Annotated in this window: 43 protein-coding genes, 1 other RNA gene and 2 pseudogenes (2 of these 46 only partly in view); 34 read left to right on the top strand and 12 right to left on the bottom strand. The window is 42.6% G+C overall.

Annotation, left to right across the window (positions count from 1 at the left end):
* On the bottom strand, positions 1-633 hold the 5' portion of the coding sequence (locus tag HXT57_RS06040) for a response regulator (RefSeq protein ID WP_004108214.1). It extends 39 nt beyond the left edge of the window; only the first 633 of its 672 coding nucleotides appear in the window; its start codon is at positions 631-633; the stop codon falls past the left edge of the window.
* Positions 634-1,109: 476 nt separating this feature from the next.
* Between HXT57_RS06040 and HXT57_RS06035 the strand changes: the two genes are divergently transcribed.
* From HXT57_RS06035 to HXT57_RS06020, 4 genes are read left to right on the top strand one after another with little or no spacing between them, the layout of a single operon-like run.
* The gene (locus tag HXT57_RS06035) at positions 1,110-2,012 is read left to right on the top strand and encodes an efflux RND transporter periplasmic adaptor subunit (RefSeq protein ID WP_102703486.1); all 903 of its coding nucleotides are present in this window, start codon (positions 1,110-1,112) and stop codon (positions 2,010-2,012) included.
* Positions 2,009-2,719 (top strand): ABC transporter ATP-binding protein, encoded by a 711-nt coding sequence (locus HXT57_RS06030; protein WP_102703485.1) that lies wholly within the window; start codon positions 2,009-2,011, stop codon positions 2,717-2,719. Before HXT57_RS06035 ends, HXT57_RS06030 begins: the two co-directional genes overlap by 4 nt.
* Positions 2,703-3,914: an ABC transporter permease gene (locus tag HXT57_RS06025; protein ID WP_103014047.1), complete on the top strand. Its 1,212-nt coding sequence runs from the start codon at positions 2,703-2,705 to the stop codon at positions 3,912-3,914. The genes HXT57_RS06030 and HXT57_RS06025 overlap by 17 nt, the downstream gene beginning before the upstream one ends.
* A 27-nt stretch (positions 3,915-3,941) precedes the next feature.
* Positions 3,942-4,466: a hypothetical protein gene (locus HXT57_RS06020; RefSeq protein WP_102703483.1), complete on the top strand. Its 525-nt coding sequence runs from the start codon at positions 3,942-3,944 to the stop codon at positions 4,464-4,466.
* Positions 4,467-4,510: 44 nt separating this feature from the next.
* On the opposite strand, the gene HXT57_RS06015 is transcribed toward HXT57_RS06020, so the two are convergent.
* The gene (locus HXT57_RS06015) at positions 4,511-5,773 is read right to left on the bottom strand and encodes an MFS transporter (RefSeq protein WP_102703482.1); all 1,263 of its coding nucleotides are present in this window, start codon (positions 5,771-5,773) and stop codon (positions 4,511-4,513) included.
* A 302-nt stretch (positions 5,774-6,075) separates the two neighbouring features.
* Between HXT57_RS06015 and HXT57_RS06010 the strand changes: the two are divergent.
* The 6 genes and pseudogenes from HXT57_RS06010 to HXT57_RS05985 form a co-directional block, all read left to right on the top strand.
* A pseudogene (locus HXT57_RS06010) lies at positions 6,076-7,161 on the top strand (alpha-amylase family glycosyl hydrolase); the annotation flags it as partial.
* A gap of 985 nt (positions 7,162-8,146) precedes the next feature.
* Positions 8,147-9,418, top strand: a complete 1,272-nt coding sequence (locus HXT57_RS06005; protein WP_033888414.1) for an ABC transporter substrate-binding protein — start codon at positions 8,147-8,149, stop codon at positions 9,416-9,418.
* An 84-nt stretch (positions 9,419-9,502) separates the two neighbouring features.
* A complete protein-coding gene (locus tag HXT57_RS06000; RefSeq protein ID WP_012914542.1) occupies positions 9,503-10,408 on the top strand; it encodes a carbohydrate ABC transporter permease in 906 nt (301 codons plus the stop codon).
* Positions 10,408-11,229, top strand: coding sequence for a carbohydrate ABC transporter permease (locus HXT57_RS05995; protein WP_004108195.1), 822 nt, complete (start codon positions 10,408-10,410; stop codon positions 11,227-11,229). The genes HXT57_RS06000 and HXT57_RS05995 overlap by 1 nt, the downstream gene beginning before the upstream one ends.
* A gap of 32 nt (positions 11,230-11,261) precedes the next feature.
* Positions 11,262-12,641 carry a glycoside hydrolase family 13 protein gene (locus HXT57_RS05990; protein WP_004108193.1) on the top strand — a complete coding sequence of 460 codons (1,380 nt, stop codon included), beginning with the start codon at positions 11,262-11,264 and terminating at the stop codon, positions 12,639-12,641.
* Positions 12,642-12,670: 29 nt separating this feature from the next.
* Positions 12,671-13,732 (top strand): LacI family DNA-binding transcriptional regulator, encoded by a 1,062-nt coding sequence (locus HXT57_RS05985; RefSeq protein ID WP_004108190.1) that lies wholly within the window; start codon positions 12,671-12,673, stop codon positions 13,730-13,732.
* 114 nt (positions 13,733-13,846) lie between these two features.
* Here HXT57_RS05985 and HXT57_RS05980 read toward each other — a convergent pair whose 3' ends face one another.
* Positions 13,847-15,373 carry an aminotransferase class I/II-fold pyridoxal phosphate-dependent enzyme gene (locus HXT57_RS05980; RefSeq protein ID WP_102704542.1) on the bottom strand — a complete coding sequence of 509 codons (1,527 nt, stop codon included), beginning with the start codon at positions 15,371-15,373 and terminating at the stop codon, positions 13,847-13,849.
* Between the two features lie 283 nt (positions 15,374-15,656).
* Between HXT57_RS05980 and HXT57_RS05975 the strand changes: the two genes are divergently transcribed.
* Both HXT57_RS05975 and HXT57_RS05970 read left to right on the top strand, forming a co-directional pair.
* Positions 15,657-17,693 (top strand): cation:proton antiporter, encoded by a 2,037-nt coding sequence (locus HXT57_RS05975; protein WP_415707549.1) that lies wholly within the window; start codon positions 15,657-15,659, stop codon positions 17,691-17,693.
* A 48-nt stretch (positions 17,694-17,741) separates the two neighbouring features.
* Positions 17,742-17,999, top strand: a complete 258-nt coding sequence (locus HXT57_RS05970; protein WP_076003106.1) for a hypothetical protein — start codon at positions 17,742-17,744, stop codon at positions 17,997-17,999.
* 35 nt (positions 18,000-18,034) lie between these two features.
* Here HXT57_RS05970 and HXT57_RS05965 read toward each other — a convergent pair.
* Together HXT57_RS05965 and HXT57_RS05960 are read right to left on the bottom strand one after the other, a co-directional pair.
* Positions 18,035-18,816: pseudogene (locus HXT57_RS05965) on the bottom strand (nitroreductase family protein).
* 66 nt (positions 18,817-18,882) lie between these two features.
* Positions 18,883-19,338 carry a DUF4235 domain-containing protein gene (locus HXT57_RS05960; RefSeq protein WP_064621498.1) on the bottom strand — a complete coding sequence of 152 codons (456 nt, stop codon included), beginning with the start codon at positions 19,336-19,338 and terminating at the stop codon, positions 18,883-18,885.
* Between the two features lie 169 nt (positions 19,339-19,507).
* On the opposite strand from HXT57_RS05960, the gene HXT57_RS05955 reads away from it, so the two are divergent.
* The 3 genes from HXT57_RS05955 to HXT57_RS05945 all read left to right on the top strand — a co-directional run bounded on the left by HXT57_RS05955 (position 19,508) and on the right by HXT57_RS05945 (position 23,437).
* Entirely contained in the window at positions 19,508-20,218 is a 711-nt protein-coding gene (locus HXT57_RS05955) for a histidine phosphatase family protein (RefSeq protein ID WP_064621493.1), read from the top strand.
* A 187-nt stretch (positions 20,219-20,405) separates the two neighbouring features.
* A complete protein-coding gene (locus tag HXT57_RS05950; protein ID WP_119522953.1) occupies positions 20,406-21,821 on the top strand; it encodes an ABC transporter substrate-binding protein in 1,416 nt (471 codons plus the stop codon).
* A 272-nt stretch (positions 21,822-22,093) separates the two neighbouring features.
* Positions 22,094-23,437, top strand: coding sequence for an ABC transporter substrate-binding protein (locus HXT57_RS05945; protein WP_012914535.1), 1,344 nt, complete (start codon positions 22,094-22,096; stop codon positions 23,435-23,437).
* Between the two features lie 162 nt (positions 23,438-23,599).
* Here the strand turns inward: HXT57_RS05945 and HXT57_RS05940 are convergent, their stop codons facing one another.
* A complete protein-coding gene (locus tag HXT57_RS05940) occupies positions 23,600-24,613 on the bottom strand; it encodes a LacI family DNA-binding transcriptional regulator (RefSeq protein ID WP_012914534.1) in 1,014 nt (337 codons plus the stop codon).
* Between the two features lie 302 nt (positions 24,614-24,915).
* Between HXT57_RS05940 and HXT57_RS05935 the strand changes: the two genes are divergently transcribed.
* The 3 genes from HXT57_RS05935 to HXT57_RS05925 all read left to right on the top strand — a co-directional run bounded on the left by HXT57_RS05935 (position 24,916) and on the right by HXT57_RS05925 (position 27,393).
* Positions 24,916-25,767, top strand: coding sequence for a carbohydrate ABC transporter permease (locus HXT57_RS05935; protein WP_004108156.1), 852 nt, complete (start codon positions 24,916-24,918; stop codon positions 25,765-25,767).
* Positions 25,764-26,597, top strand: a complete 834-nt coding sequence (locus HXT57_RS05930; RefSeq protein WP_004104804.1) for a carbohydrate ABC transporter permease — start codon at positions 25,764-25,766, stop codon at positions 26,595-26,597. The genes HXT57_RS05935 and HXT57_RS05930 overlap by 4 nt, the downstream gene beginning before the upstream one ends.
* 187 nt (positions 26,598-26,784) lie before the next feature.
* A complete protein-coding gene (locus tag HXT57_RS05925) occupies positions 26,785-27,393 on the top strand; it encodes a DUF624 domain-containing protein (protein WP_119522954.1) in 609 nt (202 codons plus the stop codon).
* A 478-nt stretch (positions 27,394-27,871) separates the two neighbouring features.
* Here HXT57_RS05925 and malQ read toward each other — a convergent pair whose 3' ends face one another.
* The 5 genes from malQ to HXT57_RS05900 form a co-directional block, all read right to left on the bottom strand.
* Entirely contained in the window at positions 27,872-30,121 is a 2,250-nt protein-coding gene (gene malQ / locus HXT57_RS05920; protein WP_004108143.1) for a 4-alpha-glucanotransferase, read from the bottom strand.
* Positions 30,122-30,398: 277 nt separating this feature from the next.
* Positions 30,399-32,408 carry a type I pullulanase gene (pulA, locus tag HXT57_RS05915; RefSeq protein ID WP_004108138.1) on the bottom strand — a complete coding sequence of 670 codons (2,010 nt, stop codon included), beginning with the start codon at positions 32,406-32,408 and terminating at the stop codon, positions 30,399-30,401.
* A gap of 310 nt (positions 32,409-32,718) precedes the next feature.
* On the bottom strand, positions 32,719-33,642 hold the full coding sequence (locus HXT57_RS05910; RefSeq protein ID WP_004104797.1) for a sugar ABC transporter permease: 924 nt from the start codon (positions 33,640-33,642) through the stop codon (positions 32,719-32,721).
* The gene (locus tag HXT57_RS05905; RefSeq protein WP_116440685.1) at positions 33,639-35,045 is read right to left on the bottom strand and encodes a carbohydrate ABC transporter permease; all 1,407 of its coding nucleotides are present in this window, start codon (positions 35,043-35,045) and stop codon (positions 33,639-33,641) included. The genes HXT57_RS05910 and HXT57_RS05905 overlap by 4 nt, the downstream gene beginning before the upstream one ends.
* A 159-nt stretch (positions 35,046-35,204) precedes the next feature.
* On the bottom strand, positions 35,205-36,434 hold the full coding sequence (locus HXT57_RS05900; protein ID WP_004108134.1) for an extracellular solute-binding protein: 1,230 nt from the start codon (positions 36,432-36,434) through the stop codon (positions 35,205-35,207).
* Positions 36,435-36,692: 258 nt separating this feature from the next.
* On the opposite strand from HXT57_RS05900, the gene HXT57_RS05895 reads away from it, so the two are divergent.
* The 12 genes from HXT57_RS05895 to HXT57_RS05840 all read left to right on the top strand — a co-directional run bounded on the left by HXT57_RS05895 (position 36,693) and on the right by HXT57_RS05840 (position 51,264).
* Entirely contained in the window at positions 36,693-38,393 is a 1,701-nt protein-coding gene (locus tag HXT57_RS05895; protein WP_421783540.1) for an alpha-amylase family glycosyl hydrolase, read from the top strand.
* A gap of 77 nt (positions 38,394-38,470) precedes the next feature.
* Positions 38,471-39,307 (top strand): TraX family protein, encoded by an 837-nt coding sequence (locus tag HXT57_RS05890; protein WP_421783538.1) that lies wholly within the window; start codon positions 38,471-38,473, stop codon positions 39,305-39,307.
* 96 nt (positions 39,308-39,403) lie between these two features.
* On the top strand, positions 39,404-42,091 hold the full coding sequence (locus tag HXT57_RS05885) for a TIM-barrel domain-containing protein (protein ID WP_421783536.1): 2,688 nt from the start codon (positions 39,404-39,406) through the stop codon (positions 42,089-42,091).
* A gap of 521 nt (positions 42,092-42,612) precedes the next feature.
* On the top strand, positions 42,613-43,683 hold the full coding sequence (thiO, locus tag HXT57_RS05880; protein ID WP_004104781.1) for a glycine oxidase ThiO: 1,071 nt from the start codon (positions 42,613-42,615) through the stop codon (positions 43,681-43,683).
* Positions 43,684-43,806: 123 nt separating this feature from the next.
* On the top strand, positions 43,807-44,013 hold the full coding sequence (thiS, locus tag HXT57_RS05875) for a sulfur carrier protein ThiS (protein ID WP_004108127.1): 207 nt from the start codon (positions 43,807-43,809) through the stop codon (positions 44,011-44,013).
* Positions 44,014-44,064: 51 nt separating this feature from the next.
* On the top strand, positions 44,065-44,877 hold the full coding sequence (locus HXT57_RS05870) for a thiazole synthase (RefSeq protein WP_004104776.1): 813 nt from the start codon (positions 44,065-44,067) through the stop codon (positions 44,875-44,877).
* Positions 44,878-44,912: 35 nt separating this feature from the next.
* Entirely contained in the window at positions 44,913-45,644 is a 732-nt protein-coding gene (locus HXT57_RS05865; RefSeq protein ID WP_033888410.1) for a HesA/MoeB/ThiF family protein, read from the top strand.
* Positions 45,645-45,911: 267 nt separating this feature from the next.
* On the top strand, positions 45,912-47,813 hold the full coding sequence (gene dnaK, locus HXT57_RS05860; protein ID WP_004108125.1) for a molecular chaperone DnaK: 1,902 nt from the start codon (positions 45,912-45,914) through the stop codon (positions 47,811-47,813).
* A complete protein-coding gene (gene grpE / locus HXT57_RS05855) occupies positions 47,813-48,511 on the top strand; it encodes a nucleotide exchange factor GrpE (protein WP_004108116.1) in 699 nt (232 codons plus the stop codon). Before dnaK ends, grpE begins: the two co-directional genes overlap by 1 nt.
* Before the next feature lie 124 nt (positions 48,512-48,635).
* On the top strand, positions 48,636-49,697 hold the full coding sequence (locus HXT57_RS05850) for a DnaJ C-terminal domain-containing protein (protein WP_116440689.1): 1,062 nt from the start codon (positions 48,636-48,638) through the stop codon (positions 49,695-49,697).
* Between the two features lie 87 nt (positions 49,698-49,784).
* Positions 49,785-50,381: a heat shock protein transcriptional repressor HspR gene (locus HXT57_RS05845; protein WP_004108108.1), complete on the top strand. Its 597-nt coding sequence runs from the start codon at positions 49,785-49,787 to the stop codon at positions 50,379-50,381.
* A gap of 139 nt (positions 50,382-50,520) precedes the next feature.
* Entirely contained in the window at positions 50,521-51,264 is a 744-nt protein-coding gene (locus HXT57_RS05840) for an HAD family hydrolase (RefSeq protein WP_004108086.1), read from the top strand.
* A 94-nt stretch (positions 51,265-51,358) separates the two neighbouring features.
* Here HXT57_RS05840 and HXT57_RS05835 read toward each other — a convergent pair whose 3' ends face one another.
* The gene (locus HXT57_RS05835; protein ID WP_116440690.1) at positions 51,359-53,683 is read right to left on the bottom strand and encodes a transglycosylase domain-containing protein; all 2,325 of its coding nucleotides are present in this window, start codon (positions 53,681-53,683) and stop codon (positions 51,359-51,361) included.
* Between the two features lie 172 nt (positions 53,684-53,855).
* Here HXT57_RS05835 and HXT57_RS05830 point away from each other — a divergent pair, with 172 nt between their 5' ends.
* The 4 genes from HXT57_RS05830 to topA all read left to right on the top strand — a co-directional run.
* A complete protein-coding gene (locus HXT57_RS05830) occupies positions 53,856-54,998 on the top strand; it encodes an inositol-3-phosphate synthase (RefSeq protein ID WP_033888408.1) in 1,143 nt (380 codons plus the stop codon).
* A 41-nt stretch (positions 54,999-55,039) separates the two neighbouring features.
* Positions 55,040-55,136, top strand: an RNA gene (gene ffs / locus HXT57_RS05825) — signal recognition particle sRNA small type.
* A gap of 45 nt (positions 55,137-55,181) precedes the next feature.
* Positions 55,182-56,498, top strand: coding sequence for a phosphatase PAP2 family protein (locus tag HXT57_RS05820; protein ID WP_119504719.1), 1,317 nt, complete (start codon positions 55,182-55,184; stop codon positions 56,496-56,498).
* Positions 56,499-56,629: 131 nt separating this feature from the next.
* Positions 56,630-57,671, top strand: partial view of a type I DNA topoisomerase gene (gene topA, locus HXT57_RS05815; protein ID WP_119504720.1) — the start only. 1,805 nt of this gene lie beyond the right edge of the window; only the first 1,042 of its 2,847 coding nucleotides appear in the window; the start codon lies at positions 56,630-56,632; its stop codon lies beyond the right edge, outside the window.

Genomic DNA, 57,671 nt, shown 5'->3' with positions numbered 1-57,671 from the left:
TGTAGTAATAAGTTGTGAACGATTCGTCACATTCAGTTTTTTGAACACGCGACGAAGGATAGTTTCCACAGTACAAGTTTCAACAAATAAACGTTTAGCGATTTGCGCATTAGTCATTCCTCTACTGCACAACTTTACAATTTCAGTCTCATGATCCGTTAAAGCAAGGCGTCCATTTTTTGGCTTATTTTGCAAACGTTGAAATGCTGTCGTCGTGTCGTCAAAATGAAGATTGCCTATTATTTGTGGCTTGAATGTGCCATGGGCAATACTGCTAAGCATGGCGCAAATAGTTTCTGGGTGGTTCTTTCCAACAATGCCTTGTGCGCCTGCTGTTGATGCTTTTAAAGCATAATCGTTTATAGGGAATGAAGTTATAGCAATTATTATTGGGAGTGAGTATCTTCTTCGCAATTCGTATAATATTTTAATTCCCGAAACCCCAGACATATACATGTCAATTAGCAGCACGTCTGGGCATTGATTTTGACAAAATTGAATTGCTTGATTGGCGTACGCGGATAACCAGCAAATACTGCAGGACGGAACAACCTGCTCAATATATGTTTTTAGGCCGTGTAGACAAAAACAATCATCATCAACAATGCCAACAGTAATATGCTTTGCTATCATATTGCTCCTTTAGAAAAGCATTATTTAAGTAATAATAGTACTTGAATTTGTATGATGAATATCTTGTCTAGGAAAACCTTTACAAAGCAGATTGTATAAAGGTAGTTACTGGAGCTTACGGGGGGTTACTCCGCAGCGAATAAGTTCGATTAAAGCTTAGTGATTTAATCACAATGTGGTTGCGTCTATGCGCAAGCAAGTTGCTCAGTAGTGTATAAACTCTATGCAAAATAAATCATTCTCTGGTATTACGCAAGCTCCAATAATCATAAATAAAATCATCATTTAGTATGATGCAAACTCTTTACGGCGATTATAAGCTATTAACCAAGAGCTGAAATTCTAAATGAAGTGGTAATCATAAAAGCGTTAATTGCAGCATTGCCGAGCCTTTTATTTATTTTGGATCAGTTTGAGAGGCTTGTTTCGACGCATCCTATGTGTCTACGAGTTTGGAGAGTAAGGAACTTTGTGTTATGCGTAAGTTTACGAAAGTATTCTTGTTAGCTGCTCTGCCAGCGTGTTTGCTTACTGCATGCGCTGGTAGAGCAGTTGATGATAGTCAACAGCAGGCATCGCATGATTCAGTTCCACTTATTTCAGTCAAAAAACAGCCTTTAACACAAGTTGTGTCGGGTAAAGCAACAATAGAACAATCGTCTACCTTTGTTATCACTGCTGTAAGTAGAGGGAATTTTTCTCCATCGGTAAAAGCAGGAAGTGCTGTAAAAGCTGGAAGTATTTTAGGCTACAATGCTGGTAACAAAGTTATTGCTCCAGTAGACGCTAAAGTTGTGTCAGTGGCTGAATCATCTGCGGACGTGCCTAAATCTTTCCCGCTATTTACTCTTAAATATGAAGGTTTTTCAATAAGCCTTAACGCAAAAGCTTTACTTCGTTCTGCGGATATTGCAGATGTTAAAGGTCGCTTCCAAGTTGAAGATGGTGTTGGGCCAACCAATTGTTTGCAAATAGTACAAAGCGGTGGAACTTCTACAGATGTTGCAGCTTCGGGTAGTAGCAAGAATGATAATGCTGATTCAACTCAAACAGATGAGTCGAGTGCGCAAAGTACGCCTAGTGTATCGTCAAAAGTTTTAACGTGTTTAATAGATAAAAGCACAGAAGTAGAATCAGGCCAAAATGCGACGCTTGTTTTTAATGGCAAGCATAAACAATCGGTTCTAACTCTGCCTGTTAGTGCAGTTGCTGGAAGAGTCCAAAAAGGATTAGTCTCATACAAGAAAGGCGATAATTGGGAGCGTAAAGAAGTTGGTCTTGGAATCAGTGACGGCGCTAATATTGAAATTACGTCTGGTTTGCATGAGGGTGATGTTGTAGCAGGTGTTTCTCCTGATCTCATTCCAGGAGTGCAATGATTATGGAGAACAATCCTGTTCCACTGGTTGAACTACAAGACGTGTCAGCGCGTGTAAAACTAGGCAATGGCGAATGGCTTACCACTGTCAACTCTGCTTCTATGTTACTTAATCAAGGTGAAACATACGCGGTAGTTGGCAGGTCTGGCTCCGGCAAAACAAGTCTTATTTCTATTATTGGATTTTTGAATAAAAATTTTACTGGAAAATACTATTATTCTGGCAAATCAATCCAAAAGTGTAGTGATGCTACAGTATCGCATATGCGCGCTAGAAATATTGGTTTTGTTTTTCAAAACTATTCGCTTATTAAGCATTTAAGCATTAGAGAAAATGTTGAGTTGCCGCTTTTGTACGCAGGGCTACAACAAAGCAAGCAGACAAGAAGGAAAACGATAGAAGAAGCATTATGTGCTGTTGGATTGCAAGATAAACTAAATGAATACCCTGGAAGGCTATCAGGCGGTGAACAGCAGAGAGTCGCGATAGCGCGTGCTCTCGTCACTAATCCCGAATTACTTATTTGCGATGAGCCAACTGGTGCGCTCGATAGTAGCACGGGAGAAAAAGTGCTTCAAGTGTTGCATGATCGTGTTCAAGAATCTGGAACAACATTACTATTAGTCACTCATGATATGAAAGTGGCTCGTTCTTGCTCTCACATTTTTACTATGGAAGGCGGTGTTCTTTATGATCATGCTGCTTAAAGATTTGCGCCTGTCTCCTATGAGATCCTTCCTTACAGGTTTTTCAATGTTTATCGGCATCATTGCCGTTATTGCGTCAGTGCTTATTGGCACGGTTGGTAAGGACTATCTTATTGCAACTAACGAACAGCTAAACGGTCGTAGACCAACATACGAGATTACTTTTTCAGCACAAAATTTTGACGAATATTCAGTATTTAACAAATTCTTAAATCGCATTGAATCCGCAAATCGTAACGCTAACGTTATGCTACAACCAAACACTGGGCTACTGTTTAGCGCTTCTATGCCAGCTTTGAAGAGCGTAAAAATAAGCGAAGAATATAAAACTAGCAATCTTCAATATGTTGATGCTGTTTACACTACGTCAGGATACAATAAAGTTTATAACTTACCTATTGTAAGTGGAAGATGGTTTAGTAATAGCGCTAAAAGCAACGCATTAGAAATGGTAGTAAACCAATCTGCTAGCAAAAGATACAAGATTGGTGAAGTAGCATTTATTACTTCTCGCAAAACAACACAAATGAGTCCTATAAGGATTGTTGGAGTTGTGAACGATGGCGTAGACTCAGCAAAAGCATACGTGAATATTCTAGGCTTGTTACGTTACGCTCCAACTCTTTGGGAATATTCTGAAAAAGAAACTCACGGCTCAATCTACTGGTTAAATAAAGAAAATCGTTCTCAAAAATCAATTAAATCTTATGTTTCAGATGCTCTTTATGACTGTTGTGGTGGGCAAGTAAACGAAATTAGAAGACATGATAATAGTGATGATTACGAGAATGTGATAACAGTATTGCAATTAAGTTTTGCTATCGTAGCAGCATTATTGCTTTTTGTTTCCGCGCTAGGTTTAATCAATATTGGTTTAGCATCGTTGGAGCAGCGCACACATGAACTTCTTATACGCAGAGCTTTGGGTGCTACTAGATGGTCGATTGCTTCACTCGTGTTAGGCAGTGCGATTATTTTAGCACTAATAGTCTCGATTGCTGCCGTCGCTGTTTCTTTTGGTCTTGTGTCTATAGCATCAAGTTTTTGGGATGCATCAAGCCCAGTTAGTCCGCCAGTTTACCCATATGAAGCCGCTATTGGAGCTGTTATTGCGGCTTTTATCACAGCACTTGCTGGAAGTGTGGTGCCGGCAATAAAAGCATCGCGTTTACAACCAGCATTAGCATTGCGTTAATTTTCAAAAAATAAGAAAGAAGGAATAATGAATAATCATACTATTGGTAAAGCAACTCTTATTGTTGGTGTGCTTAGTGCGCTTCTTATGTTCAATGCTTGTGGAGGAGTAGACAACAATAATGCGAGTGGTATGGGTGGCGCGCGCTCGCAAAATAGTTCGCCTAGAGAGATTGTTGATTTTGCTCATATAGAGAAGGAATATCAGGAATCTGTGGCAAAGCTTAGTTGGCCTGAAAAATATAAAGCTCCTGCAAACTTGGTTGGAGAAGAAAAAGACAGTCAGTTCCAGAGTGGATATGGCGATACGCAAGCATCTAATTATTATCAGTGTGCTTGGGAGCGGCAATGGCTAGACACGTATGCTAGTGATGAACAAGCGGCAAGTAAAGCTTTGCATGAGCTTGAAAAAGTGCCTAGCATGCCGTTTATGGGTCCAGATCGTTGTGATGATGCAACGCGAAACTTTTTCAAAGAGCACATGCGTAAAGCAAAACTTGGAGATCCATCAGGATTCCAACAGGATGTGCAAACTAATTGTCCTGTGATGTAATTGCATTTGTATAGCTTTGTTGCGCTGTCGCGCTAAATGGCTTGTTATATGCTTCTTTTTACCCATGTTGATGGTGTCCAATAATCTTTGGTAAGCATTGATGGGTATGTTTGTTTACGAGCTTGAATAATCCATAAGGCTATACCTGTTGAAATAAGTATTACGCCAGAAGCAATCATTATGAATAATGATGAATTTAGATTTCCCCATGCTAGTACGCTTGCATACCCTACGATAATGCCGCATTGCTCCATAATAGAAGTAAAAGTAGTAGTTGCGCCGAGAATGCGTGTTGGTATGCCGTCGAGAAGAGCTGTTTGCCCATAGACAATAGTGGCGTCAAAAATAATACCTGCAATGAAAGCAGAGCAAAGAAAAAGAGCAATCCAATTATTAAGTGCGAAAATAAGTAAAGGAATAGAAAGGAATCCAGGTAATAAAATGGAGTATAAAATCTCATAATGTAGCACAATATATTTGCATAATACTGAACCTACAATCATGCCAATGTTAAATATGCTGACTATTGATCCCCATGTGGATGCCGAATGAAAAAGCGTGAGACAATGGTGTGCTCCCATTAGTCTAAATGCAGCAAGCCATGATCCAGATTGTAATGCTGATACTGCTCCTAAGACTATTAACCATGGTGTAGATTTCATATAGTGTAGAGAGGCTGCAAAACCAGCAGTTTTATTGCTTCCTGTTTTCGTATTGTTTGCGCTATTTTGTGCTTGCTGGTTTAGATTAACTAACAGTAGAGGTAGCGCCGCTAATATCATCACAATAGCAATGCTCGTAAAGAAAATGAGAGGATTGCATATATCAACAAATATGCCAGTGATTGCAGGTGCAGCAAGCCTGCTGAGATTAATCCACATGCGCATGCTTGCTAAAAATTTGGTTTTTTCGCCAGTTGGTACACTATACGCCATCAATACTTTTTGATTAGGTGAAGAAAATGCAGTAAAGAACCCGAATATTATGCCGAGTAGCGTAACCATAATAGCAATAAGGTTATGCTGTGCTACTAAAGCGAAACCATATCCAGTGCACAGCAAGGCAAAGCAGAACGTTAGAGCTATAAACAATCTAGTTGGTGGATATTTATCTGCGATAATGCCGCCAAGTGGTGCTGCTATGCAGGTCATAAGTGCTACGGACACTGCGTTAAGTGCTGCGTGAGATAAGTCAACATGCATTAAAAGATATAGACTCACGCCAAATCTACAGCTTGTTAAAAGAAAAGCATTAAGCGATAAAACGGATATAATAAGAGTCGTGCGAATTCGTGCCGCAGCGTTCATTTCCTTCTCTTTTTTCTTTCATGTTATGAATGTCTTTCATATTCTGAATGATATATGCCTATTGATATACACCTTTTTCTGGACTGCGAGTGAAATTAGTGTTTTATTGCTGTTTATAGGCAGGGGCTGCGGCTACTGGCGATAGTAGGAGAGGAAGTTAGAGAGTTTGCCCATTGCGTCACGAAGTGTTTGCAAGCGTAGCAAGTAGATAACATGTAATTATTTTAAGGGATTGACGTTTGTTTAACAATGTAGTAAATTGATTTACAAGAGTTTAACATTACGGTTCAAAGGAGACTGAAATGAACTCTCGAGCGATGAAGTTTAGCGCATTTATGCGTAGGTTTTTATTTTTTATAGTTTCATTTTTTATTAGTTTAATGTTACTTTTTAATTCACCTACTTCTGCTTTTGCGAACACTGCTCATAGTGTGCGACCATTGGAAGAAGGTGATGTTATTTATCAAGTCTTAGTTGATAGATTTGCGGATGGTGATTCATCCAACAATGATTTTGGTCATGGTGAATATAACCCTAATGATTTAGGTTTTTATCATGGTGGCGACTGGAAAGGTCTAACTAATCATTTGGACTATATAGCAGGGTTGGGTGTTACTGCAATTTGGATTTCTCCTGTGTCTGAACAAGAACCGTTGTCAAAAGACGGTAAAGAAGCAAGCTATCATGGTTATTTCACTAAAGATTTTGCAACACCAAATAAACATTTTGGTAGTAGAGCTGATTTGCAAAGGCTTATTAATGAAGCTCATAATCGTGGATTAAAGATGATTCTCGATGTTGTGCCAAATCACACGTCAGACTATCTTGATGCTTATGCTCGTAAATATAATGGGGCATATCATCCAGAAGGGTTTTTGAATAATCCAGCATTTTATCATCATTTTGGTGATTGTAAATTCGATAATACTGAATCGCAGTCTGATATAGAGCAATGTGATCTTGGTGGTTTAGATGATCTTGATCAGTCTAATCCGCAAGTCTCTAAATATCTTATTAAGACATATAAAGATTGGATTGATATGGGCTTTGATGGAATGAGAGTAGATGCTGCTCGTTCTATCCCGAAACCTTGGTTAAAGAAATTTGAGAAAGAAGTTGGGGTTCCATCATTTGGAGAAATATTTGTTGGTGATGTTGATTATGTTGCTGATTACCAAAACTACGAATGGGGTGCATTAGATTTTCCTTATTTCTTCACTGTGCGTAGAACTTTTTCAGCAGACACGGATATGCGTGACTTAGGGAAGCTATTTTCGCAGGATACGAAATATAGGAATCCAAACCAATTAGAGACATTTATTGATAATCATGACAGAGCAAGGTTTTTGACTTGGGCAAATGATGATTATCAACGTTTACGTTCTGCCTTGTCGTTTATGATGACTACCCGTGGTTTGCCGATTATTTATTATGGCACTGAACAGGCTGATGACGGTAATGGCAATGGTTCAGAAGTCCCTATTGCAAATAAGGATAATCGTAAAGATATGAAATCGTTTAACACTAAATCTCCGTTATACCAGCATATTAAACGATTAACAGAGATTCGTCGTAAGCACACTTCATTGAGGACAGGTCGTCAACTTGAGATGTGGTCTGCCAAAGATGTGTATGCTTTCTCTCGTATGGCCAAGGATAATAGCGATGAGGTTATTACAGTTGCTCATAATACTTGGGGTGAAAAGATGGTTACTATACCTCTTAGAGCAGAAAGTCATATCTCTGTAGGAACTGTTTTGACAGATATGATGAATACGAATCGTAAAGCAACTGTTGTGCCAGGAGGGGTAACCGGTAAACAGATTAAGGTGCTGTTATCTTCGCATGATGTCGCTATTTTTGCCGCAGAGACGTCTACTTCTGAGTATCACCCAGTTCGTCGGAATCTTACGAAGATTATGGTTCATGCGAATGTTCCTTTAGGTCATTCGCTAACTGTAAGAGGAGATACTTATCCACTTTCTTGGAATTATGGTCGTGCATGTCATTATTTGGGTAACGACATATGGGAATTTGAAATGGAAAGAATACCTAAAGGTAAAAAGTTCCAATTTAAGGCATTGCTTGATGACAAACAGTGGGTGTCTAAAGATAATGCCTTCGGAGTTGGAGGGGAGGAGGTAGAAACAAGCATGCATTTTTGATTTTGGTGTCTGTATGAACATGACATGTAGATTTATATGAGCCAGTGTTTGTGGCAATTAAAAAACTGTTTGCTTGTTATGTAGTCATACAACAAAGAATAAAAAAATTATTAGTTTGTTTTCTGATGCTTTAGAGAATCGTTCGTCATCCATTTTCTAAATGCAAAATGAGTGCAAGTTAACGTATGAATATAAAAAGAAGGTTACAATGAAGAAACTTACAAAAATATGTGCACTGATTGGTGCTGCTGCAATGATTGTTAGCGTAAGTGCGTGCGGTAGTACGAAATCGTCCGACGCTAATGGTGCAACATCGCTTACCATTTGGCATTATTGGGATGGCGCTAACGCCGATACCTTTGATGCAATGGTGAAGGATTTTAATGCTTCGCATAAAAATATTAAGATTAAGACTGCGAGCGTCCCGAATTCTGATTTTATGACGAAGCTTCGTGCATCGGCTTCGTCGAAGAGCTTGCCAGATATTTCTATAAGTGATTTGGTATGGGTGCCACAGATTGCAAAAATGGGCAATTTGACTGATCTTTCTAAGGTTATCAGCTCGAAAACGCTCGATGATGTGACTCCTGCATTGATTGACTATGGTCATATTGACGGCAAACAAGTTTCTGTGCCAGTGACTGCCAATAATCTTGCGTACATGTACAACAAGGATGTTTATAAAGAAGCTGGGTTAGATCCTAACAAGCCACCGCAAACATGGGATGAGTTGAAGAAAGTTGCCAAGACAATCAAGGAAAAGACGGGCAAGCCAGGGTATGATTTGCTTACTCAAGCAGGAGATAACGGCGAAGGTTTAACTTGGAACTTCCAGGTCAACTTGTGGCAAGCTGGCGGCGAATTCTTGACGAAGGATAATTCTAAGGCTGCATTCAATACGCCAGAAGGCAAGAAGGCTATGAACTTCTGGATGGATCTCATCAAGAGCGGCGTGAGCCCATATGCTAAGTGGGGCGAATTTGAAAAGGGCAAGGGTGGTTCTGCTCAGGAAGGTAGCTGGATGGTTGGCATCTGGGCGCCAGATCCACCATTTGATTTCGGTGTAGCAAAAGCCCCTCATCCAAAGGATGGTAAGGAGGCAACCAATCTCGGTGGTGAACAAGCAATCGTCTTCCACAATTCTGACGCTCGTGCCAAGGCTGCTGGCGAGTTCTTGAATTGGTTCTTGCAGCCAGAACAGGTGATCAAGTGGTCGCAAAAGACTGGCATGCTTCCTGTAACGAAGAGTGTTGCAAAGTCTGATAAGTATTTGGATTGGGTTAAGAAGGAACAGCCTCGTTTAATTCCGTTTGTGGAACAAATGGAGATTGCTCATACACGTCCAAATACGCCATTGTATCCAAAGATTTCCTTCGAATTTGCAAAGGCTGTGGAGAAGGCTTTCGCTGGAGAGCAGAGTGTTGACGAAGCGCTTGCGAATGCTGAAAAGGCAGTAAACGACGTGATTGCCAAAGGCTGATTGCATAAATACTGTGCCGATAGCTGGGTCGAATGAAATAAAGTTGGCTCAGCTATCGGAGTTCTTTGCATCAAGGAGTATGTAATGAAAAAACGTCATTTTCTCAAGTCTGCGCACAGGCACTACCAGAAAGATCAGGTAATTTGTGCTGCGGTATTCTTGTTGCCAGCAGTGCTTATTATTGGTGGTTTCGTGCTGTACCCTGTGTTGTCTGCTGTATATATTTCACTAACATCGTGGGATGGATTCTCTCCAGAAAAGAAATTTATTGGCTTGGAAAACTATGCTCGTCTTTTCCAAGATCCTGAGTTTTTCAACAGCTTAATGGTAACAATTATTTATGCTGCTGGTGTATGTGTATTAAGTGTGCTGACTGGATTGTTGCTCGCGCTTTTGCTTGATGCACCTATACGAGGTAGGAGTATTTATCGTAGTATTTACTTCCTTCCAGTGGTTACATCTTCTGTGGCTGCAGCCATTGTGTGGAAATATATGCTCGATCCTTCTGGATTCGTGAACAGTGTGTTGATGAAATTCAATATACACGGACCAGATTGGTTACAAAATCGCTGGCTTGCGCTTATTGCATTAATTCTTTTGACCGTGTGGAAAAATATTGGTTTTAACGCTATTTTGTATTTAACTGCGTTACAAGCATTGCCAAAAAGTGTGTATGAAGCGGCTGCATTAGATGGAGCTACTGGGTGGCAAAAATTATGGAAGATTACTTTCCCATTGCTGTCTCCAATGACGTTTTTTGTAGTAGTTCAGGCATTGGTGACGAGCTTCCAATCCTTCGACCTTGCATACATGCTCACGGGTGGTGGGCCTCGCGGAGGCACGGAAGTGCTTGGCATGATGATGTATCGGGATGCGTTCAAGCTTGGTGATTTTGGCTATGGAACAGCAATAGCGTTTATTACACTTGCGCTAGTGCTAGGCGTGACGATGGTTCAATGGAAAGTTTCTGGAGCACAAGGAGAAGAATAATGAAATCATCATTATGGTCGCGTTTGGCGCGTCATGCGATTCTGATTTTAGGTTCAGCAACAGTAATCATTCCATTTTTGTGGATGTTCACTACTTCTTTGCAAATGCGTGCTGAAACATACACGAATACTTCAATTTTTCCTACATCATGGCATTGGGAAAACTATATTCACGCTTGGCAAGCTGCGCCGTTTGCACAATATTACTGGAATACGCTATTGATGACGGTAGGAATTGTTGTAGGACATTTAATATTTGATGCCTTTGCTGCCTACGCTTTTGCGCGCTTAGAATTTCCTTTGAAGAAAACAATATTCATTCTGCTGCTTTCTGCATTGATGATTCCTAATTTTGTGATTGTTATTCCGTCCTATGAGATAGTCGCTAATTTGGGGTGGGTTGATACGCTGTATGCTTTGGTTGTTCCTAGACTTGCAGATGTGTTTGGCATTATTTTACTTCGCCAATATTTTGCAACAATTCCTCGAGAGCTTGATGAGGCAGCGCGCATTGACGGTTGTGGCAGGTTTGGAATATTCTTCAAACTGATTGTTCCATTGTCATATCCAGCGTTTGCGACGCTTGGTATTTTCAGTTTTCTCTTTGCGTGGAATGATTTCCTTTGGCCGTTATTGGTTACGAATACGGATGAAACTCGTACAATCCAGATTGGTTTAGCATCCTTCGTAGGGCGTTATGGAACCTCTTGGAATTATTTGATGGCAGGAACTTTGACTGCAACAATACCAAGTATCATTGTGTTCCTTTTCTTCCAACGTGCGCTCGTTAGAGGAATTGCAAATACGGGTATGAAAGATTAGAAATTGTAGAAATATTAAGGATGGGGTTTATTATGTCTATACCACAGTGGTTGCCTGATGCAAGATTTTATCAGATTTTTCCTGATCGTTTCCATCGTTGTGAAGGCTACGGTATGCTAACTGAAGGTCATGTGCCGCTTGATCCATGGGATGCTGAGCCTACGCGTGAGAATTTCTTAGGCGGTAATATTGCTGGAATTACAGAAAAACTTGATTATATTCATGATTTAGGGTGCAACGCGCTCTATTTGAATCCAATTTTTTCTGCTGCAACAAATCATCGTTATGATGCAAACGATTATTTCAAAATCGATCCACTTTTAGGAACGCTTGAAGATTTTCATACATTGGTAGATGAAGCGCATAAGCGGAATATACGTATAGTACTAGATGCAGTTTTAAATCATTGTGGTAAAACTCATTGGATGTTTCAAGATGTTGTTAAAAATGAAGAGAATTCAGAATATGTGAATTATTTTTCAGTGAAAAACTTTCCAGTTAAGTCATTGCCTGTGCCTAATTATAAAACCTGTTCTGGTTGTGAATATCTACCGAAGTGGAATGTGTTTAATCCAAAGGTGCGTGAGCATCATTTTAATGTTGCAAGATATTGGATTGATCAAGGTATCGATGGCTATCGTCTTGACGTTCCATATTTTATTTATCCAGAATTTTGGCAGGACTTTAGGCAAGTTGTTAAAGCAAAAAATTCGGAATTATGTTTGATAGCTGAAGAGTGGAGAGACCCTGCTCAATGGTTGCAAGGAGACACTACTGATAGCACAATGAATTATACTCTGCGTGATTTAGTTTTAGGTTTTACTGCGACAAAGCGATTCAATGCATACGATTTTGTTAACGGTATTAACCGTTTGCAGGAGCGCATACCGTATGGATATCACCATGGAATGATGAATTTGTTGGGTAGCCACGATACTGAGCGTGTTTTAACTGCGCATCAAAATAATACTGAGGATTGCATAACCGCGTACTATTGCATGTTTGCCTGCGAAGGTGCTCCAATGATTTATTACGGTGATGAGCTTGGTATGGTTGGCGATAATGATCCAGGGTGCCGTTCTGGTATGCAGTGGGATAGTCTTGATGCAAATGCTGAAATATTCCGTACAATTGTTCAATTAAATGCATTGCGGCGTGATCATATTGCGTTGCGAAGAGGCACGCAAAGTTGTTACGCTGTTGACGAAGATACTGTCATTATTTCTCGAGAGCATAAGGAAGAATCTCTTTTGATGATTATTTCACGTAATAATTTGGTAGAATATAATTCATCGAAGCTACCTCAACAATTGCAAAATCATAATTGGCGAATTATAAATGGTGTAACTGTTGGAAATAGTTGGCGCCCCAATAAAGATAATTCTATGATTGTATTGCAAGCTCAACAGTAAAAATAATGTAGAAGTAAGAAGTGTGAGACATGGGAAAGAAAATTACAATGCAGGATATTGCTGATGCAGCGCGTGTCTCTAAATCTGCTGTCTCCTTTGCGTATAATACTCCTGATCGCTTATCATCAGAAACTGTAGAACACATATTTTCAGTTGCAAAGGAACTAGGATATGTGCGTAATCCTGTTGCTTATATGCTGCGAACTCAAAAGACAAATAGTTTGGGATTGTTACTACCACAGCAATTAGGGCGAGTGCTAGAAAATCCATACTATTCGGAATTTATTCAAGGTATTGGGCAAATCTGTGAGCGAGAGGGACTGACGCTTCTTTTAGTGCCTCCACTTCGTAATTCTATGTTAAAAGCAATTCCTTATGCTGCAGTTGACGGTTTTATAGTAACTGGTTTAGAAGAAGATCGTGGTGAAGTTGAAGCTCTTATGCAGCAAGGAAAGCCATTTGTTATTGTTGACAGTGAGGTGCATAGTCAGGCTCCAAGTATCAATATTGATGAGACGCGCGCTATGAAGGAATTAACTGAGCATCTTATTTCATTGGGCCATCGCAATTTTGTGGTGATTTCTCCAGAATCAGGCAATGATGATGGGTATCTTTCTTGGCATGGAACAATTCGTCGCCGTATTGATGGTGTGATTTCTGCTTTAGAAGAGAATGGAATAGCCCCACTGGTCGATAAGAAAAATGTTATTGAAGTGCCATGCACTCGTGCTGGAGGAAAAGAAGCTTTTGCACAAATAACTAAACAAAATAATTCTGCATTCCCAACTGCGTTCATCTGCTTTAGTGATGTTATTGCGTTTGGAGTAATGGATGCTGCTAGACAGTTTGGTTTGCAAATCCCACGTGATATTTCTGTTACAGGTTTTGATGATCTAGATGAGTCTGCATGTAGTAATCCACCGTTGACAACAGTTAAACAGCCTGTTACAACTAAAGGACGTTTAGCTGCTGAATATATAGTAGAGACTTTGAATGCTGGGTATGAACGAGCATCATCCCGTCACGTATGTCTACCTATTACTGTGCTGCTGCGTGAGTCAATTGGCCCAGCAGCATCTATAAGAGAATAGGCTGCGTAGTAAATACTTTGATTCCTTCCTCCTATGAAAAATATAGTGCCACGTTAAGTTTTTTTAGCGTGGCACTATATGCATAATTTTTTTGTTTATATAAAATTATTTTTTCTACTGGCGATAGTAGGAGAGGAAGTTAGAGAGTTTGCTCATTGCGTCGCGAAGCGTTTGCAAGCGCGGCAAGTAGACTACGCGGAAGTAGCCTGGAGTCTGCCAATTAAAGCCTTTGCCGTGCACAATCAGCAACTTCTGATCGCGTAGCAAATCAAGAGCAAACTGTTCATCGTCGTGAATGTTGTATCGACTTGGATCGAGCTTTACAAACATGTAGAAAGCAGCGTCTGGCCGCTCAACGCTTACGCCATCCATCTCTTGAAGCGCGTTATAGCAATACTCGCGCTGCTCATACACGCGTCCGCCTGGCTCCAAATACTTTTCAACGCTCTGGTATCCGCCCAAAGCAGTCTGAATAATCGACTGCGCAGGAACGTTCGAGCACAAGCGCATATTAGACAGCATATTAAGACCCATAATGTAGTCGCGAGCCTTGGATTTATCTCCCGAAAGACTCATCCAACCAATACGGAAGCCAGCAATCATATGCGACTTAGAAAGTCCGCTAAAAGTTACGCAGAACACGTCTGGAGCAAGAGAAGCAATCGAAATATGTTTCTTGCCGTCCATAACAAGACGGTCGTAAATCTCGTCTGCAAAAATAATCAAATTAAACTCGCGCGCAATCTTAACAATCTCTTCCAAAACTTCGCGACTATACAGCACACCCGTAGGATTATTTGGGTTAATAATCACGATTGCTTTAGTGCGAGGCGTGATTTTAGAGCGAATATCGGCAATATCTGGGTACCAATGCGACTTTTCGTCACACATGTAGTGCACAGGAGTGCCGCCGGCCAGGCTCGCGCACGCAGTCCACAGAGGATAGTCCGGGCTTGGGATAAGAATCTCGTCGCCGCAATCAAGCAGCGCTTGCATAGAAAGATTAATCAGCTCGGAAACTCCGTTTCCAGTGTAAATATCTTCCATTTGCACGCCTGGAATGCCCTTAAGCTGATCGTATTGCATAATCGCCTTGCGAGCGGAGAAAAGTCCACGACTATCCGAGTAGCCTTCGCAGTCAATAAGCTGCTGTTGCATGTCGTAAATCACTTCGTCTGGAGCGCGGAATCCGAAAGGCGCAGGATTTCCAATGTTGAGCTTTAGAATATGCGTTCCGTTCGCTTCCATGCGGTTTGCTTCTTCAACAACTGGGCCGCGAACGTCGTAAAGCACGTGCTCAAGTTTGGTGGATTTGTTGAAGGTTCTATGTTTGAGTGTTTGGGAAAGTTCAGCTTCTGTAAGCTGTGGCTGATTTAATTGTGGTTCTTCTGCAGACTGGCAGTTCTGCTCGATTTTTGCGCAAGAATGACCGCTTTTAATTCCGTCGCCGCTGATTCCAAGAATTTCAGCTAGTATGTTACGTACGTCTTTGCGAGGCTCGGTTTTGCCGCTTAAATACTGGCTTAACTGGCTTTTGCCAAGCTTATGACCGTTTTTTGCTGCAAGCTCGATTACGTCAATCTGCTTGTACCCCTTACGCTTCATAGCTTTTTTAAGCTCATCAGCAAAATTCTGTGCCATAATCTGTCTTTCTTGTAAAATCGGCATTTATAAATTGAACAAGTTTATAGCAAAGTTCAAAATATAAGTATTAAATTGAACTATTTATATTTTTAGTGATGATTTTACGCGCAAATTTGTATTTTGCAAAGTAAAAATTGAATTTATTTTGAATTTATATTGAACTTTTGAACAAGTTCCTCTTTATTTTTAAATTATTTTGCATTTCAATAAATTTTATATTAGTTGCCATGTTTCGATAAGCTGAAAAATAAGGTAAATAAACAGGGGGAGTTATAATAGTATGCCAGTTTTTGAGCTAATTCTGTACATCATGGCGGTTGTAGTGCTGTCGTCATTCTTGGAGCGTTTTATACCGAGAGTTTCAGTGCCGCTTGTGCAGATAACCATGGGTGTTATAGCTTCAGAACTGCCCTTCTTCCCAAGCGTTACTCTTGATCCAGAGCTTTTTATGATTGTAATTGTTGCGCCTTTAATTTATTTTGAATCGCGCGAGATAAATAAGTTAGCATTATTATCTTCATTTAAATACTCAGCAACTCTTGCTGTTGGTTTAGTACTGGCAACTATGGTTGCGGTTGCTGTGCTTTTACCTGCAATATGGTCATTTATACCGATTGCTGCTGCAGCTGTGTTAGGGGCAGCTCTGGGGCCGACTGACGCTGTGGCAGTAAGTGCGTTAAGTCATGAAGTATCGCTTACTGACAAACAATTTAGCGTACTACAGGGTGAATCACTGTTTAATGATGCGTCCGGAATTGTAGGCTTCCAGTTTGCAGTTCTTGTTGCTGCATCTGGTGTTTTCGATATAACGCCAGCACTAAGCAGTTTTGCATCAAAATTCTTTGGTGGAATTGCAATTGGCGTATTTGTAGGATTAGCTGCAAACTGGCTTTTTGAAAAGATTAGATCTTTAGGTTGGGAAACTACAAAAACAAGAATATTAATGGAACTATTTTTGCCGTTCCTGCTCTACATGGGTGCTGAAGGTGTTGGCGCTTCTGGAATGTTAGCGTTAGTTACCGCAGGATTACTAGCAAGATTTGATCGTTCTGGAGTAGGTCCGAATGTTTCGCGCACTAATATTGTTGCCAATAGCGTGTGGAGTGTTCTTTCGTTTGGGCTGAATGGTGCAGTTTTTGTTCTTCTTGGCATTGCTTTGCCAAAAGTTGTAAGTTCAAGTTGGAATGATTATGGTGTTAATAACCTGTTGCTTGTGGCTATTATTGCTGTAACGTTGCTTGCGGTTGTTGGCATGAGGTTCTTATGGATGGTCACTATGGTTCGCATCGCAAGATCTTCTCAATTCCAATTAACAGGCGGATTAAAATCTGCTGTAATTATGACTTTAGGTGGAGCAAAAGGAACCTTAACTTTAGCGTTAATGTTCACATTACCGGTGAAGTTTCCACTTAGGAATGAACTTATTTTTATATCGGGAGTAGTAATCGTGGTTACGCTACTTATGGCGAACTTCTTGTTACCCATGATTTCTCCCAAAAAGAACGATACTGAACTTGAGGAAGTTACTCCTATTGCCATTGAAGTGCTTAGACGTACGGTTGAAGAATTAACCTCTAGTATTACTAACGAAAATCGTCGTGCAGTATTGTCTGTTGTTGACTCTTATACCGAACGAATTGAACGTTTAAAGCAAAATATTGGGCATAGGGACTCCAAAGAATATTTGGATTTGCGCATTGAAACTCTTAACTGGGAAAAAGATTATATTAAGCAGCGTTTGCGTAAGCTGAAGCAAGCTTGTTCTTTATCGAAACAGGAATTGCTGGAGGTTGAAGCTTGTGAGCGTCTATTGGATCAAATTATGAATTCTTTACGTCACATTCACACTGATAGGCAGTTGGGAACCCTCATGTGGCATGTTCGCGGAAGGTTAAGAGCATTACAGCGTCGTATTGGAACAGTCATAATGCGAGTAAGTAATATGATTCGCAGAACAGCTCTACTCTTACAAGAAGACGTTATTTTTGTGCATATTCGTCAGTTGCATATTGAAGTTATTCAGCACGTTATTGAACGACTATATAATGTCATGAGCAATCAGGAATACGCAGCTGAGTACTGTTCTGCACTTTTGCGCGAGTACAGGAGTGTTGAACGATTGTTGCGTTCTAGACCTAATGTGAGCTTGAGCGTGCGTTTAATCGAAAATATTGAAGAAGTAAAGCGTGAAAGTTACGCAATAGAGTTACGTATAATTCATGACATGTACGAAGATGGAGATATTACGCGAATGCAAGAGCGGCAATTGCGCAATAACGTGTACGTTATGAACGTTGATGCTAACGTGGATATGTAATTATTGGACGTATCATAAACTGTTAAGCGGTTTGCTACCATAAAAGCTATGTATTTCTTTACTCCGAGGCGCTGCGAATCTACCCAAAAAATCATGTACAAGAATAAAGGGCAGGCTCTTATGGCAGCGGAGCAAAGTTTGCGAGAGCGTGGAACACAGTTATGGGTTTATGCTTGTGAATATTGTGGTTGCTGGCATTTGACGCATAAAAACCCAGTAAATCGCATGTATTCCGATATGCGCTCGCCATCCGCAAGCACGAAGCCTAAATCTAGAAAGCGCGGGTACAAGCCAAGACGGCGCTAAGTTAAAACGGCACTAAATTAAAACGGTGTTAAATCTTATGCAACATTAAAACCTTGCCTTGCAACCTGCTCAACATCTTCTGCTTCGTGTTTTTTGGCAATATCGTCTGCTGCTATAGCAAGAATTTGCGCGCTGAAAGCGTCAACCGGTCTGCTAGTATTTCGCAAATCGTAATATTGATGCACGCGATTGTCGAAATCGGCAAGATTCTCTAGTAATTCAGCATCGTCAGCAGGGTAAGTGTTTTCAAAAATCTGCATGCTAGTACTCATGCGCGGCTTTAATTCCGGATTTTGTGCAGGCTTACCAATTGCCAAACCGAGCACGGGATACGTGTATTCAGGCAAATTCAAAATATCAATAAGCTGAGTTCTACTGTTCAAAATTGAACCGAGGATTACGCAACCAAGACCCAAAGATTCCGCGGCAGTTTCCATGGTGTGAAGTGCCAAAATGACGTCGTTTTGAGCTTGAGTAAAGCGGTAACGAGTTTTAAGCATAAATTCGTCGCTGCCTGTATCGATGCCATTTTTTGTGCAATTGCAGCGTTTCTGTGCTGGTCAATAATAAAAACGTACAACAGCGGAGCTGTAGCAATATATGTTTGATTGCCAATTTCGGAAAGCTTCTGCTTAATTGAGCTATTCGTAATTTTAATCGCTGACCAGTCGTTCAAAAACTGGCTGCAAGCAGCGCGTTGAGCCACGGTTTCAAGAGTCGCGACTGTATCTTCGTCAATTGCTTCGCTGCAAAAAGCGCGAATAGATCGGCGGTTCAGTAGAGTATCAATAGTTTCGTTGTGACGTAAGTTTTGCACGTTATTCTTATTCCTTACTTTCCTTATTCTTCGATTATTTCTGCATTTAGTTTCATTTGTTCAAAATTAGAATTTATTTTTTCGAAACTGTCGCTTTCTTTGCCTCCGCGCAACATAAGACAAGGTTCCGTGACTTACTAAGCGACCAACAATCGTAGTAAGAATCGCAGAAAATACTGCAAATCCAAGAGACATTAGCAATGGTTCTTCTTGCTTAACACGTTGCTTTTGTGTGATTTTTTCTTTAGAAAGATTGTTAGGACGATTATTAGAGTTTAAATTGATTTTTCTAGTATCAACATGTTTTTCCCATATTAAGTGCGCAATCTGTCCAGCTATAAACGTTGCAAAAGACGGAAGTGCGGCTTTAAGCAACGAATCTCCTAAAGTATTTGGATTTTTTAATCGGCGCTCGCGAAGCGCATCAATCTTACGATTCGCTGCATTCAGTCGTTGCACGGTAGCTTGAGTCACACGATGGTTTCGTTGAGTTTTAGTATTAGCCGATGATAATTGCGTCATATTTTCTATGTTAATGGTAACGAAATACCAATTTTGGCGGTACCATGGAACAGTAATCTTGATTTGCGGCAAAGTGGCTGCAAGTTAAGAAATGCTTACGTAAAGCAATCGTGCTGCTAGGCGTCCAGTGCGATGTGTGTACATGGCGCTGGTGAGGAATGTGAAGACTATGCAAAATAACGGCACTAAAGAATCCTCTCAGAAAGAATGCTCGAAGCAGGGTTGCTTGGTGTTACTTCGTCACGGTCAAACCGCTTGGAGTGTGTCTGGTCAGCATACTGGGCGCACGGATTTGCCTCTTACTGAAGTTGGTGTTGAGCAAGCAAAAGAGGCTGGTGCTAGATTGCAGCGTGTGTTCACAAAAGGTTTTGATGAGGATTGTGTGCTTGTAAGCCCGCTTCGTCGCGCGCAGCAAACAGCTCAGTTTGCTGGATTTGCTTCGTATACAATTTGCGATAGCGCGCTGGAGTGGGATTATGGTGCTGCTGAGGGTCGCACGCGCGCTGATATTTCTAAACTAAGTGGAGTTGAGGCGTGGGATGTGTGGAAACATGGTCCTAAAGTTCTTCCTTTTCACATGGTTAGTGATGCTAAAGAAGTGCTTCCTAGTGGAGAGACAGTGGATGTGCACAGGACTTCTGGAGAAAGCTTGCAAGAGGTTTCGGATCGTACTCAAAAGATTATTGATATGGCAATGCCTAAATTGAAATTAGGTAAGGACGTGCTTGTTGTTGCGCATGCTCATGTGTTGCGTATTCTTACTGCGCGCTGGCTTGGAATAAACCCAGATTTTGCGCGACTTCTTCGTATGGATACCGCGCATTATTCTGTGTTGGGCACGTATAAAGGCGACAATGTAATTGTGCATTGGAATTGTTGAAATACGGTTTTAAAATTTCAGATATTTTCATATATTTTAGTGCGATTTGCGCAAATTTTTTGCAAAGATATTTATATATTTGAGTCTTGCGTTTGCTGTAATATTAGCTCACTACGGTGATTTAAATAGTATTCAATAGCAGTAATTAGTTAGTTCGTAAGAGATTAGCAGTATATGGAAAGGTTCGATGATGAGTCGTTCGGTTAAGTCGATTATTGCGCTAGTAGTTTGCGCTGTTTTGGCGGCTTGTGCGTTTACTGCTTTTGGTTTTTCTCAGTCTTTTGGCGCAAATGCCGATAGGTCTGCTAATGGGAAGGTTATTTTCTTCAACTTGAAGCCTGAAGCTACTGCTATGTGGGAAGAAGTTGCTAAAGAATACACAAAACAGACTGGTGTTACAGTAAGCATAGTTACACCAACTGGCGGTCAGTATGAAAAGAGACTTAAAACCGAAGTTGAGAAATATAAAGATAATCCAGATAGCATGCCTACGTTATTCCAGATTAACGGTCCTGTTGGCTACGCTAACTGGAAGGATTACACTGCTGATTTAACTAATTCCCCTCTTTATACGCAACTTAGCAATAAAAATCTTGCTTTTATGGATAACGGTAAGCCGGTTGCTGTGCCATATGTTACTGAAAATTACGGCTTGATTTACAACAAGGCTTTGCTTGCTAGGTATGCGGATCTTAAAGATGCAAAGTTGCAACCAGAAGAAAACGGCAAATCTTTTGAAGATCAAATAACTAATTTCGCTACGTTGAAGGCTGTTGCAGACGATTTGCAAAAGCGCAAGGATGAGCTTGGTATTGACGGTGCTTTTGCGTCCGCAGGTTTTGATTTAAGCTCCGACTGGCGTTTTAAGACGCATCTTGCAAATATGCCTTTGTATTATCAATTCGTTAAGAATAACGTTAATGGTCAGCCTCAGTCAATTAATTACGACTATGTTGATAATTTCAGGAAGATTTTTGACCTTTATATTTCTGATTCCACAACTCCTGTAAGCCAGTTAAGTACTAAAACTGGCGAGGATGCTGTTTATGAGTTTGCTCTTGGTAAAGCTGTGTTCTACCAGAATGGTACTTGGGCTTGGGGTGATCTTTCAAAAGCTGGCATAAAGCCTGACGATGTTGGCATGCTACCAATTTATATTGGTGCTAAGGGCGAAGAGAAACAAGGCATGGCTACCGGTTCGGAAAATTATTGGTGCATTAATAAAAAGGCTTCAAGGCGGAATCAGGAAGCAACTAATGCCTTCCTTAATTGGTTACTTACTACAAATTATGGTAAGGATGCTTTGGCTAATAAAATGGGCTTTGCTACTCCTTTCAAAGGTTTCCCTAAAGCAGAAAATCCTCTAGTTCAGGCTGCTGTTGATTACACTGCTAAGCCTGGCAAATTGCCTGTTAAGTGGGTGTTTGTTACTATGCCATCTAACGGTTGGAAAGACGATGTTGGCTCTGATTTGCTTACATACGCTCAAGCAACAAAAGACGGTATGACTTCTATTGGCGCTAATAAGGCATGGACTACTCTTAAATCCGCGTTTGTTGACGGCTGGGCTAAGGAATATAAGATTGCTCATGGGCAGAGTTAGCTTAATTAAATAATTTGTTTTGAACTATAATCCTCAAGGGGTTGCACAATCGTTTGCTAAATTGTTGTGCAATCCCTTTAATTATTGCCAAAAATACGTGCTAATTTTATCGAATATATTAGTGGGTAGTGTTTTTATAATGACACGCGTCAATTTACTTATGCTATCGTTTGCAATATTGCAGCAGTTGAGGCATAATAAATATTGTCGATAAGGACACCGAGAGGTGTGGCAGTCCAATGACGGGATTGTCGGCATAGGAGAAAGGTTCGATGATGAATCGTACAATTAAATCAACAATTGCACTGGTAGCTTGCTCGGCAATGGCTTTTGGCGCGCTTGCAGCTTGCGGATCCTCCTCAAGTGACAGCTCTGCTAAAGGTAAGGTTTACTTCTTGAACTTTAAGCCAGAAGCTGCAGATCAGTGGAAGGAAGTAGCTAAGGCATACACCAAGAAAACAGGTGTTGAGGTTAAGGTTCAAACTGCTGCTTCCGGAACTTATGAGCAGTCTTTGAAGAGTGAAATCAGCAAGGGTAATGAAGCTCCTACACTCTTCCAGATCAACGGTCCAGTTGGTTACGCAAGCTGGAAGGATTACACTGCTGATTTGAAGGATACTGAGCTTTATAGCCAACTTCAGAACAAGGATATTGCTTTGAAGGATGGAGATAAGGTTGTTGGTATTCCATATGCAATGGAAACCTACGGCTTGATTTACAACAAGGCTTTGCTTAAGAAGTACACCGAGCTTAAGGATGCTAAGGTAAAGTCTGCTGAAGAAATCAACTCCTTCGATAAGTTGAAGGCTGTTGCAGATGATATTCAAAAGCACAAGTCAGATCTTGGCGTTGAAGGCGCCTTTACTTCTGCTGGTTTTGATTCCAGCTCTGATTGGCGTTTTAAGACCCACCTTGCAAATCTTCCTTTGTACTATGAGTTCAAGGAAGATCATGTTACCAAGCAGCCTGCAAAGGTAAAGGGTAGCTTCCTTGACGGTTATAAGAAGATTTTCGATCTTTACATTACTGATTCCACTACACCAGCAACAAAGATTGGTTCCAAGACTGGTGAAGATGCTAATGCTGAGTTCTCCCAGGGTAAAGCTGTGTTCTACCAGAATGGTACTTGGGCTTGGGGTGACCTCTCCAAGGCTGGTATGAAGGCTGAAGACCTTGGTATGCTTCCAATTTATATTGGTGCTAAGGGCGAAGAGAAGCAAGGCTTGGCAACTGGTTCTGAGAACTATTGGTGCATAAATGAGAAGACGTCTGATGCTAACAAGAAGGCAACTAAGGACTTCTTGAAGTGGTTGCTTACTTCCGATGCTGGTAAGGATGCTTTGTCTAAGAAGATGGGCTTCACTACTCCATTCAAGAGCTTCGCAGATATCAAGTCCGACAACCCATTGACTCAAGCAGCCGTTGAAGATGCTAAGTCTGGTAAGACTCCAGTAAGCTGGAACTTCACCGTAATGCCATCTGATAACTGGAAGAACGACCTTGGCTCCGCTTTGCTTGAGTACGCTCAGGGCACCGGCAAGTGGGATAAGGTCAAGACAGCATTCGTGGATGGTTGGGCTAAGGAATATTCTCAGGCTCACGAAGATGACAACTGATCCATTAATAAACAAACAGACGTTATACCTGCTGACGTAAGCAAGCAAAGGTGACGTAAGCAAATCCGCTAGGATACTGGCACATCATAGTGCTAAGTCCTAGCGGATTTTGTTATTTCGATATTTTGTTATTTCGATATTTTCTAGAAAACTATAAAAGGTCTACTCTTTTAATAATGCAGCTGTGCTCGAACGCACAATAAGTTGCGCTGGAACAATGCGATATGGATCTTCAACTTCCTCTGCGTTTATAAGCGCAAGCGTGATATTTGCCGCAGTAGAAGCAATATCAACTGGATCCTGTCTAATAGTAGTTAAGCCAGTTTCATGCGCGTAAAAACTATCGTCAAAACCAATAATTGACACATCTTTTGGAGTAGAATACCCGCTGCGTGCAAGCTGAAACATAAGCGGTATTGCAATACCATCTTCTTGGCATGCAATTGCTGTTGGCATAATTGAACTTCCAAGAAGCATAGAAACTATGGCGCTTATGCGATCAGAATTAGCAGGTGCCACAATTTCTGTAGGTGTGATTCCGCTATTTTGGCATTCATCAATAAAAGAATGGTAACGCTGCAATACGCTGAAATGTAGTGAAACGTCACGAGTTGTGCGTACATATGCAATATTGCGATGCCCTAAACCGATTAAGTGGCGTGCCATAAGTCTTGCACCTTGGTCATCGTCAATATTGATAGTCGCGTCAAAATCGCATTTTTGTGGATATAAGCAGTTTATGCCAACAATTGGCACACCTGTTGATTTAAGTTGTGCGATTTCATCGGTATTTACGTCAAAGGAGCACACAACAACAGCGTCAGCATTACGTCTAGTTGGGAGCATTGTGAAAAATTCGCTACGCTCTTTGCTGCTGGAAATCTGAAAAATTGACAAATCGTATCCAGCTGTGTGGAATACTTGATTCAATCCTTGAATAATAGATGCAGAAAACCATAGACGAATTTGATCGCTAATCAATAAAGCGATGCGCAAGGTTTTACCAGATTTTAGTGCTGCTGCAGATTTCGAAATAGAAAAATTCAATTGTTCAGCAATGGCCAATACTTTATTGCGAGTGGATGCAGATACTAAGTTTGGTCGTGTAAATGAACGCGACACAGTAGAAACTGACACATGAGCTTTATTCGCTACATCTTGAATATTTGCCGACATGTGAACTCCTTTATTCGCGTATAACAAACGTGTAGCACAGCCTTGTGTTTAATTGTTTAGTGCGAACTTTTATAGTTCGAAACAAACAAACGTTTGCAGACATTTCTATTTTAGCAAATTTTGCTGGAATGCCAACGATAATAAGCAATTTTTTTAAAACTAAATTCTGATATTTGTTTGAAGTGACATATCGAAAATGACAACGTTTGACATAGCTAATTCATGTAGTAGAATGAAGTTATTGGTTCGGGACAGCGATGTCTACGTGGATGTCGCGCTCAAGGAGGAGAAAGTGACGAGTCATGATTAGTATGAGCGGAAAAGCAATACGTAAATGGTGGTGGTTATTTGCGCTGCCAACGTTTGCTGCGTTTATTGTTGGCTTCTTAGTGCCATTTATTATGGGTGTGTACTTGAGCTTTAGAAAATTCACTACTGTGACTGATGGTAAGTTTGTGGGTTTTCGTAACTACTATAGAGCTTTAAAAGATCCGCATCTTGTTTATTCGTTTTTGTTCACAACGCTTTTTGCAGTTATTACAACAATAATTATTAATGTTATTGCTTTTGCAATTGCGTATATGCTTACTAAGAAGTTCAAGGGCACGACGATATTCAGAGCCGTGTTCTTTATGCCAAATCTTATTGGTGGTATCGTTTTAAGCTATATTTGGCAGCTCTTGTTAAATGGTATACTCGGCTACTTCAATCGTACGATTACGTTCTCTGAAGTATTCGGTTTCTGGGGTCTTGTGATTGTTGTTTGCTGGCAGCAAATTGGCTATATGATGATTATTTATATCGCAGGAATGCAGGCTCTTCCAGGAGATGTTATGGAAGCAGCTGCTGTCGATGGTGCAAGCCCAAGGCAGACTTTATTCAAGATTACTATTCCATTGATGATGCCTTCTATTACTGTTTGCACATTCTTAACAATTACCAACGGCTTCAAGCTTTTCGATCAGAACTTCGCATTAACTAACGGTGGTCCGTCAAGGAAAACAGAGATGTTAGCTCTTAATATTTATAGAACTTTCACTACTCCAAGATGTGAAGGCGTTGGCCAGGCTCAGGCAGTCATGTTCTTCATTGTTGTGGCTGTTATTGCTATGGTTCAGAATATGCTCACTAGGTCAAAGGAGGTAGCGGCATGAACGAGAAAACAAAGCATCCTGCGTTATGGACGGTGCTGTTCACTCTTATAAGCTTGTTATGGATTTTTCCTATAGCTTTAGTAGTGCTGAATTCTTTCAAGTCTAAGGTTGATATTGCCAGCAATCCTTTTACTTTTAGTTCAAAATCGTTTGTTGGAATGTCTAACTACGTATTAGGTTCAAATCGTACTGATTTTCCAATGAGTTTCCTCTGGACTATTGTTGTAACTGTTGGTTCTGTAATCCTCATTCTTCTGTGCACGTCAATGTGTGCATGGTGGATTGTTCGTGTGAACAATTGGGCAGCAAAACTTCTATACGTTTTGTTCCTGTTTAACATGATTGTGCCGTTCCAGATGGTTATGTACACCCTTGCTTACATTACGAACACTTTAAAGTTGAATACTCCATGGGGATTGTGGATTATTTACTTAGGCTTTGGTGCAGGACTTGCAGTGTTTATTTTCACTGGTGTGATTAAGGGTATTCCGCAAGAACTCGAAGAGTCTGCAATGATTGATGGTGCTTCTGTGCCACGTATATTCTTCCAGATTATTGTGCCGATTATGCGACCTGCTATTATTTCGGTTTCAATCTTGCAGGCAATGTGGATTTGGAATGACTTCCTGCTTCCATTCTTGACGCTCGATCTCAACAAGTATAAGACTATTTCTATAGCTGTTCAGTATTTGAAGGGCGGCTATGGATCTGTCGAGATGGGCGCAATGATGGGCTGCTTGGTTATGGCAATTGTTCCAATCATAATCTTCTACCTCATCTGCCAGAAGTACATTATTAAAGGTGTTATGTCTGGTGCAGTAAAGGGATAAATTAATTCTCCTCCAAAATTCAGGTGGCAGTGAAAGCGGCGGTGTGTGCATACTATTACGTTTGTGCACACCGTCATTATTTTTAATAGTTACGTTAGTTTGTAATTAGGTGGTAGAGTTCGTTATTAGAGTATCTATAGATAGTAAAGCATAGGAATTGCGTCATAAAACCAGGAGATAGTATAGAATGATTTTCTCGTTTGGAAGCCCAGATTCAAAGTTTGCGCAAAGCATGGAAACATTTGCTGATGCCGTGTGGCTTACAATATTGATGATTTTAACAAGCTTTCCTTTAATTACTATCGGCGCTTCTCTTTGTGCTGGTCATGATGCTGCAAGACGTACAGAGCAAGGTGAAGGACATATTACTGCAGCTTATTTTCGCGCGTTTGCTAGCAATTTTCTGGAATCTACTATTATTTGGGCTGTAATGGGACCAGTTTTGCTTGCTATTATTTGGCTATGGCTTTGCGTGTGGTCTACTCCACTTTTAATTATTAAATTTATTCTAAGCATATTGTGGGTTATTGTTGCCGAATGGGTGTTTGCACTACAAGCGCGTTTTAAAAATTCAATTGATAAAACAGTGGTTAATTCTCTTATTTTTGGTATTTCGTATTGGAAAGAAACTCTTATAATGACACTGCTAGATATAGTGTTTATTGTGTTAATATTTGCATCAATCGTATATTTGCCGCAGGGTTTGCCTTTGTTGGTATTCATTGGTTGGGGATCGCTTATTATGCTGCATACTCCGATTTTAGAGCGTGTATTTGCAAAGTATATTAAGAAGTAATTTCTGCGTTATGGCGTGACGACCTGCTTGAGCGCAGCATTGTGCGCGCGAAAGCAACTCGGAGTGCCGAGCTTGCTTAGGGTTGAAAGCACGGTGTGCTTTCAACGCAAGCGGGGTCTGCCTTCGTCAATAAAGACGAAGGCAGGGCAGGTTTGTGTGGCTGTGCTTTAGAAATTAGGTTGTGACTGGTGTGCGCTGATGACCTGCTTGAGCGCTGCGATTTAGCGCGCGAGTGTTGCTGCTTATTTGTGTTATTGACGCAGATTACGTACTGCGCGAGTAACGGTGTTGAGGCAGGGGGTTTGCTTCTTACTCCATAACCCCCATAACCCCATAATTAATGAGACGAGCACTATTATAGATGCTCGCCTCACATAGGACATCATGTAAGAAATATTTTGATTTGCTACTATGCAAATCATATTCCTTACGAGGGGGGGGGGAATAGAGTCAGTTCATCGGTAAACCAACTATTAAATTATACATGCTTCCGTGTATTTTCGCCGCGCATAACTGCCGTCATAGATAGCACTCGTGGTGACTTAAATACTTCATCGGTGTGAACTACACGACCATCAGCATCAGCAAGTGGAATACGCCAGTTTGGATACTCTGTACTAGTTCCAGGCTGATTCTGTGAACGCTTCTCGCCGACAGCATCAACCAAAGCTACTTGCAAAAGCAAAGATGGGGAAGTGAGCATAATTGCATGCATAGCTTCCACAATTTCTTGTGCATGACCTTCAACATCCTCAGCAGCATCTTTGCTAATCCAACCGTTCTCAAGAAGCATCTTCATCATTGCATCGCGTTCAGCTTGAGCAGCCTCCTGGAACGTTTCTACGGAGTCTGTAAGCAGATGAAGTTGCTCGCGAAGCTTGACATGCTCAAAGGCAAGATAACCAGCTGTAGGTGGCATATCGTGCGTAGTAACGGAAGCAAGAGCATACTCTCGATATGTAGACGGATTAGCAAAAATAATTTGCTTCTTTCCAGCCTTCTTAGTAGCGGCTTCAGCTTCGTCGTCGTGGGTGAACCACTCAACAACAGTGCCAAGCACGCCATGAGATGCAAGAACCTTAGAAACATACTTCGGCACAGTGCCCAAATCTTCGCCAATAACAACACCGCCTGCGCGAGTTGCTTCAATAGTGAGAACTGCGAGCATTGCATCTACATTGTAGTACACATACGCGCCGTTTCTAGCACCCTGTCCTTGTGGAATCCACCACAAGCGGAACAATCCAAGAACGTGATCAATACGAGCAGCTCCTGCATGCAAGAACACGTTATGAACCATGTCTCGGTAAGCAATATAGCCAGTTTCATCCAAATAATTTGGATCGAATGGAGGTTGACCCCAATCCTGACCTTGCTGGTTGTAGAAATCAGGAGGAGCACCAACGCTTACACCATTAGCAAATCGTTCCGGACTCCACCAAACGTCAGCACCGTAGCCGTGTACGCCAACTGCCATGTCTTGCATAAGACCAATTGCCATACCAGCAGCTTTAGCTTCAGCGTGAGCTGTAGCAACTTGCTCATCAGCAATCCACTGAAGCCAACGATGGAACTCAAACAAGTCAGCATGTTCGCGCTTAAGTCGCTCAATTTGCGGAGTGCCTTTGCCTGTAGTGTCAAACCACAAATTCTCGCCCCAAGGAGCACCCCAAACCTCAAACGCAACACACCAAGTTGCAAAGGCGTCAAGATCTTCACCAGAACGATGCTTAAACTCACTAAACTCGCGCTCGCGCTCGGTAGAACGAGGTTGCTTGAAAATAATACGCAACGCAGGAAGCTTGGCATCCCATGCAGCGTTGATATCTATAGGATTTGGATTATTGTTTTGAGGAGCAATAGACTCATGCAATTGCTCTACTTTAGCAAGATCTTCGCCACTTAATTCAGCATATTCCGGAATATCTTGCGGACGAATATAAGTGACATTCAAGAACCTACGAGACTCAGGTAAGTACGGTGAAGGCTCAAGAGGTGTTACTGGAGCGCACGCATGAATTGGATTAATCAGCATAAAATCAGCCTTGCCGATTTCTCCAGCATCCTTAAGTAGGCGACGCAAATCGCCATAATCGCCAATTCCCCAAGAATCTTTTGAACGCACAGAATACATTTGCGTCATGAATCCCCAACGGTGCTTTTGCTTAACGCTTTCAGGCAATGGAATACGCGCAGGTGCGGCAATCAATGTGACATCAGCATGTTGAGCCGTCTCGCCATTCGCGCTGATTACTTTGGCATGCAAAGTGTGGTAGCCCATTGGCAAATCATCCGGAAGTTCAATGAACAAGTCTCCATCGTCTTCGGATTGAATATCGCCTAACGAGTCTTCATAATCTGTTCCATCTTCGAGTGTAAGAGAAATGTGAATTTGCTCTTTTTTGGCATCTCCTGCGTGAATTGGTACGCAAGTTTTTGCGCCATTAAACGAAACGACAGTTGGTGGCAATAACTCGCTAGAGCGTTTGCGCTGAACCTTCTCGTATGAAATTGCAATATTGTCTTGAGTGTCGGCAGGCATGCCTAATGCATCAAGTACTCCAACTAATGCTTCATCTGTAATTTCGGTGTAGCTTCCTTGCTGATCAATATAAAAAGTGGCAACGCCGCACGCCTTAGCAAGCTTAATAAGTGGACGTGCAAGACGTTCTGCGCTTTCTTCCATAGGCTTATCAGCATCAGCTTTGCCAGTAGCTGTTGTTGTCATGGTGCTCCTTCTACTTTATGATTTGGCACATTCCTAACATCGTCGTAAGCGTGCCAAATGTGCAACTATGGCGATAGCGTGTAAATCAATACATCTCTGGATTGAAATACACCCTGCCTGTCAATTATATAAATACCTGACATCGTTTGCAAATTAGCGTTGCGACATATTTGCTAGTTTTTATAAGTAATTGCAACTAAACACAAGTGTTGTGATTACTCATGTTTAGTTGCAATCGTCTGACAGTTTATTATTTTTTTTACTTACTAAAACGCAATTACTTGTTGCTAAGCACAACAAAAGTTCTGATAGGCAAGTGTAGGGTAGCAGCGCTTTTTTCAGTTGTAATATTTACCGCGGTGTCAGGTTGTTTTCCAGTCCACTTAGCAAAATAATCACTTGAATTAAGTACGCAATGCCACTCTTGAGCCTTTGCGCTATGAATAGCAGGTAGCTGAATAGTTGCATCTTCATGATACATAGGATTTGCGCAAACAATTAAATTATTGCCAATGCGCGTAGCCAAAACAGTATGGTTAGACGTTTCAAGTTGTTTGCGTTTGCCATCATACAATGAGCTATATTCAGCGCGAAGCTTTATAAGTGCACGATACCATTGAACAAGCGGATTGAAACGTTCAGCGCGCGCCCAGTCAAGCTGGTTCATTAGTACACCGCGATTATAAGAATTATCGCAACCGTGCTTAGTACGTCCAAACTCTTCTCCGCTTAGCATAAACGGCGTGCCTGCAGAGCACAAAACAATTCCAGCTGCAAACATATTAGCGTTCAAAATATCCGCAACTTGTTGTGCATCTTGAGCGTCAAACTCAAAATCGCTAGCATTCTCGCGCATAGAGATACAAAGCTTATCCCAGAAAGTCAAATCGTCGTGAGCAGAAGTATATTGAACAATCTGTCCAACTTCTTTACCTGCAGAAGGAGTATCACGCCATGCATTAAGAGTTTGGCGAGCCGCATCTGAGCACCAGAGCTCATTGCCATTTACATACCCGCGGTCGAGATGGTTCATGACGTTGCCTTTGAGGGAATCGCGAGACTCGTCACTAAACCAGCCTATGCGCTCGTTAAGAGTGCTTCTGCCGTCTTTATCTCCCATCGGAACTTTTTCATCAACAGCAGGATCCGAAGCACTCCACGGTTCTCCATACATAACAATATCTTTACCGCCAGGAAGCTCATCTAATGCAGCTCGTGCCTGATTTAAGGTTTCAGTATCAGTCAATCCCATAAGATCAAAACGGAAACCATCAATGTGATAGCAGCGTGCCCAATGCAGCAAAGATTCAATAATAAACCTGCGGAACATAGGATGTTCAGAAGCCATTTCATTTCCACAGCCAGAGCCGTTAGCAAAAGATCCGTCAGAGTCTCGCCTGCAGAAATACCCAGGAGCCATGCATTCGAAAGCGTTTTCTGCAGACTTGTACATGTGATTATAAACAACATCCATAATTACGCGTTGGCCATTAGCATGTAATGCCGCAATCATTGCTTTGCATTCGCGAATTCGCGCAGTGCCGTCGTAAGGATTGCTAGAATAAGCACCTTCAGGAACGTTGTAAGCGTGAGGATCATAACCCCAGTTGTATAGAGAATCTAATTCTTCTGCTGAAGCACCGTTTTTGCGCGCATTGTCGATTGCGGATTCGTCAACTGTTGCAAAATCGTAAATAGGTTCGAGTTGCACATGAGTAATGCCAAGCTGCTTTAAATAATCCAAGCCAGTAGGGAAGTTGCATTCAGAAGAATCTGGATTTTGCAAAGATGTATGTTCATCAGTAAAAGCGAGATATTGGCCTCTATGCTCTGGCTTAAAGCCGCCATTAGGATTGCTGCTGAAATCTGCAACATGCGTTTCCCACACAACCATTGCATGACGCACAAACTTAGGAGACTTATCTTTATGCCAATTGGCAGGAGACACTCGCTCATCGTCTATGACAAGGCTGCGCTCACCATTTACACCGCTCGCTACACCCCAAGGGTCACTAGTTCGATTTACTGTGCCATCTTGGAAAGTAACAAGATAATCGTAGTATATGCCGTCTAAACGCTTACGGAAATTAATCCGCCAAGCTCCGTCATGCAACGGTTTCAATTCGTGTGTTTGAATTGGCTCACTGTTGTTTCCGGTTTCAAAAAGTCTTAACGTCACATTCTGTGCAGTTGGTGCCCATACAGTAAATGTTGTAGATTTAGCGTTTAAAGTAAATCCAAGAGGTCCTTCGTATACAGGCCATGTTGCCGAAGATGGAGTCGTCATATAGGGTATCCTTCTTCCTTCGCTATTTTGCGAATTGTCTAAATTTTCTAAATTATTTAATCGTATTAGTAATTATACAGTTTTTAAATTTTATTATTTACTTATTGTTCTGTTATCAAGTTTTTTATGTTTTGCGGCACTATTTGGCTAAACACGGTAGGGTTTATGCGATAGCCATTATCGTATTAAGTCAAACGGCGAGTGTGTTAAGTTATTTTTTATTTTTACGTGTTCGTGTTGTCTAGCGAAAGAGAAGGCTGAAACGCTCGAAAGCGTCTCAGCCTTCAGTAGATTTATATCCTGTAAATTATCAGCCTTTAACGGAGCCAGACATGGACTCTTCGTAGAAGCGCTGCATAATAATGAACAGGATTACGATTGGTATGGAAATGCACACAGCGCCTGCCGCGAATGCAGCGTACCAATCAGGTAGATACTTTTTGGTAAGCATCTCCATTAATCCGTAAGCAACTGTGTAGTTTTCCTTATTGTCTCTCACTACTGTCTTCACCATAACGAAGTCTAGCCATGGTCCCAAGAATCCAGTAATTGCTTGGAACACAATCATAGGCTTGCAGATTGGAACAATAATCTTCCAGAATACTTGCCACTTTGTGCATCCATCCAAGTATGCAGCTTCATCCAAAGACTTTGGAATAGTATCCATGTAGCCCTTCATAATGTAGAAGCCGGCACCGCTACCTGCAGAATAAACGATAATAAGTGCGATTAATACAATCGAACCTTTTGTTAAACCAAGAGCCTTCAAAATGAAGTAGATAGCAATAACAGCCATGATACCTGGGAACATACCAAGAATCAGAGCAAGATTCATGAATGTCTTACGTCCTTTGAAACGGAGACGAGACATGCAGAAGGACACCGCTAACACAAACACCAAAGAAATAATGCACACGAAAATTGACACAATCAAAGTGTTGAGGAACATTCGTGGGAAATTAATGTCATCGGTATCGGTAAATAACTTTATATAGTTATTTAGTGAGTATTCAGTTGGGAAGAAGGTTTTCTGATAGGAACCAGTGTTCTTGTTGAAGCTTTCTAACAAAACCCACAAGATTGGAATCAGCCAAATAACTGACAACACCAGCAAGAACAAATGTGAGAAAGTATCTCCAATTACTCTTCTGACATGTTGATCTTTAAGGAAAGAAACACTACGAGTGCTCTTTACAACAGCTTCTTCGTTCTTAGTTGTAGTTTTATCACTCACCGGAATCCCTCCTCATTCTTGTAAGATCCAGAGTTGCGATACGTAATCAGTGCTACGACAGCAAGCACAATGAACGTCAAAATACCAATTACTGCACCTGCGTTGTAGTTTTGCTGGTCAACAGTCAACTTGTAGAGCCATGTGATAAGCAAGTCGGTGCCGCCTGCACTGTTGACTTTGCTACTTGCTGGACCACCTTTTGTTAAGAGGTAAATAACGTTGAAGTTATTGATGTTGCCAGTAAAGGTAGTAATCAAATATGGAGTCATAACAAAGATGATGTACGGCATTGTGACGTTCATGAAACGTTGCCACCAACCTGCGCCATCGAGCTCTGCAGCTTCGTAAAGTTCTGCAGGAACGTTTTGCAAGATACCTGTAATCTGCATGATGGTGAATGGAATACCAACCCAAAGATTGATAAGAATTACCGTCACTCGAGCCCAAGTTACATCCGTAAGGAAAGGAAGCTCCTGATGTATCCAACCGTTTTGCTTAAAGACAATGTTAATAACACCGTTCTGGCTAAGCATATTGTTCATAATAAGCAATGAAACAAACTGTGGAACTGCAATTGTAAGGGAGAAGCAAGTTCGCCACAATCCCTTAAGACGAGTGGACTTTCTATTGATTATCATTGCAATGAACATGCCGAGGAAGAAGTTCAGGAAGGTTGCAAGGAATGCCCAAACAAGAGTCCAGATTAATACGTCAAAGAATACGTCAGCTTTAATTAAATCACTTTTTCCGGTTAAGAATTGAGAAAAAACGTCTAACCCAATCCAACTGAATTTTTGTTGATGATTCTCGTCATAGCTTGTGAAAGCCATAGAAATCATGAAGAACAATGGCAAAATTGTGAATAACACAATGCCAGCAGTTGGAAGAGTCATAAAACCGACGTGTGCTTTTTCGTCAAGAAGAGTCTTCGCATCATCAATGAAATTAAGTGGCTTCTTGCCGTCTGCCATTACAGATTGCGCTTTGTACGCGCTGCGAAGAGCGAGAGTTGCCAGATATACAAGCAATACAATCGCTAATATCGACATAACTCCATACAGTAAAATTTCTACAGAATTATCGCCTGCACTGTATCGCCAGAATCCGTTGACTTTAACTCTGCCCTGTTCTACTGTGCCAAGAGTGTTGAGTTTTGGAAGATAATCCAATCCAATTGTAAATAAGAATACGAATAAAGTTGCTTCGCACGCTAAGAATATAACGCCTTTGATGTATTGCTTGCGGACAAAATTGCCAAAGCCAAATATGACAACAGAAATCCATGAAAGAATGTCCGCATGTTTTGCAGCCTCTTTCAGTGAATAAGGTGAAGGAGCAAAGCGTTCTGCAGTTGACGTCTTCTTCTGGCGTCTTTCTCGCTTTGTGGATGTCGTGCCAGTCATGACATGCCTTTCATGTAAACAAAATTATTTTGTAGAAGATAAACAATGCGCCCCACCCCTTGCCGGAGCGGGGGCTGGGGCGCATTGTTTTACTCAAAGTGCATAAAACACTGCTTATGCATCTATTTAGATTTGTTGGCTAGAGTAAGTTTTGTTTACTTACTTCTCTAAGCCCTTAGCAAATTCTGCGGTCTGCGCGGCAGCATTATCGCCAGTAATCTTACCGGTGGAGATAGAAGTGCCGAATGCTTGAACTGGATCCCAGAACTTACCCATTTCAGGAATTGCTGGCTGCAAGACAGAAGTCTTAGCAATGGTTTCCATCTGAGCAACAGCAGCTGGCTCTGCCTTTACGCTGTCAGCAAGGGACTTGTCAGAAGGAATTGCACCTTCCTTTTCGAAAGCAATCTGCTGGGACTTCTTGGAGCCCAAGAATGCAGCGAACTTAGCAGCCATCTCTGGAGACTTGGTGTTGGTGTTGTAAGCAACAGCCTTAGAACCAGCGAAGGACTTCATCTGGTGCTCGCCAGACTCAGTCTTGAAGGTTGGAAGAGCAGCTGCAGCATAGTTATCCTTCAAGGCGTCCTTAACCTTGGCTGCATCCCAAGAACCGGAGAACATTGCATCAACGGAGCCGTCCTTCAAGCCAGCCAAGCCGCGACCATTTCCATCAAGTACGAAGTGCTTTTCGTTTCCAACGAGCTTTGTTGCAATGTACTTGGTAACTTCAGCAGCCTTATCACTGAGCTTCATGCCAGCCTTAGCATCGTTTCCATTTTCGCCGAAGAGCGTCATATTGCCATCGAGGTAGAAGCCTGGGAGATACCAAGCATTAGCAAGATCGAATGAAACCTTGCCCTTTTCAAGCATCTTGTCGAGGGACTTAACGTCATCAGCGGAGAACTTGGACTTGTTGTAGTACATGAACCAAGTGTTGCCGGTGTAAGGAACGCCGTAAAGTTTACCGTCCTGAGCGGTAACAGACTTGATCAAAGTATCTTCGTTCTGTTCCTTAACTTGCTTTGTGGCGTCATCGCTTAATTCGCCGATTGCTCCAGCCTTTACCAAGTCGCCGAGCTGATCGTTAGGGAAGAGGAACACATCAGCAGCAGCCTTAGCATCCTGCTTAACAGCCTTAGCAGCGTCTGGTGGCTCAACAACAGCGTTCTTGAAAGTAACGTTTGGATTTTCCTTCTTGAATTCTGCTTCAACAGTCTTAATCCAGCCGCCATCTTTCTGATCGTCAGCAGAACCCCAAACGGTGAGCTGAACAGGTGCTGAATCAGCAGCCTTCTTAGCGCTATTGTTAGTGCTTGAACCGCAAGCTGCAAATCCAAACAAAGTAGCAACTGCAAGACCTGCACCCAGCATCTTCTTAATATTCGTCATCCTTGACCTCCTATATCATGCCAAAAACTGGCATATCATTTGGTGGCGTAGTAACGGACTCCGTTGTGGCGCAACATCGCGATTGCTGCGTAGAGCAGCGTCACAAGTCTCACAAATCCGTTCGTAAGCACTGTGTAGTATACACGGATATCGTGTCGTTTGCAAATGAGTGGCGGGTTAATCTGTATATTTCGCCCTATAAATTTTTTCAAGTGGTTGCGTGTAAACTAAATAGCACAACGCTAGAAGGGTGAAATAATGGCATTATACGATCATGCTCAGTGGCTTAAAGACGCGGTTTTTTACGAAATCTATCCGCAAAGTTTTTGTGATTCCAATGGCGATGGCATAGGTGACATTCAAGGAATTATCAAAAAGTTAGACTATGTAAAATCGCTTGGCTGCAACGCAATTTGGCTTAATCCTTGCTATGACTCGCCTTTTAAAGATGCGGGCTATGACGTGCGCGACTACAAAAAAGTAGCTGCTCGCTATGGCACTAACGAAGACTTGCAGCAGCTTTTTAGTGAAGCTCACAATCAAGGAATCCGCATATTGCTTGATTTAGTGCCAGGTCACACTAGTGAAGAACATGAATGGTTCCGCGAAAGTTCAAAAGCTCAAGAAAACGAGTTCAGTAAGCGCTACATTTGGACCGACAGTGCGTTTAGCGGCTATTCTATGCCGTTTGTTGGTGGTGAAACTGAGCGTGACGCCACTTATATTCTAAACTTCTTCAAATGTCAGCCTGCATTAAACTACGGTTTTGCACATAGGGATAGAGCTTGGCAATCCGCTCCAGATTCCAAAGAAGCGGCAGAAACTCGCGCTGCAATGGTTGATATTATGCGATTTTGGCTTTCGCTTGGTGCGGATGGATTCCGAGTTGATATGGCTGATTCGCTTGTAAAAAACGATGACAATAATGGCGAAGGAAGTCTTGGAAAAGACAATACAATTCGCGCATGGCAGGAAATGCTTGGCACTGTAAAAGAAGAGTATCCGCAGGCTGCTTTTGTGTCCGAATGGGGCAGACCGCGTCAGGCTCTTGCTGCCGGATTCGACATGGACTTCTATTTGAATTGGCGCTGGGATGGCAATCCTAATGGTTATGCGCGTTTACTTCGTGACGTTGATAACGCTTTAGATAACAATTCTGAGCGCGATCACAGCTACTTTAATGCGCACGGTGGCGGCAGTATTTGCCCATTTTTAGACGATTATTACCCACAATATGAGTCAACCTGCAACCAAGGTTACTTTAGTTTCATCACATGCAATCACGATACGCCGCGTCTTGCTCCGCGTCTTGACGATCGTGAGCGTCGCGTGGCTTTTGGCATGATACTCACTATGCCAGGCGTGCCATTCGTGTATTATGGCGACGAAATTGGCATGAAATATCGCGATATTCCAACAAAAGAAGGTGGTTACGCTCGTACTGGCACTCGTACGCCAATGCAATGGGATGATGCAAAGAATTTTGGCTTCTCGACGGCTGCAAAATCTAAATTATACTTGCCTGTTGAAGCGCGAGCAGACGGAAGAACTTGCGCAAATTCTCGAAAACAAGCAGTGGGAAGTGGTGAAATTCCAACTGTTTCTGCGCAAATTAATTGCGAAGATTCCTTCCTTTCGTGGGTGCGCTCGCTTATTGCGCTTCGTCATAGCCGCAAATCTTTGCAAGCTGACGCTTCTTGGAGAGTGCTGTATGCTCCTGTTGACGGACGCGGCTTTGCTTACGAGCGTTGCGCAAAAGGTGACGCAGGAGAATCAGCTGTGGAACGAAGCATTGTGGTTATGAACCCAGGTGTAAATAGTGAAACAGTTTCATTAGAAGCATTAGCGAATCTTACGCAAGAATCTGCTTACAATCCATTACTTAAAATTGGAGAAATATCGGTTAATGGTGATTGCTTAACACTCGGCGCTCAAAGTTTTGCAGTGTTTGGAATGTAAATTACAGGTTAGTTAGATACGCGACTACGGATAAAATTTATATAAACTAGGTATGCGCAAATAAACAAGGACGTGCAATGAGTATTAATAGTGGTAAAGCAATAATGCGTGATAGCGGTAACGCGAATAAGGAAATGCTTGATGCAAACGGCAAACCAATTCGTGCTGACCGTAACATAAAAACTGGAATCACGCTCAATAAACTCAAAATGCTCGGCGCTTTTATGCTTATGCTAGGTGCATTTAGTAACACAGTAATTGCACGAATGTTCGGCGGAACAGTAACCAATAATATGTTTGCATTGACAGTCATATTAGTTTGTGAATTTATAAGCTGGACTGCAGTGCCATGGTATGCGTGGATACTAGTACGCGGATACCATAACACGCATAATTTGAATCTTTACATGTTGAGATTGCTGATTTTAGCAGTGGTTTGCGAAGTTCCATACGATTTGGTGAATTCAAAATGTTTGTTCGACATGCGTTCGCAAAATCCTGTATTTGCAATGGTTATTTCCCTATTCGTACTTTCGAGTATAGATACAATTAGGGAACGTTTAAGCGGATTTAGTAAAGGTTTTGCTATTACCGTGCTTATCATTGCGGGTCTTCTTTGGAATTTGATAGGAAAAGTTTTTGTGCAGCATGGAATTTTCTTCGGCGGCGTAACTTTGCTTATTTTCGTACTTCTTTTTGAATTATTAAAAAAGCGCGAAATTACTATGGAGATGACTGCAGGAATGTTCGGCGCTATGTCGATGCTTACACCTGGTGTTGGTGTAGCTGTGTTGCATTATCGTAGCCCTTATGGTGATGGTCCTAAAAACTCGACGACGTTCCGTTGTGTTATGTATGCGTGGTATCCGCTGATGTTGATCATTGCGTCAGTGTTTGCAGTATACATTCATTAAAGTTATAAGTTGTAAGCAAACAAAATAATACATAAAATAATACATAAAATTGTTAATAAGCAAAGTTGCAAGGTAACAGCAGAGATGTGCAGTAGTATGGACTCTTCCAAGTTGGGAATTTTTTATAAGTACGCAACTGATTCAAATGCAAAGGCGCAGGATAGTCAGGTAATTAAGGGCGAAAAGTGGCGAATTACGGTTATTACAGATTCGCTTATTCGTCTTGAATGGAGCGATGATGGAAAGTTTGTTGACAATCCTACGCAAACTGTAATCTGCCGCAATTTTGCTCACAAAAGCGCGGACGCTCAGCCGCAATTTAGTGCGCGCACAAACGAAAATGAATGGCTGGAAGTCGAAACTGAAAAGCTGCATCTTACTTATAATTGCGAAGCTTTTAGCAAAGAAGGTTTAAGTATTGTTGTGCGCGGAGTGCCGTGCACGCAGTTTAATACGTGGCATTACGGCGACGTGTGCCCGGGAAATCTTCTTGGAACTTTTAGAACTTTGGATCAGGCGAATGGCCCGGTAAAACTTGGTAAAGGAATACTTTCGCGCGACGGATGGTCTATTTTAGACGATTCTGCAACTTGCGAAATTGCTCCGGCTGAGGAAATAAATGGCAAACCAAACCCGTATGGGGCTTGGGTTAAGTCGCGTGCGCAAAAAGTTAGCGAGCAATCGGGCAGATACAAGGACTTGTATTTCTTCGGCTATGGACACCGCTATATTCAAGCAATTCAAGACTTTTATAAGCTTACGGGCGCTCAGCCGTTGCTGCCGCGTTTTGCGCTAAGCAATTGGTGGAGCCGCTACTATCGCTACCGTCAAGACGAATATTTGCAATTGCATAATCGTTTTAAGCGCGAAGGCATACCTTTTAGCACGGCTGTTATTGACATGGATTGGCATGTGACTGATGTTGATTCTAAGTATGGATCCGGTTGGACTGGTTACACGTGGAACGAGGAGCTTTTTCCGGATCATCGCGCTTTTTTGCGTAAACTTAACGCAGCTGGATTGTCTCCAACTTTGAACTTGCATCCGCGCGACGGCGTGCGTGCGTTTGAAAAAGATTATCCGCAAGTTGCGCAAGATGCTGGCATTGATCCGGCAAGCGGCAAAGCTGTGGAATTTGATTTGACGAACCCGCAGTTTGTAAAAGCTTACTTCAATATGCATCACCGCATGGAAGATGAAGGCGTGCGATTTTGGTGGATTGACTGGCAGCAGGGGGGAGTGACGCGTGAGCCTGGCTTGGATCCTCTTTGGATGCTGAACCACATGCATTATGAGGACGCTGCGCGCGAAGGTCGATGGCCTATTACGTTCTCTCGTTATGCTGGCCCTGGTTCGCATCGCTACCCAGTTGGATTCTCGGGAGATACCGTTACTACTTGGGATTCGCTTGCTTTCCAAACGTACTTCACTTCTACAGCTTCCAATATTGGCTACGGATGGTGGAGTCACGATATTGGCGGACACATGCTTGGCGTTAGAAATAACGAGTTGGAAGCGCGCTGGTACGCTTTCGGCGCGTTTAGTCCTATTAATCGTTTGCACTCGACTTGCTCGCCATTCGCTGGAAAAGAGCCGTGGAATTTCCCTCGGGAGACTCGCGAGGCAATGGTGAAGATGCTTCGTTTGCGCGCGGAACTTTTGCCATACGTTTATACGATGAATTATCGCGCGGCTTTTGATGGCAGGCCGATTATTGAGCCAATGTACTGGCAGTCGCCGGAAGTTGGAATGGCTTACGAAATTCCTAACGAGTACCGTTTTGGAAGCGAGCTTATAGTATCGCCGATTGTTTCGCCTAACGACGCGGCTGCTTTGCGCGGATGTGCTGGAGTTTGGTTGCCGGAAGGCGATTGGTACGATTTGTTTGACGGACGCAGGTATGTGTCTCGCGGCTGGAATGGCCGCAGATTTGAAGCGTGGCGCTCACTTGACCGCGTGCCGGCTTTTGCGCGCGCTGGAGCGATTGTGCCTCTGCAAGTTTTGCCGGAAGTTGCAGATTGCGAGCGTAGTGCTGAGACCGCTGAATCTGTTAATAGCATTGAAAATCCGCGGGCTTTGCGAGTTCTTGCATTCCCTGGAGCTGACGGCGAATTTGTGATGCGAGAAGATAACGGCGATTTTGCTGCTGCGTCTGCTGGAAATACTGCTAATACACGTATGAATTTTGTGTGGCGAGACGGCAATGGTTCTTCGCAATTTATTATTTCCGGTGTTGCAGGATGTGATGCTGCTGTAGAATCTGTGCCGCAAAAACGCAACTGGAACGTTGTATTTAGAGGAGTTGCTTGCGCAGATTTTGCTCACGTGCGCGTGTTTGTTGGGAGCCGAGAGCTTAACGCAAGCGAGTTTGCGGTTTCTTACGAAGGCGAAGAGGTGACTTTGAGCTTGTCGGTTTCTGTGAAAGACGTGCCAGCTCGTTCGGAAGTTCGCGTAATTGTTGACGGTGGATTGCAAATCGCTGCCGACCCTAAAGTTGGCGACGCTTACCGATTCCTGCTTCAAGCGCAAGTGCCGTACAGAGGCAAGGAAATGGCTTTTGATGCAGTGCGAGATGCTGGCGGAAGTGCAAGCGCTATTGCTGCAATCTCAACTCTTGAATACGAAAACGAATCGGAAGCAGAAAAGTATCGCAACAGCGTTGATATGCTTAACGCTTACGCAACTGATCAGCCTTCCGTAGTGAAGTGGGCGCAATGGCGTTGCGCACTGCCGGTTTCGGTAAAGCATGCGCTTGAGGAGATTTTGCTGCGCTCGGTTGAGTGATTTCATCTGCGCGAGCGCGACGACCTGCCTGAGCGCATAGAGCGTAGCGCGCGAAGGCAACTCGGAGCGGAAACTCGCTTAAGTTGGAAGTCCAGTGGACTTCCAACGCGAGTTTCGCGCGCGAGCGTAATCCGCGCGAGCGTAATCCGCGCGAGCGTAATCCGCGCGAGCGCTGTCTGCGCCAGTAACGAAAAAACGGAGTTATACGTTACTCGCGCAGAAACCGTACTGCGTCAGTAACGAAATTGCTTAGTTTTGCGATTTGACATGCCATCTCAATTAACCAATTTTTCACAGAAGTGCTAGAATGCTGCACGGTAGTGTGACGAAGCTCACATATTTTCGTTGCGTCTATCTGTAGCGTTTGTAATATCGCTAAAGTTGGCAATATTACAGCGTTTTACAATCGCAGTTTTGAAAGTCAAAGCTACGAAACGCGGGAGCTTGTTCTATACAGGCTGAGAGGGCGAAAGCCGACCGTAAACCTGATGCGGGTAATGCCGCCGTAGGGAAGGAGTATTATGCGAAATATTCGTATTATTGGTGCAGGTATTATTGGTTTAGCAACAGCGTGGAGACTTACGGAAGCTGGCGTAAAAGTTAGCATAATTGATCCAGATCCAGTCTCCGGTGCTTCTCACCATGCTGCCGGCATGCTAGCTCCTACCGCAGAAATGCAATATCAGCAAGAAGCGTTGTATCCTCTTATGTTTGAGTCTGCAACTATGTATAAGGAATTGGTTGATTCGGTTGCAAAGTACACCGATAAGCCAACTGGCTACTTAGAGTGCGGCTCTTACGTAATTGGCGGCGACGCTGCAGATAACGAGCACGTGAACGAGTTGCTAAACTTGCAGCATCGTTACGGCCGTAGAGCTGAGCATATTTCTGTGAGTAAGCTTCGTGAGATTGAGCCTGCGCTTTCGCCAACTATTGCTGGCGCTGTAAGCGTGCCGGACGATCATCAAATCAACCCTCGTCTTTTCACTGCAGCAATGATTGATGCACTCGAAAAGCGCGGTGTTGTTATTGAGCGTCGCGCAAGTACTCCGGATGATTTGGGTCCAGACACAGTTTTGGCATCTGGTTTGGGTGCTAAGGATATGCTTCCTCAGCTTAAGCTTCGCGCTGTGTGGGGCGATATGATTCGTATGACTATTCCAGAGCCTTTGCGCCCAATTTTGAGCTCTGTGGTTCGTGGATTTGTGCATGATCGTCCAGTTTATTTGGTTCCTCGCGCTAAGGAAACAGGCGAGCTTGTGCTTGGCGCTACTTCTCGCGAAGATGACCGCGATATTCCAAAGGTTGGTGGCGTACTCGACTTACTTCGCGATGCTGCAAGCGTGCTTCCTGGCATTCAGGAATGCTCGATTACTGAGGTTACCGCTGGCGGCCGCCCTGGAACTCCGGACGATTTGCCATTCATTGGTATTGATCCTAAGACGCATACCACGATTTCCACTGGTTACTTCCGTCACGGCATTTTGCTCACCGCTTTGGGTTCTTCTTTGACTACAAAGCTTGTGCTTGAGCAAGAATTGACCGAGAAGGAAAAGGGCTTCTTGGAAAGCTGCAATCCTGCTCGCTTTTAATCGCTAATTCCAGTGAATTCGTTATATTCCGCTGCGAATTGTGTGAAGCGTTCAAATATAGACGTAAGTGTGATGCAGAAAGTACTTTTAGTAATTCAGCTTTTAGTTAGTAAAGGTTAGATTATGCAAATCGTAGTCAATGGTGAAATTGTTGAAGCGCAAGACGGATTAACTGTTGCTCAGCTTATTGCGCAACGTTATGGTTCGGATGCAGGACTTGGTATAGCGGTCGCAATTGGCGACGATGTGCTTTCTCGCGCACAATGGGAATCAGCCGTCATATGTGATGGTAATCAAATCGAGATTCTTAGCGCAGTTCAAGGCGGCTGATTTCAAATAATTTGAGTATAGTTTCAAAAAAATTTAAATAAAAGGCTTAAAATGACAGAAAATAATACAGAAGAAAGTGCCGATACTTGGCAGCTTTGCGGTAAGACTTTACATTCAAGGCTTTTGCTTGGCACTGGCGGCATGACGAGCATTGACATTATGGAAAAGTCACTTGTAGCTTCAGGTGCGGAAGTGGCTACGGTTGCAATGCGCCGTCACGCAAAAACAGGCGTGGATATTTACGGCATGTTGCAGCGTCACAATATTAACGTTTTGCCAAATACTGCTGGTTGCAAAACTGCGCATGACGCTGTGCTTACAGCAAAAATGGCTCGTGAATCGCTTGGAACTGATTGGATTAAGCTCGAAGTGATTGCAGACGACGATACTTTACTTCCAGATACTCGTGAAGTATTACTTGCTGCAGAAAAGCTTATTGAAGAAGGCTTTAGCGTTCTTTGCTACACGAATGACGACCCGATTGTGGCTCGTCGCTTGGTTTCGCTTGGTGTGAAGGCTGTTATGCCTGGTGGTGCTCCAATTGGAACTGGTCTTGGTATTTTGAATCCTCGAAATATTGAGCTGATTGTCCAAGAATGCAAGGAAGCTGGCGTTCCTGTGATTTTGGATGCCGGCGTTGGCACTGCTTCCGATGTTGTTAAAGCTTTCGAAATTGGCTGCTCTGGTGTGCTTCTTGCAAGCGCTGTAACTCGCTGTCCAGACCCAGTGAAGATGGGTCGTGCAATGGCTGCTGCTGTAACTGCTGGAAAGCTTGCTCACGATGCTGGCCGTATTCCTAAGCGTGAACATGCGCTCGCTTCTTCGCCTGTTGAAGGTCGCGCTTGGGCTGATTCTGTACTGTAAATTTTGTACTGTAATTTTTCGGCATATTATTCAACATGACGATTAATAAAATTTACGACAACCTGCAGGAGCTTGAGGTGGAACGCACTAGCCGCCACTTGCTCCTGCCGGGCTTTACGCATGAACATCAGCAGTTACTTCGCGATGCGAAAATCTGCATGGTCGGAGCAGGTGGACTTGGTTCGCCATGCTTGCTTTCGCTTGCTGCAGCAGGAGTTGGCGAAATTACGATTTGTGATGACGATGTTGTTGAGCTTTCTAATTTGCAAAGGCAGACTTTATATACTGTCGATCAGTGTGGCAAATCTAAAGCGCAACTTGCGGCTAAGCGTCTGCAAGCGTTATCTCCGGGTTTAAAAATCAACCTTGTAGATAGATTTAATGAAGACAACGCAAAGCAACTTGTAGAAAGTCACGACTTAATAATTGATGGTTGCGATAATTTTGCTACTCGCTTTTTGATTGCGGATGCTGCTTGGAGTGCTGGTACGCCAGAAGTTTACGGATCGGTGCTTTATTATGAAGGTCAAGTAAGCGTTTTTATGCCTGGGGAGGGACCGGGATTGCGCGACTTGTACCCTTGTCCTCCGCCTAAAGAAAAAGTGCCAAAATCGGCAGTATTGGGCGCGACTGCAGCTATTGTTGGCGCAATGATGGCAACTGAAGCAATCAAACTCATAACCGGTATTGGCACGCCGCTTATTGGTGTTTTGGCGCGCTACAATGCTCTGGATAATTCTTTGCGTCGTTTTAAGTTCAGCGCGTGAATGCTACTGAATTTTGCAGAATTTCCCCTTAATTTTGCTTAAATTGCAAAACTTGAGTCTAGTTGTATAAAGTTTTTTGTAATTTTTGGGAATAAAAGTTGACTTTTACAAGTTGAGTGTAGTAGGCTCAAGTTTTGGAAAGTAAAAAAGCTGGTGATTTACCTAGTTTCCAATAAGGAATCTAAATAAAGCTCAGCTCACGTAACTGCAAAACTTGAAGGAAAGCGTAATTGCACAAAAGGTGCAATACCTAGTTAAGGAGAAATTATGGGACGCGCAGTAGGTATTGATTTGGGAACAACCAACTCTTGCATTGCTACTCTTGAAGGTGGCAGCCCAACCGTTATTGTGAACGCTGAAGGCGCACGTACCACGCCATCTGTTGTGGCATTCAGCAAATCCGGCGAAATCTTGGTTGGTGAAGTTGCTAAGCGTCAGGCTGTAACAAACGTTGATCGCACGATTAGCTCAGTAAAGCGTCATATGGGCACTGATTGGACTGTTGATATCGACGGCAAGAAGTGGACTCCACAAGAGATTTCTGCACAGGTTTTAATGAAGTTGAAGCGCGATGCTGAAGCTTACTTGGGCGAGCCGGTAACCGATGCCGTTATTACATGCCCAGCTTACTTCAACGATGCTCAGCGTCAGGCAACTAAGGATGCAGGTAAGATTGCAGGCTTGAACGTGCTTCGTATTATTAACGAACCAACTGCTGCAGCTTTGGCTTACGGCCTCGAAAAGGGCAAGGAAGACGAGCGCATTTTGGTATTCGACTTGGGTGGCGGTACTTTCGATGTGTCCTTGCTTGAAATTGGTAAGGATGATGACGGATTCTCCACAATTCAGGTGCAAGCAACTAATGGCGATAACCACTTGGGTGGCGACGACTGGGATCAGAAGATTATCGACTGGCTTGTTGACGAAGTTAAGAACAAGTATGGCGTTGATTTGAGCAAGGATAAGATTGCTTTGCAGCGCTTGAAGGAAGCTGCTGAGCAGGCAAAGAAGGAGCTTAGCTCTTCTACTTCCACCTCAATTTCTATGCAGTACTTGGCAATGACTCCTGACGGCACTCCAGTGCATTTGGATGAGACTTTGACTCGTGCTCACTTTGAGGAAATGACTTCCGACTTGCTCGGCCGCTGCCGTACGCCATTTAACAACGTTCTTTCTGACGCTGGAATTTCAGTAAGCCAGATTGATCACGTGGTTCTTGTTGGTGGCTCTACTCGTATGCCAGCTGTGAAGGATTTGGTGAAGGAACTTACTGGCGGTAAGGAAGCTAACCAGTCCGTGAACCCAGATGAAGTCGTGGCCGTTGGTGCAGCCGTGCAGTCGGGCGTTATTAAGGGAGACCGCAAAGACGTTCTGCTTATTGATGTAACTCCACTTTCCTTGGGTATTGAAACCAAGGGTGGAATTATGACAAAGCTTATTGACCGCAACACTGCAATTCCGACGAAGCGCTCGGAAGTATTCTCCACTGCTGAAGACAATCAGCCATCCGTGTTGATTCAGGTTTACCAGGGTGAGCGTGAGTTTGCTCGCGATAACAAGCCTCTTGGCACTTTTGAGTTGACTGGTATTGCTCCAGCTCCTCGTGGCGTTCCTCAGATTGAAGTCACTTTCGATATTGACGCTAACGGCATTGTGCATGTTTCCGCTAAGGATAAGGGCACTGGTAAGGAACAGTCTATGACTATTACTGGTGGTTCCGGTTTGCCAAAGGACGAAATTGACCGCATGGTGAAGGAAGCTGAAGCTCACGAAGCTGAAGATAAGAAGCGTAAGGAAGAAGCTGAAGTTCGCAACCAAGCAGAAGCCTTTGCTTACCAGACTGAAAAGCTTGTGAACGACAATAAAGACAAGCTTTCCGACGAAATCTCCAAGGAAGTTACCGAAAAGGTTAATGCTTTGAAGGAAGCTTTGAAGGGTGACGACGTTGAGAAGATTAAGTCTGCTCAAAGCGAATTAATGACTTCTGCTCAGAAGATTGGTCAGCAGCTTTACGCTCAGCAAGGTGCCGCTGGTGCTCAAGGTGCTGCTGGCGCCGAGGCTGGTACTCAGTCTGCTGCTGGCGCTCAGGCTGGCTCTGCAGCTAAGGATGATGATGTAGTTGACGCCGAAGTGGTGGACGACGACAAGGGCGATAAGGACAACAAGTAATGTCCGACTTTAACGCCAACGAATATTTGCAAGATATGGAAGATGCTGACTCGCTGGATGTAAAAGCTACAGGTGATTCTGCGAAATCGTCTGCGCAATCTTCATCGAAAGCTGCTGAAGATGCAAATCCTGCAGAAACGAAAGCTGATGCACAAGCTGATGCTAACGTTTCTGCGGATTCCGCAAATTCTGAGGATACAGCGAATTCCACTGAATCCTCAGAATCGAAAGACAGCCAAGACGCGGATAGCGGCAGTTTAACTCCCTTAGGTAAAGCTAAGAAAGAAGCTGCAGAGTACTTGGAAGCGTTACAGCGAGAGCGTGCTGAGTTTATAAACTTCAGAAATCGTTCTGCCAAAGAGCAGGATCGTTTCAGACAGCATGGAATTATTGACGTGCTGACAGCATTGCTTCCGGCATTGGATGACATTGACCGCATTCGCGAGCATAGCGAAATGGATGATTCATTCAAGGCTGTTGCAACTAAGATAGATAAAGCTTTTGAAAAGTTTGGTGTGGAAAAGTTTGGTGAGAAGGGCGAAGATTTTGACCCGACCAAGCATGATGCAATTTTGCACAGGCCAGATCCAGACGCTACAAAAGAAACTGTTGATGCTGTAGTTGAAGCAGGATATCGAATAGGAGATCGCGTTATTCGCGCCGCTCGTGTGGTCGTCTCTTCGCCAAGTAATGACTAACGAAACTCTTAGTCGTGACTTTATTGCATAACTTGCTCGTGCTGACTCATAAGAGTTGGCACGAGCAGACTATATTTGGTCAAAAGCGAAATAGCCAATGTGCTTGTGAAGAAAGGAGGCACAAATGGCTGAAAATGAATGGTTAGCTAAGGATTTTTATAAGGTTCTCGGTGTCTCCAAAGACGCAGATGAGGCAACGATTACCAAAGCGTATCGCAAACTTGCTCGTAAATATCACCCTGATTTAAACAAAACAAAAGAAGCTGAAGAAAAATTTAAGGATGTTTCTGAAGCTTATGACGTACTAAAAGATAGTCAAACTCGTCAACGTTATGATGCTATCCGCCAATTTGGTGCTGGTGGTGCTCGTTTCGCTGGAGGAGCAGGTGGTGCTGGTGGTTTCGATGCGTCGAGCTTCTCGGACATTTTCTCTATGTTCAACGGCGGCTATGGCATGGGCAGCATGGGTGGCATGGGTGGAAACGGTTCGCGCATTCGCTTTACATCCAACGGTGCTGGACCAAATATGAGCGACATTTTCTCCATGTTTGGTGGAGGTCAGCGCTCTCAAAATTCAGCAGGATTCCAAGGTATGAGTGGCTTTGGTGGTGAGAGGTATTCTCAACCGCAGGAAGCTGATGTGCCTGAAGTTGGCGAAGATATAACAACCGATATAAAGCTCACATTTAAGCAAGCTTTTAAAGGCGCTACAGTATCGTTGCGTGCGGCTGGTGAAACTTTTAAAACGCATATTCCAGCTGGTGTAAAAACCGGACAGAAAATTCGTTTGAAAGGAAAAGGCAAGCCAGGCAAGTTCGGTGGTGCTGCAGGTGACTTGTACTTGCATGTTCAAGTAGAAGCATCAGATAAATTTACTTTGCGAGGCGACGATTTGATTTCTACATTGCCGCTAACGTTAAGTGAAGCAGTGCATGGTGCAAAAGTTAGTATAAACGACCTAGACGGCAACCCTGTTACTTTCAAAGTTCCAGCTTGTGTTTCAAGCGGCGATGAAGTTCGTATAGAAGGTGCTGGAGTGCCGGGGAAAAATGGCGATTTTGTTGGCGTTGTGCAGATTCGTTTGCCAAAGCGTTCGAGCATGTCTCTTAGACGCGTTGCAAAAGAATTTGATAAAACTGCTGGCGAAACTTATGCTGAAGAAATTAAAAAATTAAGACAAAACTAAGTTAACGATAATTTAGTAGGTTAAACACTGTTGAATTGCTTGTAACAGTGCTTTAAACATACTAAAAAAGGCAAAGGAAGGCGTGCTATGACACCAATAACGCGTGAAACTAAAGCACTGTATGAAATGTGTGCAGTTGCTTTAGTGCGTGGTACTGCAACGCTTGACGGGGCAGATGAAGTAGGATTCGTTCTTGATTTGCCAATATTTACCGTAAGCCATGTGGCACGCCTAACCAATACGCACCCGCAAACTTTACGACAGTATGATCGGCTTCATTTAATAATGCCGCATAGAACTGAAGGTGGCGCTCGCCGTTATTCTTTGCGAGATATAGACAGGATTGTGCAAACTCAGCATTTAAGCCAAAATGAAGGCATTAATCTTGCTGGCATCATGCAAATACTTGATTTGCAAGAAGAAAATCGACAGCTGAAAAGACAAGTAAGGCATTTGCTTGATTCTGCAGAGTCTTCAGAGCGCAATATTTTTGCTGCAAATGCAGATGGTGACATTGTGGAAATGCAGCGTTCTCGCAATGCGCGTCGCTGGAGGCGGGATATTCTTGCAGAGAGACGAGCGTTACCTTCGTCGTATTCTTCAGAAAGCTATAACAGTAATTATAAAAATCGAAAGTCTTTGGATGAAAAATCTGTGGTGTTGTGGAGAGCGTGGAGCATATAGTAACGTAGGCATGGCTACTTATTGTGCTTAAGTGAGAAATTAGCGAGAAGAATTAATAGTGCGAAAAGTAATACAAAATTAGTGCGAAATAATGCGCTACAAAAGCTAAAGCAAATATATGCAATATAAAGGATTGTGAATGGCTGAACAGACGACGAATGTGTGTGTAAGTACTCTTAACTCTAGTGAAGAAAAACATGTGTTGCGTGCAGTTTTTTGGGACATGGATGGCACTCTTATAGATTCCGAGCCGTATTGGCATGAGTCGGAATTTTATTTAGTAAAAAAATACGGTGGTTACTGGGATGAAGATTTAGCTTGGGAATGTTCCGGCGGATCCCTTGAAACTGTTGCCAATAAAATGATTCCAAGCGGTACAAAACTTACTGTAGAAGAAATCGGCAAAGGTATGGTTGATTACGTTGCTGCTCGTGAAGCTGAATCCGTGCCATGGGTTCCAGGAGTTTTAGACGTACTTAAAAGCCTTACGGATGCTGGCATTCCTTCAATTTTGGTGAGTAATTCGCCGCGTTGTTTGGTTGAAAATATTGTGAATCACGCTCCAGAAGGCGCTTTCGCTGGGTATGTGTGTGGAGATGATGGATTTAAACCGAAGCCTAGTGCTGAGCCATATCTTGCTGCAGGAAAAATGGTTGGCATTGAGGGTACGGACGAGGAAGTTGCAAAGCAGATGGCTAATTGCATTGCCATAGAAGATTCTCTATCTGGTCTTACTGCCGCAATTAATTCCGGAGCAACTGTAATTGCACAAACAGGTTTTTCGCGCGCAAACATATCTGAAAGCAAGCATCACGCAGAACTTAACGGTTATGAAAATGTGACTGCTAAAATGCTTGAGAACATTGTTTTGAGTCGAAACTAATTAACAAACAAGCAAAACTAATTAATAAACTATTTAGTTATTTATTTAGATAGCTATTCGCATATCTGTTTGTAAATTAGCTACAGTTGATTTACTAGTTTCCTCCAGTTGTGTCATAGTTATTGTCATAACCATGACCGCCAGAATTATTATCGTAACTGCCAACGCCGCCCGATGATGAATCGTCACGACCATACAGCTGGCTATCAAGGTCTAAATCGTTGTCGTTGTCCTTGTCTTTATCTTTGTCCTTGTTTTTATCCTTATCTTCATTCTCAGTTTTTGCGTGCGTGAATGTGTGTTGTTCGCCTAATCCCCATTTTCCATCAGGTCCGCCAATTTTGCCTGTGTCTTTTGCTTCAGGGAATTTAGTATTCGGGGTTCCTATTACCGCTTGACGCATGTATCTTGTAAACAAGTGTACAGGGTAGTCGCTTCCGCCAAGATATCCGTGGAACGGTTTAATTACTTGTGGGCTACCTTTTGCGTCTGGATTCCATATGGCAAATGCGGTAACAATATTTGGCGTAAATCCTACAAAGCTACCAGCAGTTTCATCGTTTGCTGTTCCAGACTTTCCTGCAATTTCTCTACCTACAGCGCGAGCTTCAGTTGCTGTACCATGTTGCACTACGCCAATCATTGCTTTTGTAGCTAAAGCGGCATCGGCTGGTGAGAATACTTGCTTTCCAGCTGTTGGTGCACGGTAGAACTCTTTACCGTCGGGATTTTTTACGCTGGCAACAATATGCAAATCTGGGCGTCTTCCTTGGTTTGCAAATGTTGCATATGCGCGCGCAATTTCGCTTACATGTACAGAATCGTTTCCGAGCACAGTAAACGGATTCTCACCATTGACTCGTTCAGGATTTAAGCCTGCCATAACTGCGGTATGAGCAACTTTTTTAGCGCCAAGTTTACTTTGCAAATCCATATACACTGTGTTCACAGAATTTGCAGTTGCATTGTATAAGTTAATGGTGCCATAGCTCATGTTTGCAAAGTTTCCAACAGGTTTATCGATTCCATCAAACTTGCGTGGAGAATTGCCATTGAACATCGTATCCAAGCTAGTGCCAGCCTGAATTGCTCCCATAAGCGCAAAAGGCTTCATAGTAGAGCCTGGCTCATAAAGCGCTTGTGTGGCGTTATTAAGCTGTTTCTTTAGATAATCGTCTCCTGCGTAAACGGAAATGATTGAACCATCTTTTGCATTTATTGAAATTCCGCCAACTTGCAGTCCTTCTGGCACAATTCCTCGTCCATCTTGAGAAGGACTTGCAACTTTGAACATTAAATCTTGCTTAGCTTTATCGATAGTAGTAATAATGCGATATCCACCACTGTCGAGATCTTCCTGTGTAAAAGCACCATTCCTAGTTAACTCATCGCGAACCATATGCAATAAGTAACCTTGTTGACCTGCGTAAATGTTTTGAGTCGTCTGAGTAATAGTTTTAGGCATTTTTGCTTGCGCTGCCTGAGAGGCTGTAATGTAGCCATCTTCTTTCATAATGCGTAACACGCGCTTAAAACGAATGCCTGCTTCTTTTGGACCAATTGCAGGATCCCAGCTACTTGGTGCTGGAATAATACCTGCTAAAAGTGCAGCTTGCGAAAGTGACAAATCTTTTGCTTCTATGCCGAAATATGCTTTGGCTGCAGCTTGAATTCCGTATGCTCCTCTACCCAAGTAAATAGTATTCATATAATTGCAAAGTACTGTATCTTTATCTTGAGTTTGCGCAATTTTCAAAGCTAAAATAGCTTCTTTTAGTTTTCCAAAATAAGTTTTTGTTTCACCGAGATAATATCTTTCCGCATATTGTTGCGTAATAGTTGAGCCGCCCCAACGCCCGTGCTTTGTGATGTTATGAAGTAGTGCGCGTCCAATTCCTTTAAAATCTATTCCGCCATCGTGGTAGAAGGAACGATTTTCTGAAGCAACTATTGCTTTACCAACATATTTAGGTAGTACTGAACAATTGATAATTTCGCGATTTTGCTCAGCGAACGAACCTAATTCAGTTTTGCCATCTGAATAATACACTTTCGTCTTATCTGCCATAGCAACTTTGTCTGGTGCCGGTATGTCTGTAGTTGCATACAGATAAGCAAAAACAATTGTGCCTAGCAAAATTGGCACAAAAATAACGATAAGCGCCCAAAAAATAATAGGATGTCTGCCTCGCCAAGTTCTACGACGCCTTCTGCGTGTTGCTGCGCGAGAACGTTCGAATCTTGAATTACGGCTGCTTTTGTTTGATTCAAAAGAATACGAATTTGGACGATATGATTCTTGTCCGCGTGGTGGGACAGATGAAGGCATATTCGTATTTTTTTGTGATTGTGACGATACGCTTCGAGTAGCTTTCTCATGCGAAGTAGACGCTCGTCTTCCATCTTTACGTGCAACCATACATTCCACCGTAGCGTCCGGTGTTGAATTTTTCTACAAAACAGCATGTTTTTGTTTAGAAAAGATTAAAAATATTGAATATTAGTACATATTTGTTAAAGCAATAGTATTATGAAATGTGTATGGTGCGGCATAATGTAATGTCGCTTATTTTGCAGGGCAAGGAGTCTATATGAGCATCCGCGTTGCCATTGCCGGTGTCGGCAATTGTGCTTCGTCGCTGGTTCAGGGCGTTGAATATTACAAAAACGCTGATGACGGTGAGAAAATTCCAGGGTTGATGCACGCTGTATTTGGTCAGTATCGTGTGCGCGATATTGAGTTTGTTACGGCGTTTGATGTTGATTCTCTAAAGGTTGGGCATGATTTAAGTGAAGCAATTGGCGCTTCACAAAATAACACAATTCGTTTTGCTGATGTACCAAATTTGGGTGTAGAAGTATTGCGTGGTCCAACTTATGACGGCTTAGGTGATTATTACCGTGAAATGATCGATGAGTCCGAAGCTGAACCTGTTGACGTTGCTCAAGTTTTGCGAGATAAGCATGTGGATGTGCTTGTTTCTTATCTTCCAGTAGGATCTGAGCAAGCCGATAAAGCTTATGCAACTGCTGCAATGGAAGCTGGATGCGCATTTGTAAACTGTCTGCCAGTCTTCATTGCTTCTGATCCTGAGTGGGCGCAAAAATTCCGTGATGCTGGAGTTCCTATTATTGGCGATGACATTAAAAGTCAGGTAGGTGCAACTATTACTCACCGCGTTATGGCTCGACTTTTTGAGGATCGCGGTGTGCGTTTGGATCGCACGTATCAGCTGAATGTTGGTGGAAACATGGACTTTATGAACATGCTTCAGCGTTCAAGACTTGAGTCTAAAAAGATTTCTAAGACTCGTGCAGTAACTTCAATCGTGCCTCATGAAATGGATGAGCATAATGTTCATATTGGGCCTTCTGACTACGTAGCTTGGTTGGATGATCGCAAGTTTGCTTTCGTGCGTTTGGAAGGTACTACTTTTGGTGATGTTCCTTTGAATTTGGAGTACAAGCTTGAGGTTTGGGATTCTCCAAATTCTGCCGGAATTGTTATCGATGCTGTTCGAGCCGCAAAAATTGCTTTGGATCGCAAGCTTTCTGGTCCGGTTTTGGCTCCAAGCTCATATTTTATGAAGTCTCCTGCAGTTCAGCATGAAGATAGTGAAGCTCGCCAATTAGTTGAACGCTATATTGCTGGTGATGTTGAAGCTAACGAGTCTCAGCTTGATGAAGATACTGAATTTGCAAAAGAGCACGGCAAGAGCGTGTGGCGCGCATAATTTATTACTACTCGACATGTAGCGAAAATCGTGTAATATAGATAGAGCCTCCGTGTGGCACTAAGTCACCCAATCCCCCCAGGGCAGAAATGCAGCAAGGGTAAGTGGCCTCTGGTGGGTGCGCGGAGGTTTTATTATGCGTAAAACTAGCGCGGTCGTAAATACTGTCGTAAAGTCTAAAGTATGAGTGAAGAATTTGCAGGAATTCAATCCAATAGCATTGACAATCAGCATGATGATTCTGCTGAGAAAAATGATGCGCTGCCGGTAGGTGGAACTTCGCAAGATGTTAATCGCAACAGTGAAGGTGGTGACTATTCGCATCCTTTGGATTCGATTAATACTATTACGCCATTTTCTCCAATCTCATCTGAAGATAATGACGAAAAAATATCGCCTTTATTTCCAGAAAATAATGAAGAAAAATCTTCTAAACAGTCTGTAAAACAGTTTGTAAAACAAACTAAGCGTCAATCTGATTTGTCTGATTTGTCTGGCTCGTCCGATTTGTCGTATTCGACTAATCAGTTATCTTCTAAAGATTCTCTATCAGATGCAGATGATATTGATCAGCTTGGTCAGCTTATAAAGCGTCCTAGAATATCTACCATATTGTGGTGTGTTGCTATTGCAATTGTTTTCTTGGCTTCTGCTGCGTTCATATGGTTTATTAGTGTGCAAACAGTACTTGGTCAAAGCTATGAAGAAATGGTAATTGATGGATTTGGTTCTCATGGTACGCCATCTTGGCTTGCATTTTGCTTGCGACCTATAAGCGTTTCTATGGTTGTTATAGTTACTAGCATAATAATTGCTCTTGTTTCACTCATAGTAGTTTGTATTCGTAAACGTTGGTGGCTTCTTGGTCAATGTGCTGGAATTATTATTCTTTCGGCTGCTGCTGAACCATTGAAAAAAATTCTTCCGCGCCCAATGCTTATAAGTATTGAATATTTGTCTGCAAATTCAGCACCTTCAGGTCATACCTTACTTATTACTGCATCATGTGCGTTGCTTATTTGCGCAGTTTCGCGTGTTTGGCGCGCATGGGCAGCGGTAGCTGCAGCTTTTATAAGCGTTCTTGTGGAACTTTCGTTGGTTGCAGCGCATTGGCATAGAGTTTCTGACGTTCTTATGTCATTACTTATCGTTGGTGCTGTAACGCTTATTATGCTCGCATGCACTCGCAGTAGTGGAATGGATATGCCAGCTTATCGACGTTCCTCAATTAGCGTTCAAATTGTAGGAAGCTCTATGATTACGATTGGTGTGTTGGCGTGTTTGTATGCACTTTATTTAATATGGCAAATTCTTCCTGGTGTTGATATTTTTGCTCAATGGGCTGCAAGCGTATCTTATGTAGCAACTTATTGGCTGATTATAGGCGTGTCTTTGCTTGTTTTTGGCGTAATTATGGTAATGCGTCACTCTACAGCTTCGCCGTTGAGTAGGCTTGGATTAGTAGGCGCTCCGCCGACGCCGCCATCTGCTTCTAAGTAATATTGTCTACTCTATCTGCTTTTATCCACCGAGGTGGAATGTAATAGACGTATAACTTAAGTTGCGATACAGTTAGCGTGAAACATATAGTTCGGAATTATATGTTCGATTGTGTTAGGAAAGGAGCGAATATGGCAGCACAGAATAAGCTAGTCATTGTGGAGTCTCCCACGAAAGCGCGAAAAATTGGCGGGTATTTAGGAAATGGCTACACCGTCATGGCTTCAGTTGGGCATATTCGCGATCTCGCTCAGCCAAGCCAAGTTCCAGCCTCACGCAAAGCAGCGTTTGGCAAGTTTGGTGTAGATGTCGATCATGGTTTTGCGCCATATTACGTAGTTGGCTCAGATAAAAAGAAAACTGTTTCCGATTTAAAGTCTGCGCTCGCAAAAGCTGACGAATTATATCTGGCAACTGATGAGGATCGCGAAGGTGAAGCTATTGCGTGGCACTTGGTAGAAGCGTTGAAGCCAACTGTGCCAGTAAAGCGTATGGTGTTTCATGAGATTACTAAGGATGCAATTCAAGCCTCGCTTAGTAATACTCGAAATGTTGACGACAATATGGTTGATGCGCAAGAAACTCGTCGTGTGTTAGACCGTTTGTATGGATATGAGCTTTCTCCTGTTTTGTGGAGGAAAGTTGGTCCTGGTCTTTCTGCTGGACGCGTGCAGTCTGTTGCTACTAGGTTGATTGTTGAGCGCGAACGCGAGCGTATGGCGTTTACTAAGGCGTCTTACTGGGATATTAGCGCGGTTTTAAGTTCTAAAGGCTCAGATGGCGAAAATGTTGATTTTGAAGCGCGCATGAGCGAGCTTTCTGCTCGTCGTTTGGCTGGTTCTAAAGATTTCAATTCAAAAGGTGAGTTGGTCTCTACAAAAGATGAATCACAAAAAGCTTTGCATGTTGATGCTGATTTTGCATCTAAGCTTTCTAAAGCTCTTGAGAATTCAGATTTTGTAGTTGACTCTATGGAAACGAAGCCGTATCGTCGTCGTCCTTTGCCACCTTTTACTACATCAACTTTGCAGCAAACTGCTGGAAACCGACTTTCAATGAGCTCTCGCCAAACTATGCGAGCTGCACAATCTCTATACGAAAACGGCTATATCACTTACATGCGTACGGATTCCGTAACGCTTTCCAAAGAAGCTATCGAAGCTGCGCGTAGTG

The sequence above is a fragment of the Gardnerella sp. KA00771 genome (genome assembly GCF_049244045.1).
GTDB lineage: Bacteria > Actinomycetota > Actinomycetes > Actinomycetales > Bifidobacteriaceae > Bifidobacterium > Bifidobacterium swidsinskii.
The sequence above is the reverse complement of the archived record's forward strand: the minus strand, read 5'-3'. Positions and strand labels throughout refer to the sequence as shown.

Coding starts and splice junctions, on each gene's coding strand:
- malQ (WP_004108143.1), bottom strand. CDS start 30,121: ATGACAACAACAGCTACTGGCAAAGCTGATGCTGATAAGCCTATGGAA.
- HXT57_RS05905 (WP_116440685.1), bottom strand. CDS start 35,045: ATGACTGGCACGACATCCACAAAGCGAGAAAGACGCCAGAAGAAGACG.
- HXT57_RS05935 (WP_004108156.1), top strand. CDS start 24,916: ATGATTAGTATGAGCGGAAAAGCAATACGTAAATGGTGGTGGTTATTT.
- HXT57_RS05835 (WP_116440690.1), bottom strand. CDS start 53,683: ATGGTTGCACGTAAAGATGGAAGACGAGCGTCTACTTCGCATGAGAAA.
- HXT57_RS05945 (WP_012914535.1), top strand. CDS start 22,094: ATGATGAATCGTACAATTAAATCAACAATTGCACTGGTAGCTTGCTCG.
- HXT57_RS06015 (WP_102703482.1), bottom strand. CDS start 5,773: ATGAACGCTGCGGCACGAATTCGCACGACTCTTATTATATCCGTTTTA.
- HXT57_RS06005 (WP_033888414.1), top strand. CDS start 8,147: ATGAAGAAACTTACAAAAATATGTGCACTGATTGGTGCTGCTGCAATG.
- HXT57_RS05985 (WP_004108190.1), top strand. CDS start 12,671: ATGGGAAAGAAAATTACAATGCAGGATATTGCTGATGCAGCGCGTGTC.
- HXT57_RS05840 (WP_004108086.1), top strand. CDS start 50,521: ATGGCTGAACAGACGACGAATGTGTGTGTAAGTACTCTTAACTCTAGT.
- HXT57_RS05895 (WP_421783540.1), top strand. CDS start 36,693: ATGGCATTATACGATCATGCTCAGTGGCTTAAAGACGCGGTTTTTTAC.
- pulA (WP_004108138.1), bottom strand. CDS start 32,408: ATGACGACTCCATCTTCGGCAACATGGCCTGTATACGAAGGACCTCTT.
- HXT57_RS05960 (WP_064621498.1), bottom strand. CDS start 19,338: ATGACGCAATTATCATCGGCTAATACTAAAACTCAACGAAACCATCGT.
- grpE (WP_004108116.1), top strand. CDS start 47,813: ATGTCCGACTTTAACGCCAACGAATATTTGCAAGATATGGAAGATGCT.
- HXT57_RS05950 (WP_119522953.1), top strand. CDS start 20,406: ATGATGAGTCGTTCGGTTAAGTCGATTATTGCGCTAGTAGTTTGCGCT.
- HXT57_RS05830 (WP_033888408.1), top strand. CDS start 53,856: ATGAGCATCCGCGTTGCCATTGCCGGTGTCGGCAATTGTGCTTCGTCG.
- dnaK (WP_004108125.1), top strand. CDS start 45,912: ATGGGACGCGCAGTAGGTATTGATTTGGGAACAACCAACTCTTGCATT.
- HXT57_RS06000 (WP_012914542.1), top strand. CDS start 9,503: ATGAAAAAACGTCATTTTCTCAAGTCTGCGCACAGGCACTACCAGAAA.
- HXT57_RS05955 (WP_064621493.1), top strand. CDS start 19,508: ATGCAAAATAACGGCACTAAAGAATCCTCTCAGAAAGAATGCTCGAAG.
- HXT57_RS05890 (WP_421783538.1), top strand. CDS start 38,471: ATGAGTATTAATAGTGGTAAAGCAATAATGCGTGATAGCGGTAACGCG.
- HXT57_RS05930 (WP_004104804.1), top strand. CDS start 25,764: ATGAACGAGAAAACAAAGCATCCTGCGTTATGGACGGTGCTGTTCACT.
- HXT57_RS05980 (WP_102704542.1), bottom strand. CDS start 15,373: ATGGCACAGAATTTTGCTGATGAGCTTAAAAAAGCTATGAAGCGTAAG.
- thiO (WP_004104781.1), top strand. CDS start 42,613: ATGCGAAATATTCGTATTATTGGTGCAGGTATTATTGGTTTAGCAACA.
- HXT57_RS06020 (WP_102703483.1), top strand. CDS start 3,942: ATGAATAATCATACTATTGGTAAAGCAACTCTTATTGTTGGTGTGCTT.
- HXT57_RS05975 (WP_415707549.1), top strand. CDS start 15,657: ATGCCAGTTTTTGAGCTAATTCTGTACATCATGGCGGTTGTAGTGCTG.
- HXT57_RS05900 (WP_004108134.1), bottom strand. CDS start 36,434: ATGACGAATATTAAGAAGATGCTGGGTGCAGGTCTTGCAGTTGCTACT.
- HXT57_RS05870 (WP_004104776.1), top strand. CDS start 44,065: ATGACAGAAAATAATACAGAAGAAAGTGCCGATACTTGGCAGCTTTGC.
- HXT57_RS05850 (WP_116440689.1), top strand. CDS start 48,636: ATGGCTGAAAATGAATGGTTAGCTAAGGATTTTTATAAGGTTCTCGGT.
- HXT57_RS05970 (WP_076003106.1), top strand. CDS start 17,742: ATGTATTTCTTTACTCCGAGGCGCTGCGAATCTACCCAAAAAATCATG.
- HXT57_RS05925 (WP_119522954.1), top strand. CDS start 26,785: ATGATTTTCTCGTTTGGAAGCCCAGATTCAAAGTTTGCGCAAAGCATG.
- HXT57_RS05990 (WP_004108193.1), top strand. CDS start 11,262: ATGTCTATACCACAGTGGTTGCCTGATGCAAGATTTTATCAGATTTTT.
- HXT57_RS05820 (WP_119504719.1), top strand. CDS start 55,182: ATGAGTGAAGAATTTGCAGGAATTCAATCCAATAGCATTGACAATCAG.
- HXT57_RS05865 (WP_033888410.1), top strand. CDS start 44,913: ATGACGATTAATAAAATTTACGACAACCTGCAGGAGCTTGAGGTGGAA.
- HXT57_RS05995 (WP_004108195.1), top strand. CDS start 10,408: ATGAAATCATCATTATGGTCGCGTTTGGCGCGTCATGCGATTCTGATT.
- HXT57_RS05885 (WP_421783536.1), top strand. CDS start 39,404: ATGGACTCTTCCAAGTTGGGAATTTTTTATAAGTACGCAACTGATTCA.
- HXT57_RS06025 (WP_103014047.1), top strand. CDS start 2,703: ATGATCATGCTGCTTAAAGATTTGCGCCTGTCTCCTATGAGATCCTTC.
- HXT57_RS05845 (WP_004108108.1), top strand. CDS start 49,785: ATGACACCAATAACGCGTGAAACTAAAGCACTGTATGAAATGTGTGCA.
- thiS (WP_004108127.1), top strand. CDS start 43,807: ATGCAAATCGTAGTCAATGGTGAAATTGTTGAAGCGCAAGACGGATTA.
- HXT57_RS06030 (WP_102703485.1), top strand. CDS start 2,009: ATGATTATGGAGAACAATCCTGTTCCACTGGTTGAACTACAAGACGTG.
- HXT57_RS06035 (WP_102703486.1), top strand. CDS start 1,110: ATGCGTAAGTTTACGAAAGTATTCTTGTTAGCTGCTCTGCCAGCGTGT.
- HXT57_RS05940 (WP_012914534.1), bottom strand. CDS start 24,613: ATGTCGGCAAATATTCAAGATGTAGCGAATAAAGCTCATGTGTCAGTT.